45 protein-coding genes, 1 tRNA gene and 2 pseudogenes (1 of these 48 running past the window's edge) are annotated in these 57,671 nt (G+C 38.3%); 22 read left to right on the top strand and 26 right to left on the bottom strand.

Features of this window, described 5'->3' with window-relative positions; genetic code table 11:
- Both QSE00_RS19515 and QSE00_RS19510 read left to right on the top strand, forming a co-directional pair.
- Positions 1–1,027, top strand: partial view of a RagB/SusD family nutrient uptake outer membrane protein gene (locus tag QSE00_RS19515; protein WP_286107171.1) — the 3' portion only. Its footprint begins 413 nt before the window's first position; the window shows 1,027 of its 1,440 coding nt (coding positions 414–1,440); its start codon lies beyond the left edge, outside the window; it ends in the stop codon at positions 1,025–1,027.
- A 67-nt stretch (positions 1,028–1,094) separates the two neighbouring features.
- Positions 1,095–3,959: a M16 family metallopeptidase gene (locus QSE00_RS19510; protein ID WP_286107170.1), complete on the top strand. Its 2,865-nt coding sequence runs from the start codon at positions 1,095–1,097 to the stop codon at positions 3,957–3,959.
- A 115-nt stretch (positions 3,960–4,074) separates the two neighbouring features.
- Here the strand turns inward: QSE00_RS19510 and QSE00_RS19505 are convergent, their stop codons facing one another.
- From QSE00_RS19505 to QSE00_RS19490, 4 genes are all read right to left on the bottom strand, one after another.
- Positions 4,075–4,365 carry a DUF6520 family protein gene (locus tag QSE00_RS19505; protein ID WP_286107169.1) on the bottom strand — a complete coding sequence of 97 codons (291 nt, stop codon included), beginning with the start codon at positions 4,363–4,365 and terminating at the stop codon, positions 4,075–4,077.
- A 131-nt stretch (positions 4,366–4,496) separates the two neighbouring features.
- Positions 4,497–4,943 (bottom strand): MauE/DoxX family redox-associated membrane protein, encoded by a 447-nt coding sequence (locus QSE00_RS19500; RefSeq protein ID WP_286107168.1) that lies wholly within the window; start codon positions 4,941–4,943, stop codon positions 4,497–4,499.
- 90 nt (positions 4,944–5,033) lie between these two features.
- Positions 5,034–6,023, bottom strand: coding sequence for a helix-turn-helix domain-containing protein (locus QSE00_RS19495; RefSeq protein ID WP_286107167.1), 990 nt, complete (start codon positions 6,021–6,023; stop codon positions 5,034–5,036).
- Between the two features lie 45 nt (positions 6,024–6,068).
- Positions 6,069–6,479, bottom strand: coding sequence for a DUF7793 family protein (locus QSE00_RS19490; RefSeq protein WP_286107166.1), 411 nt, complete (start codon positions 6,477–6,479; stop codon positions 6,069–6,071).
- Between the two features lie 337 nt (positions 6,480–6,816).
- On the opposite strand from QSE00_RS19490, the gene QSE00_RS19485 reads away from it, so the two are divergent.
- On the top strand, positions 6,817–7,662 hold the full coding sequence (locus QSE00_RS19485) for an RteC domain-containing protein (protein WP_286107165.1): 846 nt from the start codon (positions 6,817–6,819) through the stop codon (positions 7,660–7,662).
- 619 nt (positions 7,663–8,281) lie between these two features.
- Here QSE00_RS19485 and QSE00_RS19480 read toward each other — a convergent pair.
- Positions 8,282–9,502 (bottom strand): site-specific integrase, encoded by a 1,221-nt coding sequence (locus tag QSE00_RS19480; protein ID WP_286107164.1) that lies wholly within the window; start codon positions 9,500–9,502, stop codon positions 8,282–8,284.
- Between the two features lie 238 nt (positions 9,503–9,740).
- Positions 9,741–9,825, bottom strand: a tRNA-Ser gene (locus tag QSE00_RS19475).
- Positions 9,826–9,934: 109 nt separating this feature from the next.
- Here QSE00_RS19475 and QSE00_RS19470 point away from each other — a divergent pair.
- From QSE00_RS19470 to QSE00_RS19450, 5 genes are all read left to right on the top strand, one after another.
- Positions 9,935–10,483 carry a sulfite exporter TauE/SafE family protein gene (locus QSE00_RS19470; protein ID WP_286107163.1) on the top strand — a complete coding sequence of 183 codons (549 nt, stop codon included), beginning with the start codon at positions 9,935–9,937 and terminating at the stop codon, positions 10,481–10,483.
- A 222-nt stretch (positions 10,484–10,705) separates the two neighbouring features.
- A complete protein-coding gene (locus QSE00_RS19465) occupies positions 10,706–11,338 on the top strand; it encodes an NAD(P)H-dependent oxidoreductase (protein ID WP_110355417.1) in 633 nt (210 codons plus the stop codon).
- A gap of 50 nt (positions 11,339–11,388) precedes the next feature.
- Complete coding sequence (locus QSE00_RS19460; protein WP_286107162.1) at positions 11,389–12,597, top strand: DegT/DnrJ/EryC1/StrS family aminotransferase; 1,209 nt, start codon at positions 11,389–11,391, stop codon at positions 12,595–12,597.
- Between the two features lie 44 nt (positions 12,598–12,641).
- Complete coding sequence (locus tag QSE00_RS19455) at positions 12,642–14,936, top strand: GH92 family glycosyl hydrolase (protein ID WP_286107161.1); 2,295 nt, start codon at positions 12,642–12,644, stop codon at positions 14,934–14,936.
- Between the two features lie 207 nt (positions 14,937–15,143).
- Positions 15,144–15,932, top strand: coding sequence for a 3-keto-disaccharide hydrolase (locus QSE00_RS19450; RefSeq protein ID WP_110355415.1), 789 nt, complete (start codon positions 15,144–15,146; stop codon positions 15,930–15,932).
- Between the two features lie 83 nt (positions 15,933–16,015).
- Here the strand turns inward: QSE00_RS19450 and ribB are convergent, their stop codons facing one another.
- The 11 genes from ribB to QSE00_RS19395 all read right to left on the bottom strand — a co-directional run bounded on the left by ribB (position 16,016) and on the right by QSE00_RS19395 (position 27,345).
- A complete protein-coding gene (gene ribB, locus QSE00_RS19445; protein ID WP_110355414.1) occupies positions 16,016–17,158 on the bottom strand; it encodes a 3,4-dihydroxy-2-butanone-4-phosphate synthase in 1,143 nt (380 codons plus the stop codon).
- On the bottom strand, positions 17,155–18,639 hold the full coding sequence (locus QSE00_RS19440; protein WP_286107158.1) for an LptF/LptG family permease: 1,485 nt from the start codon (positions 18,637–18,639) through the stop codon (positions 17,155–17,157). Before QSE00_RS19440 ends, ribB begins: the two co-directional genes overlap by 4 nt.
- Before the next feature lie 3 nt (positions 18,640–18,642).
- On the bottom strand, positions 18,643–19,287 hold the full coding sequence (locus tag QSE00_RS19435; protein ID WP_286107157.1) for a LolA family protein: 645 nt from the start codon (positions 19,285–19,287) through the stop codon (positions 18,643–18,645).
- Positions 19,288–19,318: 31 nt separating this feature from the next.
- Positions 19,319–21,700 (bottom strand): FtsK/SpoIIIE family DNA translocase, encoded by a 2,382-nt coding sequence (locus tag QSE00_RS19430; RefSeq protein ID WP_110355411.1) that lies wholly within the window; start codon positions 21,698–21,700, stop codon positions 19,319–19,321.
- 127 nt (positions 21,701–21,827) lie between these two features.
- Entirely contained in the window at positions 21,828–22,193 is a 366-nt protein-coding gene (locus tag QSE00_RS19425; protein WP_286107155.1) for a diacylglycerol kinase family protein, read from the bottom strand.
- Positions 22,186–22,692: a thiol peroxidase gene (tpx, locus tag QSE00_RS19420; protein WP_110355508.1), complete on the bottom strand. Its 507-nt coding sequence runs from the start codon at positions 22,690–22,692 to the stop codon at positions 22,186–22,188. Before tpx ends, QSE00_RS19425 begins: the two co-directional genes overlap by 8 nt.
- Before the next feature lie 186 nt (positions 22,693–22,878).
- Complete coding sequence (locus tag QSE00_RS19415; RefSeq protein ID WP_110355409.1) at positions 22,879–23,136, bottom strand: DUF6952 family protein; 258 nt, start codon at positions 23,134–23,136, stop codon at positions 22,879–22,881.
- Positions 23,117–23,431: a thioredoxin family protein gene (locus QSE00_RS19410; RefSeq protein ID WP_110355408.1), complete on the bottom strand. Its 315-nt coding sequence runs from the start codon at positions 23,429–23,431 to the stop codon at positions 23,117–23,119. The genes QSE00_RS19415 and QSE00_RS19410 overlap by 20 nt, the downstream gene beginning before the upstream one ends.
- Positions 23,432–23,508: 77 nt before the next feature.
- Positions 23,509–24,153, bottom strand: a complete 645-nt coding sequence (locus QSE00_RS19405; protein WP_286107154.1) for a peroxiredoxin — start codon at positions 24,151–24,153, stop codon at positions 23,509–23,511.
- Between the two features lie 440 nt (positions 24,154–24,593).
- Positions 24,594–26,063 (bottom strand): Na+/H+ antiporter NhaC family protein, encoded by a 1,470-nt coding sequence (locus tag QSE00_RS19400; RefSeq protein WP_110355407.1) that lies wholly within the window; start codon positions 26,061–26,063, stop codon positions 24,594–24,596.
- Positions 26,064–26,130: 67 nt separating this feature from the next.
- A complete protein-coding gene (locus QSE00_RS19395; protein ID WP_286107152.1) occupies positions 26,131–27,345 on the bottom strand; it encodes an aminotransferase class I/II-fold pyridoxal phosphate-dependent enzyme in 1,215 nt (404 codons plus the stop codon).
- A 156-nt stretch (positions 27,346–27,501) separates the two neighbouring features.
- On the opposite strand from QSE00_RS19395, the gene QSE00_RS19390 reads away from it, so the two are divergent.
- The gene (locus QSE00_RS19390; RefSeq protein WP_110355405.1) at positions 27,502–27,960 is read left to right on the top strand and encodes an Lrp/AsnC family transcriptional regulator; all 459 of its coding nucleotides are present in this window, start codon (positions 27,502–27,504) and stop codon (positions 27,958–27,960) included.
- Positions 27,961–28,076: 116 nt separating this feature from the next.
- Positions 28,077–29,483: a dihydrolipoyl dehydrogenase gene (gene lpdA / locus QSE00_RS19385; protein WP_286107150.1), complete on the top strand. Its 1,407-nt coding sequence runs from the start codon at positions 28,077–28,079 to the stop codon at positions 29,481–29,483.
- 106 nt (positions 29,484–29,589) lie between these two features.
- Here the strand turns inward: lpdA and QSE00_RS19380 are convergent, their stop codons facing one another.
- Both QSE00_RS19380 and QSE00_RS19375 read right to left on the bottom strand, forming a co-directional pair.
- Positions 29,590–29,826 (bottom strand): CDGSH iron-sulfur domain-containing protein, encoded by a 237-nt coding sequence (locus tag QSE00_RS19380; RefSeq protein WP_286107148.1) that lies wholly within the window; start codon positions 29,824–29,826, stop codon positions 29,590–29,592.
- 54 nt (positions 29,827–29,880) lie between these two features.
- Positions 29,881–31,080, bottom strand: a complete 1,200-nt coding sequence (locus tag QSE00_RS19375) for a heparan-alpha-glucosaminide N-acetyltransferase domain-containing protein (protein ID WP_286107146.1) — start codon at positions 31,078–31,080, stop codon at positions 29,881–29,883.
- A 134-nt stretch (positions 31,081–31,214) separates the two neighbouring features.
- Here QSE00_RS19375 and QSE00_RS19370 point away from each other — a divergent pair, with 134 nt between their 5' ends.
- The 10 genes and pseudogenes from QSE00_RS19370 (at position 31,215) to QSE00_RS19325 (ending at position 45,949) form a co-directional block, all read left to right on the top strand.
- A complete protein-coding gene (locus tag QSE00_RS19370) occupies positions 31,215–31,748 on the top strand; it encodes an NADPH-dependent FMN reductase (RefSeq protein ID WP_110355401.1) in 534 nt (177 codons plus the stop codon).
- A gap of 6 nt (positions 31,749–31,754) precedes the next feature.
- Positions 31,755–33,053 carry an anthranilate synthase component I family protein gene (locus QSE00_RS19365; RefSeq protein ID WP_286107144.1) on the top strand — a complete coding sequence of 433 codons (1,299 nt, stop codon included), beginning with the start codon at positions 31,755–31,757 and terminating at the stop codon, positions 33,051–33,053.
- Between the two features lie 84 nt (positions 33,054–33,137).
- On the top strand, positions 33,138–33,983 hold the full coding sequence (locus QSE00_RS19360; RefSeq protein WP_110355399.1) for an alpha/beta hydrolase: 846 nt from the start codon (positions 33,138–33,140) through the stop codon (positions 33,981–33,983).
- A 32-nt stretch (positions 33,984–34,015) separates the two neighbouring features.
- A complete protein-coding gene (tilS, locus tag QSE00_RS19355; protein ID WP_286107142.1) occupies positions 34,016–35,323 on the top strand; it encodes a tRNA lysidine(34) synthetase TilS in 1,308 nt (435 codons plus the stop codon).
- Positions 35,320–37,302 carry a protein-disulfide reductase DsbD family protein gene (locus tag QSE00_RS19350; protein WP_286107140.1) on the top strand — a complete coding sequence of 661 codons (1,983 nt, stop codon included), beginning with the start codon at positions 35,320–35,322 and terminating at the stop codon, positions 37,300–37,302. The genes tilS and QSE00_RS19350 overlap by 4 nt, the downstream gene beginning before the upstream one ends.
- Before the next feature lie 116 nt (positions 37,303–37,418).
- Entirely contained in the window at positions 37,419–39,290 is a 1,872-nt protein-coding gene (locus QSE00_RS19345; protein WP_286107139.1) for a CocE/NonD family hydrolase, read from the top strand.
- A 91-nt stretch (positions 39,291–39,381) separates the two neighbouring features.
- Positions 39,382–41,781 carry a penicillin acylase family protein gene (locus QSE00_RS19340; RefSeq protein WP_286107138.1) on the top strand — a complete coding sequence of 800 codons (2,400 nt, stop codon included), beginning with the start codon at positions 39,382–39,384 and terminating at the stop codon, positions 41,779–41,781.
- A 208-nt stretch (positions 41,782–41,989) separates the two neighbouring features.
- Positions 41,990–42,832, top strand: a pseudogene (locus QSE00_RS19335) (YifB family Mg chelatase-like AAA ATPase); the annotation flags it as partial.
- 67 nt (positions 42,833–42,899) lie between these two features.
- Positions 42,900–44,534 (top strand): recombinase family protein, encoded by a 1,635-nt coding sequence (locus QSE00_RS19330; protein WP_286107137.1) that lies wholly within the window; start codon positions 42,900–42,902, stop codon positions 44,532–44,534.
- Complete coding sequence (locus QSE00_RS19325) at positions 44,534–45,949, top strand: hypothetical protein (protein WP_286107136.1); 1,416 nt, start codon at positions 44,534–44,536, stop codon at positions 45,947–45,949. The genes QSE00_RS19330 and QSE00_RS19325 overlap by 1 nt, the downstream gene beginning before the upstream one ends.
- A gap of 1,618 nt (positions 45,950–47,567) precedes the next feature.
- Here QSE00_RS19325 and QSE00_RS19320 read toward each other — a convergent pair.
- From QSE00_RS19320 to QSE00_RS19295, 6 genes are all read right to left on the bottom strand, one after another.
- Positions 47,568–48,221 (bottom strand): hypothetical protein, encoded by a 654-nt coding sequence (locus tag QSE00_RS19320; protein WP_286107135.1) that lies wholly within the window; start codon positions 48,219–48,221, stop codon positions 47,568–47,570.
- Positions 48,222–48,735: 514 nt separating this feature from the next.
- Complete coding sequence (locus tag QSE00_RS19315) at positions 48,736–49,332, bottom strand: recombinase family protein (protein ID WP_286107134.1); 597 nt, start codon at positions 49,330–49,332, stop codon at positions 48,736–48,738.
- 177 nt (positions 49,333–49,509) lie between these two features.
- The gene (locus QSE00_RS19310; RefSeq protein ID WP_286107133.1) at positions 49,510–49,959 is read right to left on the bottom strand and encodes a PIN domain-containing protein; all 450 of its coding nucleotides are present in this window, start codon (positions 49,957–49,959) and stop codon (positions 49,510–49,512) included.
- Positions 49,956–50,246: a hypothetical protein gene (locus tag QSE00_RS19305; RefSeq protein WP_286107132.1), complete on the bottom strand. Its 291-nt coding sequence runs from the start codon at positions 50,244–50,246 to the stop codon at positions 49,956–49,958. Before QSE00_RS19305 ends, QSE00_RS19310 begins: the two co-directional genes overlap by 4 nt.
- A gap of 76 nt (positions 50,247–50,322) precedes the next feature.
- A complete protein-coding gene (locus QSE00_RS19300; protein WP_286107130.1) occupies positions 50,323–51,717 on the bottom strand; it encodes a hypothetical protein in 1,395 nt (464 codons plus the stop codon).
- 4 nt (positions 51,718–51,721) lie between these two features.
- The gene (locus QSE00_RS19295) at positions 51,722–53,014 is read right to left on the bottom strand and encodes a hypothetical protein (RefSeq protein ID WP_286107129.1); all 1,293 of its coding nucleotides are present in this window, start codon (positions 53,012–53,014) and stop codon (positions 51,722–51,724) included.
- A gap of 374 nt (positions 53,015–53,388) precedes the next feature.
- On the opposite strand from QSE00_RS19295, the pseudogene QSE00_RS19290 reads away from it, so the two are divergent.
- Positions 53,389–54,084: pseudogene (locus tag QSE00_RS19290) on the top strand (YifB family Mg chelatase-like AAA ATPase); the annotation flags it as partial.
- A gap of 196 nt (positions 54,085–54,280) precedes the next feature.
- Positions 54,281–56,014: a recombinase family protein gene (locus QSE00_RS19285; RefSeq protein ID WP_286107128.1), complete on the top strand. Its 1,734-nt coding sequence runs from the start codon at positions 54,281–54,283 to the stop codon at positions 56,012–56,014.
- A gap of 861 nt (positions 56,015–56,875) precedes the next feature.
- Here QSE00_RS19285 and QSE00_RS19280 read toward each other — a convergent pair.
- Entirely contained in the window at positions 56,876–57,049 is a 174-nt protein-coding gene (locus QSE00_RS19280; protein ID WP_286107127.1) for a hypothetical protein, read from the bottom strand.
- Positions 57,050–57,671 lie beyond the last annotated feature (622 nt).

Here is a 57,671-nt window from a genome sequence, read left to right as displayed (position 1 = left end):
CGGATCATCGGGAATTCCGGAGGATACGTTCAAGAGATTGAAGGGACAGGCCTTGTTCATACGTTCATTCACCTATTTCTATTTGACCAATCTATATGGCGATGTCCCCTTGTTATTGACGATCGATTATCGTAAGAATGCCTTGGCCCCAAGGAATCCTGCCGTTGAAGTGTGGAATCAAATAATCAATGATCTGGACGAGGCAGATTTACTTTTGGACGGGACAGTAGATTATCCTAAGGGGGAACGTACCCACATCAATCAATTTGTCGTCAAGGCATTTCGCGCCAGGGTGCATCTCTATCAACAGGATTGGGATAGGGCAGAGGAACTCAGTAGCCGGGTAATTTTGGAAAATACAACCTATGGAATTTTGGAAAATCTGGACCAGGTTTTTTTGGCGAATAGCAAGGAAGCAATTTGGCAAATTTCACCTTTGGGCAGGGGAAATGCCCTGACCAATACCAACGAGGGCGGTCTTTTTATCATGCACCCTTTGGTACCTACATTGACCCAAATAACATTGTCTGACCAGCTTATTTCCGCCATGCATTCCGAAGACAAGCGTTTGGCACATTGGACAGGATATAATGCTAGGACGGACAGCTATTTTATCCATAAGTACAAGGTAATGAACAGTACCAGCAATGAGATATTGGAATATTCAATGGTAATGCGGCTTGCGGAACAGTACCTGATCCGGGCCGAGTCAAGGGCCATGTTGGGGAAACTGCCAAAAGCCATTGCCGATTTGGATGTAATAAGGGTTAGGGCCGGTCTGGAACCAATTGCCGATACGGATCCTGGAATCGGAAAGGAGGCATTGCTTGCATTGATAATGGAAGAGCGAAAAAGGGAACTCTTTGCGGAATGGGGACACCGATGGTTGGATCTAAAGCGTACGGAAAAGGCCACGGAAATACTAAGTCCCTTAAAACAACATTGGCAAAATACGGATATCTTCTATCCTATTCCCGAACAGGAACGGATCAGAAATCCGAGACTGGACCAAAATGAAGGATATTAATGGGGCTAAACACCCCTACATACTGCCACCATTGATTCAGAGCCTTTATAACCAAAAATCCATTACTATGAAACATTGTACGAAACATATTATTCCGATAATTATTTTCAATCTGTTCTACCTATCCGTTATTGGGTCGATTATGGGAAGTCCTTTAAAGGATTCCGCACTTATGGACCCTGATATTCGGTATGGGCACTTGCCCAATGGTTTTACCTACTATTTAAAACATGTTCCCACCGCCCCTAAGATTTACATGGATCTTTATGTGAAGGTCGGTTCTTACCATGCAAGTCCGGACGAATTGCAATTTCCCCATTTACTGGAACACTTGGCATTTAAGACCGCCAAACATTTTCCTATCAATTTGTTGGATGACCCCGAATTAAAAAACCGGTTTGGGATCGAAAGGTATGATATAAGGGCCAGTGCCTCACTACTGTATACCAAGTATTATTTTAACGTGCCTCAAGATCGGATGGACGCACTGGATCAAGGGCTATTATGGTTTAGGGATATTGCCGATTTGGATTTGGATATCGGGGCGATAGATAGGGAAAGGGGGCCATTGAGGCAAGAGGCAGGCTTTAGGGCGGGTAATGATATTAATGGCTTTATGTTGCGAAAAAAAATGGAGTCGGGGATATTTCCCTGTCAGAAGGATTTCTCAGGTTTTTATGAACATCTGGAAAATTTTAAAACCACCTCCCTAATACAATTTTATAGGGACTGGTACATACCCGAAAGAATGGGCCTGGTGATAGTTGGGAATATTAATGACATTGATAGTGTAGCGCAAAAGATCATTGGGCGTTTCTCTGATATTCCCGCTAAGAAATCCCGACCTTCAATGGAAGTGGACTGTAAGTATGATTATTTGCGAGGTCCCAATAGGTTTGTTAGTTTGGAACGTAAAAAGGAAAAGGGCAGGATCCTTAAAAATAATGCTGCGTGGCATTTATATTTTAAGGATAAAGGGTTTTATGATGAAAATGGAGCTTTTGAAACAATCAAGCGAAACGTATTGTGGCAGATTTTGGGTACATTGATCAATAACAGAATTCAATTCGACAGTCTGGTATCGGGTATTGCGACCGTACCAAAACCAGAAAAACCATATTTTAATTTAAATTTTGTGGATTACGATGGTTCCATCAAGCAAAAATTACAAAAAATCGTACAGCTATTTCACCAGGCCAAGGTCTTCGGTTTTAAGGAAGAGGAATGGACAAGTGTACAAAGTGGGTTGTTATCACAATTGAAGGACACAACAAGCGCTTCCTATTGGAAGGACCAGTTATTTCTACATTTTATGGGTTGGGAGGCGCTGCCCGCCAAGAAAGGAATATCTGTTTACGATTGGGCAAAACGGCTTACCATTCAGGATATCAATACTTTTACCAAAGAAAAATTGTCCAATAAACCCGATGATATCGGAATTATTGCCCCAAGTGGGCATAAGGATCTGGACATTACAAAAGTCCAGGTGCGTGGATGGATCGATCAGGCCGGGGATGCCCTGATCAAGCCTTATATACCGCCTAGAACAAAAGATTTTGGACCATTGATGCCAAAGGAACAAATAGCAGGGCTAAGGAAGGTAAAGGTTGCGGACCAAAGAGTCAAGAACAAAGGAGTTGATGAACTGGTCTTGGAAAACGGTGTAAAAGTTGTAATACATAGTACCAAGCCCTTTGGTCGGCTGAAAGATAGGATTTCGATTCATGGCTTCAGTCCATATGGAGCCTCCTGTTTTTTAGAGGACGATTATTTTTCCGCTATCAACGCCCCATCCATTGTCCAAGAAGCAGGGGTGGGAAATTTTGATGGTGAAAAGCTCCGGCACGTTCTTGCCGAAACAAGTTTTAGTGGAACTATGAGACCTTATATCAACTTTGATGAAACTGGTTTTAGGGTAAATGGTACCTATGGGGACCTGGAAAAAATGTTACAGTTGGTATATCTGTATTTTAACCAACCTAGAAACAATTTGGGATCATTTGATAGTTGGAAAAAGAAAGAGCGGAACCGTTATTTATACCCTTCGTACGGACTGATGTACGAGGACTTTGACCGGGCCATCAATGAAGTTTTAAAGGATAGGTCCTCGGTGCCTTTGGGTACCACTAGATATAAGGGAATTGCGCTCACCGATAGGAAGAAATCTTTTACCATTTTTCAAGATCTATATAGTAATGCCTCAGCTTTTACATTTATCATCAGTGGTGATCTTTCCAAAGAATCGGTAGTGCCTTTGGCTCAAAAGTATCTGGGAAACCTTATTGGTTCAAATCCCAATTTCTGTGAGAAGGATGATCAAGTTAACGGACCCTATCCGAAAGGTCCCATATATCGAGAGTTTTCTGCCAAGGAAATCGGAGCTTCCTATGAAATGAAAAGTGTCCAGTATTCTCTTCAATTTGTCATTAGGGAAATGAAATCTTTAGATTGGAAAGAGCTTATCAAGGTAAAAGCGCTGGGGGTATTGATAAATTCAAAACTAAGGGAATTTAGATACCAAAAAGAAGCCGCTCTCTATGATTTTTCCGCTTTTGGAGGGTATAATGGGTACTTGGAATCGTATCGTATCGGAATATATTTGGATTGTATGGAAGAGGAACTGGAATGGCTAAGGGAAGAAAGTAAACTAATGGTGGCAGAAATTAAAAAGGACGGATTTAGCCCGGAGCGTTTCAAACAGATCTGTACGGACGTGTTATACCCTATGTTCGAAGCGACTTCAACAAGCAATTTAGCGGCAAAAAACATCTATGAACATTATAGGTATGGTTATCCATTAGTGGATAATGCCAGCAAAGAACGATTTATCAAATCCTTGACCATTGAGGACTTAAAAAAAACCGCCAGAAAATACTTGTCGGAGGGGGACATGATGGAATTTGTAATGAGGGAAAATAGGAATGATCCATAGCAGATGGAAAGAGAAACCAATGGTTGAATATATACATGGACTTATGATGTCTGTAACCTTGAAAGCACCGGTCAGTATTTTACCGGTGCTTTTTGGTTATACTAGATTATATTTTTTAATCTAGTATAATCGGTTCCGGACTATTGCTTTTTAATGGTTCGATAGGGTTTCCCTCATCGTCAACATCCTTTGGCTCTGGGTAAACATTTAGGGTTGTTGTTTCTCCCTCGAACCTTATCTGGCAGTCAAAATCTCCGGTCGTACAATCTGCATCAATGGGTGTCCATCCGAGTAAGGGATGGTTTACGTAACCAGGAATAACAGCATTGTCCGGTTTAAAGGCAAACGACAGTGCTATGGCAAATATAAATGCCAACATCGGTAAAATCATTTTCAACTTTTTCATGATAATATAATTTTAATTAATAATAAGCGCCTACTCTCTTGTACAGGTTTTCGGTCTTCCCCCTGCTCTTGTCGCGCAACAAAATATCTTCATCATTTTAATTTTTTTTCGGTTCCATGGCCCTTGATGGATCAACTCCCATGGGTTATTTTTATGCTTGGGGAGGACCATATGGCCAGTAGGGCCAATAGGAGCAATCCCATATTGAGCACCAAATGCTGGTCCCAGGTCAATAGCGAAATAACACCTCCACAGGAACAGGGCCTATAAGGGGCAAAAAATACAATGGCCACTGTATAGCCTGTAAATAACAGCATAAGGCCCAGTGCTCCATAGAATCCCCTCAATCGGGTCCTTGACGGGACCAACAACATGGCAACGGTAAGTTCCGATAGGGGTATGGTCCAAGCGGCCAAAGAGGCCATGGTCTTGCCCCCAAGTACCGGTGAATTCCTGATGTTGTCATAGAACAAATGCCCTTCCATTAACTTGGTAAGTCCGGCATAAGTGAATAGAATAATAAAAAGCAGGGCAATGGCTTCTATAATTACGGTGCTGTGTTTTTGGTGCCATTTCATATCATTTGTATCGTTTTGATATTGAATGGCTTAAAATTAATGGATCCCAAGTATCCAAAATGGACATATTGGCTCTGAGAGGGATTAATTTCAGGTAAGTGTGTTAAAATCCTCTTTCGGGCCAATGCTCATCATTCGGAGGTCAGTGGGACTGTAATGGAATCGCTTTTTGAATTCCCGTGACAAATGATTGCCCTTTTTAAAACCGACCAATTTGGCAATGGATCTAATCGATTTATTGGTGTACATAACCAAAAGTCGGGCCTTTCTCAGACGCTGGTCCTTTATATACTGAAAAACGGTCAAACCATATAGCTCCTTAAAGCCCCTTTTAAGTTTATATTCGTTGGTCCCAACGTTATGGGCGATTTCTATCAAGGGCATGGGACTTTGTAAATGGTCTGTGATATATTCCCGTGCCGCTCGTATACATCCTATGTCCGAGGAATACAGTATGTGTTTTTTGCGTTTGGTCTTTTGGGGTTTTAGGGGTGCAATTTGGGACAGAGGTTCGTATCTTTCCAATGGGGACAGTGCAAGGTTCTTTTTGGATGGTAGGATATAGCAGGATGTAACCAAAATATTATCACTTAATACTCCATCCTTACCAAAGTGTGCTACATTGCATTCTGCAGGCAATACCAGCCCCGTTTGGGACAAAAAAGATAGTCGTATACTTGATTCCCATTCCGAACTTCCACTTAGCCTCCCTACCGTATCCTTCCATTTTTTTTGGGAATCTTTAGATAATAGGGTGGGAAAGGGGTTGTTCAATATGCCCTGTTGGGTATAATTTAGAAATTTATGGACACTGTTATTCGTTTTTACGATACGGGATGATCCATCAAGAATAAAGTACATTTGGGCAGTTAGGCCAAATATATTGTCCGGATTTTTATAGCTGTGGTGTAAAATGGATTCGTGGATTTCCTCAGTTAAAAAATTGATCGCCGCTGCCAAGGCCTCTAAATCATCCTTCAAATTGGTCCGTTCTATACGTAACGAAAAATTGCCCTTGAACATTTCCAATATTTGGTGGGTTATTTTTTGCATTCGGTTCCTATTCGCTATTGTGTCCATGATACTGTGGGTTTGATGTTGTTGCCGATACTTTTTTTTGTTCATTTAAAAATGTGGACATTGGACAAAGGGCCTGAGAAATTCCAATGCCATAGTTTCTTCCCTGAAGGTTTTCAAGGTGATGGGGGGAGATTCGAGCGTGTATATTTCCGTATATAAATGCGAAAGCGGAGTCTTTGTAACCATTGCCAGGGCCGATATTAGTACGGAGCCTTCCGTTACCAGATACTCCTTGGCATCCACGGTAACATCATTTACGCCCCGTATATCGCATAATATGGGAAAAGGCATGCCATGTTGAAGTAATAGGCGTTGGGAGACCACGGCCATGGCCGCTGGTAGATAAAGGCACAATGTTTCTTTGTAGGTAATATGCAGTATGCCCTTTTCCATCCTAAAGGACGCAAAATCGTTTTCAACATACTTTTTCATGACTTCCTTAATAAAAATCGCCATTTAAAATAATAAATTTTGCGTTAGTTTATAAAGGAAATTTCCTACAAAATGTTAAAATGATATCTAATTTGTGGCATTTTGTATCTATGGAGGATTTTTTCTTGATTTTCAAAATTATTTTATGGGGAAGTTTTTGATTTTGTATAGCTTAAAGTCAAAATAGGGAAATCACTGTACAATGTTATGTACAATTTTAGAGGAGTGCACACTATTCCGATCGGTACAGTGATATAAATTGTGCCATTGTGTACGAGCTAGGCCACAAATATTTTGCCAGTGGCACCAACTCAACCGGACGTTCTAATCTATAGGTAAATAGGTAACCAAAAGCAACGGGATGAACCATAGAATCAAAAAAGTACTCGATAGTTTCCAGGATTCGCTATCGTTAATGGAACCCGAAAACAGCATCTGTCTTAAAAAATGTAATGAGGGAATCCATTTGTGCAACAACACTCTTTACCTTCTCAGAAGTATTGTGGAAAAAGTGGGCTTTAAAAGCATAGCGGATGAAGTGCACTTTTTTAAAATGGTCAAGTCGGAGCCTTTGGGGTACTTGGTCTATTTCAGTGAAATTAGGTCATGTGAGCTTTTAATGCCAAAGGTCGGACTGGGCAATCAATTGAATTTTTTGGAAAAGAAAATAAATCGGATCAATAAGTTCTTTCATAGAAATTGGGATTTTGTACACTATATGGAACAGGGCCTTAGTTATTTGGATGTTCAGTACTTCACAAGATCCAATCAGATATTTCCCCTATACGCCCTGCCGGAGGCCTGTTACCTGGACCCCAAATTTTTTACCTCGCACGATATGCTCTGGGCCAGAATCAAAGGGCTGAACATTTTTATTGGTTACCTGCAGGAACGTTTAAAACAATTAAAATTACAGAAACATAAAGCTTTACAGACAGAAAAGCCCAAAAGAGCCTTGGCTTGGACTGCCCCCAAAGCTGCCTTGACCGAATTGATATATGCACTTTATTCCAGCACCGCAGTAAACAATGGAAAAGAAGATATAAAAGGAATAGCGTCTGCTTTTGAGGAGGTGTTCAATATTCGTCTGGACAACATTTATAAAACCTATGCGGAGATAAAAAATAGAAAAGATAGTAAAACAAGATTTTTGGAGGAATTAATTATACGTTTCAATAATAAAATTCATGAGGATGACGGTTTATAAAGAAAATCAAAGCCCAATTCATTCATACTTCGTATAGCCTTAGTACCAAATAACGTTTATATCCAGGATAATAAGAAGTAATCATAATAAAAAAGAGGACGCACCCCTACGTCCTCTTTTAAATTTTAAAAATGGGTTTGTTGATTAACCCATTTTACAAGTCTTGACTTATGTGTATCAAATATAACGATTACCTATTTTTAAGCAGTTCTTATAAAAGAAAAAAATTAACTCAATCGTTAAAAAGCGGCTTTTTTTTGTCCATCGCAAATACGTTCAAAACTCAAAATAATTATTCAATTATCCATAATTGTCTGTAATTTTATGTAACGGGTATTTTAAATATTTGATTTTGAACAATTTATTCAAACTAAGGTACAATCTTGCTTTTTGGACAAAAGATCCTGACCACACAATTGATTGACCGAATATTGAAAGGTTAACCTCAAATGAAGATAAGTTCCATTTTAGTCTATATCTCCCAATTGAAAAACCTCGGGATTTTAGAAAACCCATCTCGAGTTATTTACACCCTAAAATATAATGAGTGATATACTGGAACAATCCTTTTCAAAATAGAAATTAAAAAAAGCCAATAAAGTCAAAAAGAATATTAGATCTAGTTATTAAAATTTAACCTCTTCCTCAACATTTTCATATCATCACTTACCTTTCTATCCAGTATTTTAGCATAATGTTGGGTGGTTTTCAGCGACTTATGACCTAACATCTTACTAACAGATTCAATAGAAACACCATTGGTCAAGGTTATGGTTGTGGCAAATGTATGCCGGGCCAAATGGTAGGTAAGATTTTTTTTTATGCCACAGAGATCAGCTATCTCCTTAAGATAGGCATTCATTTTTTGATTGCTCAAGACGGGTAATAGTCTGTCTCCATTTAGAACGGCCGGATGATCCGCATATTTATCGATAATTGCCTGTGCAGATGGTAAAATGGGTATATTGCTCCTAGTGTCCGTTTTGGATCTTTTTATTTTTATCCATTTTTCACCGTCTATACCCAAGACAACATTGTCATTGGATAACTTTTTCACGTCCGCATAGGCCAAACCCGTGAAACAGGAAAAAAGAAAGATATCCTTAACCTGATCCAATCGGGCATTACTGATTTCCTTCTCCAACATCTGTTGAATTTCCGATTCGGTTAAAAATTCACGGTCTACAACTTTTAATCTGCCTTTCCAATGAAGGAAAGGGTCTTTTTGGATCCAATCATTCGCAAAGGCTATACGGACAATCTTTTTAAAATTAGTGATATACTTAACGGCCGTATTGTGGGCGCAATCACGTTCTGTTTTTAGATAATACTCGAAGCCATCTATAAAGGTATGGTCTACCTTCTTGATTGGAATGTCCTTTACTTTATACTCTTTATTAATGTATTCTTCCACATGCTTTTTGGCTGTACAATATCGTTCTATAGTTCCAGGGGCATATTCCTTACCAACTAATTGAGCTATCTTATCATTATGATCCTGGAAAATTGTCAGTAACATTTTCTCGTTGTCTGTTTTTCCTAAAAAAATATTCTTTATTAAATCAGCGGAAATTGGATCATTGCTATTTAAAAGACTTTCATAAATTTGGTAAATTCGATAACGTATCTTATCCATATAGGCATTCAATTCGCGAACTTTCTGTGTGGTTCCCTTCATTTTTCCAGCGGAAGCATTCCATTTGGCCAATGGTACTTTACGCTTAATACTGAATTCACCGCGCTTACCATTAACTGTAATTCTAGCATAAACAGGAGCATCGCCCTCATTATCCACATCATTACCTCTTGGATAAAAGAGTAAGGAAAATGTTGTTTTCATAGGTGCGTATTTATAATGATAATTAAAATTAAGAATTTAATTTTAAAATTACATTTACAAACTATTGAAATTTAGATTATTACAGCTAAATCGGTGCGTAAAATCAAATTAAAAAATACGCACCGAATACCGCACCTTTTTTATGATATTTTATGGTTTTATTTGATATTTTGGAAAATTAAAAAAGCCCGAAAACATAATGTTTACGGGCTTTTGGTGGAATTTGCGCAATTCCCAGCGGAGAAAGAGGGATTCGAACCCCCGGAGGTGTGACCCTCAACAGTTTTCAAGACTGCCGCATTCGACCACTCTGCCATTTCTCCTTAGCGGGTGCAAATATAGAAACCTTTTTCCTCTTTTTAAAAGAAAATTCATTTTTTATTTCAATATTAAAATTAGGCTAATATCTTTCCAAGACCTTATTTTTGCCTAATGGAAGAATGGCACCTTTATACACTTTTGGCTTTGGTAGGACCGCTAGTTGGTGCGCTCAATACTTTGGCAATAGGTGGATCCCTCCTTACAGTGCCCATCCTGATTTTTAGAGGGCTGCCAGCCACTGTTGCCACCGGCCCCAACAGGATAGCCCTACTTAAACAGGGTATTGCCAATGTTTCAGGGTACAGGAGCAAAGGCAAGTCAATAGCCGGTCCATTTATTTTGTACCTTTCCATAATTGCTACCCTTGGTACCCTAATAGGTTCCAAACTGGCTATAGATATCAATGAAAATACCTTTAATAAGGTCTTGGCCATTGTTATGGTCCTAATTGTTGAAATTATGCTTTTACAACCTAGAATTCGAATTATGGATTTTGAGGAATTAATTAGTGGTAAACTACAATTATGGGCCACAGTGTCATTTTTCTTTATTGGTATTTACGGTGGTTTCATACAAGCCGAAACAGGGATTTATATTTTATTGGCTTTGTCAACGATCAATCACCTATCCTTAATAAATCCAATGTCATTAAAACGGTAATAATGGTAGTGTAAGCCAGTGCAGCCTTAATACTTTTCGGCTTAAATGGTAAATTGGATTGGGAAATAGGCCTAACTTTGGCCAGGGGGCAAACCCTTGGGTAGCGACTCACCAGCAGATGGTCTGTTGACAAGGGAAACGGAATTGTAAAAATTCTATTGATTATAGTGGTCATGTGTATGCCCATGAAACTATGGATTTTTAATTAAAAGAGAATTAGCTTTGGATATTATTAAGAAATTGGAATGGCGTTATGCAGTAAAGAAGTTTAATCCTGACAAGTTTTTGTCAGAGGAAAAGCTGGAAAGATTAAAGCAAGCCTTTAACTTAACAGCCACTTCCTATGGCTTACAACCCATTAAATTATTAGTAGTACAAAATAAGGAACTGCAAAAAGAATTGGTGAAGTTTTCCTTTGGCCAAAAACAGGTGGAACAGGCATCTCACGTTTTTGTCATTTGTATTGAAAAACAAATTGACAAGAAATTTATTCATGACTACTTTGCCAGAGTACAGCAAATTAGAAATACTTCCGATGAAATACTTGATCCCTTCAAAGGCGCCCTCATCGAAAGTTTTTCCAAGAAAGAAATTGAAGAGGTCAGGGGATGGGCCACAAATCAGGCTTATTTGGCATTGGGAACCCTGCTCACAGTTTGTGCTCTCGAAGAAATTGATGCCTGCCCCATGGAAGGTTTTTTACCTAAGTCCTACGACGAACTATTGGGCCTGGACAAATTAAAACTAACTTCGGTCCTGGTGCTTCCCGTTGGCTATAGAGCCGCCGATGATATGTTCGCTACCCTAAAAAAAGTGCGTAGAGACTTGGATGAAAGCATCATCCATATACCCTGATCCCATCACAAAAAAATAATTTTATAACCTAATAATTTAAGAATAAAGATATGCCAGGATTTGAACTTTTTGGAGACAAGGAACGAAAACAAGTCAATGATGTTTTGGATTCAGGAGTATTGATGCGATATGGATTTGATGGTATGAGGAAAGGCCATTGGAAAGCCAAGGCATTGGAAAAGGCCCTGGAAAATCGCATGCAGGTGAACCACGCACAATTGGTAAGTAGCGGTACCGCTGCCTTAACGGTGGCCTTGGCCTGTGCCAAAGTAGGTGCAGGGGATGAAGTTATATTACCTACATTTACCTTTGTGGCAAGTTTTGAAGCCATCCTTTCGGTGGGTGCCACCCCCATTTTAGTAGATGTGGACGACACCCTTACCTTAGATCCAATTGCTGTTGAGGAAGCTATAACCCATAAAACCAAAGTAGTGATGCCCGTACATATGTGCGGATCCATGGCGGATTTGGCTGCTTTAAAAAGTATATGCGACAAACATAACCTATTGCTATTGGAAGATGCCTGTCAGGCCATTGGCGGTAGTTATGAAGGGAAACCCTTGGGTAGTTATGGGGATTTGGGATGTTTTTCATTCGACTATGTTAAGACCATAACCTGTGGAGAAGGCGGGGCAGTCATCACCAATAACACAGAATATTATAAAAGTGCCGACCAATATTCCGATCACGGCCATGATCATATAGGGAAGGATAGGGGAGCGGAAGACCACCCCATTCTAGGCTATAATTATAGAATTTCAGAGCTTCATGCTGCCGTAGGATTGGCACAAATAGAACGTTTGGACGATTTTATAGCCATCCAGAAAAAAAATTATTCCATTCTGCGATCGGCCTTGGAAAAAATCCCTGGGATCAGTTTTAGACGGGTACCCAATGGCGGTATTGAGAATTATTCCTTTCTCAGCTTTTACATGCCATCCGAAGAAATGGCCAGGGAAACAATTAAGGCTTTTTCGGAGAATGGAGTGGATACCTGCTTTTATTGGTACGATAACAATTGGCATTACTACAGAAAATGGGAGCATTTAAAGAACCTGAATAGCCTCAATAGCCATTCCAAAGAAATTAAAGACGGGCTTCCCAATTATAATTCTATGGATTTTTCCAAGTCGGATGTATGGGTTAGTAGAAATATCTCCTGTTTAATCAAATTGGGATGGACAGAGGAGGAAGTTACTTCAAGAGCTGAAAAAATGGTAAATGTTCTACAAAATATTGTTGATATTTCCGATTATTGAATTATTATTGGATACAATCCAGAAATGAACCTAAAATCAACTTAATGAAAATAGATCGAACGCCCTTTATTCTTCTTCTTTTACTCACTGTTTTGTCGTTTATTTCATGTGAAGAAATACAAACTCAGAATCCCAAAAACACTGATTTTGTTGACCTCGTGTATCCTCATTTGGATTCCGAAAACTCCAGATGGTTCTTTTTTTCCTCGGCCTCAAGGCCATTTGGTATGGTGAATTTAAGTCCGGACACGGAGATCAATGGTGCCTGGGGTAGTGGATATAGGTACAAAACAGATACTATTAAGGGATTTAGCCATGTACACGGCTGGCAGATTTCAGGGCTTTCCATAATGCCCGTAAGTATAACCGCTGAAAACAGGGCTTCGATTTACAAAGATTTTTATTCCAAATTTAATCACGATGCGGAGAAGGTCTCGCCCGGTTATCATTATGTGGAATTGGAGCGCCAAGGAATAACGGCGGAGCTAACCAGCACCAAAAGGGTTGGGTTTCACAAATACTCTTTTCCAAAAAATGGAAGTCCAGCCATATTATTTAACCTTAACACCCTCTTGGGACCTAGTGGGAATGTAAATGGCAGCCTAAAAAAGATAGGGGACAATACCCTTCTGGGCGAGTTGGAGATGGCACCTACGCACAGACGACCAAAACCGTTTAAACTCTTTTTTAGAGTTGAATTCAACTCGGTAATCGAGTCTATTACCCAAGACCCGGAAACCGGTAATTATGTAGTATTCACGGATAAAGACACCCCTGATGTCTTAATGAAAGCTGCTATTTCATATACATCGGCCGAAAATGCCAGTATCAATATGGATTCTGAATTGAACCATTGGGATTTTCAAAAGGTTGTGGGCGAATCCAAAGAGGAATGGAACGACTTTCTTGGCAGAATTAAAATTGAGGGAGGTTCAGAAATACAACAACGAAGGTTTTACACAGACCTATGGCATGCCTTGCAAGGCAGAAGGGTAATAAGCGACATTAATGGTGCCTACCCTGATAATACCGGAGATAACTTCAGAATTGGACAAATACCCCTGGATGCGTCAGGAAAACCAAAATTCAACCATTACAATTCAGATTCCTTTTGGGGTGCCCAATGGACCATAAATACATTATGGGGATTGGTATATCCGGATATCATGGAAGATTTTGTCCATTCCCTTTTGCAATACCATCAGGATGGCGGCTTGGTGCCACGGGGTCCATCGGGAGGCAATTACACCTATGTGATGACAGGTGCCTCGTCCACACCTTTTATAGTCAGCGCTATTCAGAAGGGTATTATTAAGGAAGATCATGAAGCTATATATCAGGCTTTAAAGCAAAACCATATGCCAGGTGGCATCATGGAAAAAGCGGGTTATGAACATAAAACCGCCCTTGGGGGGGGATTCAAATATTACCTTAACAACGGCTATGTACCCTATCCAATTCCCGAAGGGAAATTTGGTGGTCATCAGGATGGGGCCAGCCTAACAATGGAATATGCTTACCAAGATTGGACCTTGGCACAATTGGCAAAAAAACTGGGGCATCAGGATGACTATGAAATGTTTATGCTTCGTTCCAAAAATTATAAAAATGTGTTCGACAAAAGCTCCGGTTGGATGAGACCAAAGGATGTGGAAGGAGTTTGGTTGGAGAATTATGATCCTTACGAACATCAACACGGATTCATTGAATCCAATGGGGCACAATCCACATGGTTTGTACCCCATGACATTAGTGGCCTGGCAGAACTGATGGGGAGCAAGGAAAAGGCAGTAGATAAGTTGAACGAACAATTTGAGGCCGCAGAAAAATTAGGATTTGCGGCAGGTAATTCCCACGCACAGGAACTCCACCCAGAATATAGGCGCGTTCCCATCAATTACGGGAACCAACCATCCATACAAACAGCGTTTGTATTCAGTAAGTTGGACAGGCCCGATCTTACACAATATTGGTCCAGAAAGGTAGTGGACAAGGTATTTGGTGGACTTTCCCCTGCAACGGGCTATAATGGCGATGAAGATCAAGGACTCATGGGAAGTTTGGCCGTATTAATGAAAATAGGGCTTTTTCAAATGAACGGCGGTACCGAAAATGATCCCATTTATGAATTGGGCAGTCCTATTTTTGACAAAATAGAAATAAGTCTTCATCCCCAATATTATAAAGGAAAAAAGTTCACTATAAGGACAAATAACAATGGCATGGACCAATGGTCTGTAAAAAGTGCCCACTTGAACAGTAAGCCTTTTAATGCTTACACTCTTGGACACTCACAATTGACAAAAGGTGGGGAACTGGAACTTGGGATGGGAGAGTAAAACTGTTAACCATAGATTTTTAAATAATGGTTCATGTACTGGCTTAATTTGAAAATTTTAGGTGAAACCAAGCAATTTATCAATTTCGGTTAGCGTTCAACCAAAGTATGGCGATCAACGGAATATAACTTTCGATTTGTGTAGGTCCAAGTAATATAACTATATTTAAAAATCAAAAATTAATTCAACTTTAAATCTTTTATCCATATGAATTCCAAAACTTTTTTTACCTGTGTTTTTTCCATTGCCTTTGCAATGCAAATTGAGGCACAGAATAAGCATATCAGTACACCACCCGAGGTATCGCCAATGCCCATGAAGCCGGAAATGACAGAGATATGGGAACCCGAGGTAGTTGTAGTGACCCCTGCTAAAACTTTGGGAGATGCCCCTTCCGATGCTATAATATTATTTGATGGTAGCAATTTGGACCAATGGGTCAGTCAAAAAGACAATACACGAGCTGCTCCATGGAAAATAGTGGACAATAACCATTTTGAAGTCGTACCAGGTACAGGTGGGATCAGTACAAAAATGAAGTTTGGCGACTGTCAGATTCATATAGAGTTTAGCGCTCCTGATATAGTGGAAGGCTCAAGTCAGGGTAGGGGCAATAGCGGCCTATTTTTGCAAAACAGGTATGAACTACAAATATTGGACTCGTACAATAACCGTACCTATAGAAACGGTCAGGCGGGCAGTATTTATAAAGACCATGCGCCCTTGGTAAACGCCATGCGCAGTCCATTGGAGTGGAACACCTATGACATTGTGTATACGGCCCCAAGGTTTAAAAAAGATGGTCGCTTGGATGCCAAGGCAAAGATCACCGTGCTACACAATGGGGTTCTGATACAAAATAATGTGGAGATTAATGGTAACACTTATTATGTTGGATTACACAACTACCCATCTGCCCATGGCGATGACGTACTATCACTGCAAGACCACGGAAACAAAACACAATTCAGAAACATCTGGGTAAGACCTTTGTAAGTCGACCAAACTTTAGATTAAAATAAAATGCCGAAGAATTCATGTTCTTCGGCATTTTTAATTTAAAGGATCCAGTATCCTTATTAATACGTTACGTAGTCCACAATTTCCAGTCCGTATCCAACGAGCCCCACCCTTTTGGTTTGGCTTGAGTTGCTAAGCAACCTAATTTTGGCTATATCCAAGTCGTGCAAAATTTGGGCTCCAACACCAAAATCCTTGGCATCCATATCCACCTTAGGCGCCTTATATATTCCTTGCTTTTGCAACTCTTTGAGTTCGCCCAATCGGCCCAATAGGTTCAAGGATTCGGTTTCCTGATTTATAAACACTATGGCTCCCTTGCCTTCTTCATTTATGGCGGTGAACATGTCCTCCAATTTCTTGTCGGGATTGTTCGTTAGCGTACCTAATATGTCATTATTTATTAGTGTGGAATTGATTCGGGTTAGGACCTTTTCGTCCTTATTCCACGTTCCCTTGGTCAGCGCCAAATGCACCTGATTATTGGTTGTCTGTTGATATGCCCTAAGCCTAAATTCACCAAATCTTGTAACAATATTAAAATCCTCTTTTTTACGGATCAAACTATCATGTTCCATGCGATAGGCAATCAGGGCTTCGATCGAGACAATTTTTAAATCAAATGTCTTGGCTACTTGTACCAATTGTGGCAATCTGGCCATAGACCCATCCTCGTTCATAATCTCAACGATAACCCCGGCAGGTTTTAGTCCTGCCAATCGGGCAAAATCAATAGCGGCTTCGGTATGTCCGGTGCGTCGCAATACTCCCCCTTCTTTGGCAACAAGGGGAAATATATGTCCAGGTCTTGCCAAATCATGTGCCTTGATACTTTCATCTGTTAGGGCTTTAACGGTACTTGCACGATCTGCAGCAGAAATACCGGTGGTTACACCATGGCCTCTCAGATCCACAGAAACTGTAAAGGCGGTTTCCATGGGATCGGTATTATTGTAGACCATCATGTGCAGGCCTAATTCCTTGCACCTACCTTCGGTGAGCGGTGCACAGATAAGTCCTCTACCATGGGTAGCCATAAAATTGATCAATTCTGGAGTGGCCAACTCAGCAGCGGCCAAGAAATCCCCTTCATTTTCCCTATTTTCATCATCCACTACTATTATTACCTTACCTTGCCTAATATCCTCAATAGCCTCCTCAATGGTATTTAGCGTAATAGTCTTTTCAACTTTTGTTGTCATGTTACAGCAATTTTATCTTTCTTCTTAAATACGCCCTTAAAATAATCCAAAATACTCCCAAAGGACATTAACCCTTTGTCGGCCGTTGCCCTTCTGGTTAGAAAAACACCTAAAGGTAACATTATAAATGTAGAAAGCCATGCCCCTATAATAGGGTTAATATTCCCCTCCTTGGCATAATTTCCGGCAAATACACCTATAAAATAATAGGTTAGGAATAGAATTATTGCGATGACCATTGGCAAACCTAAGCCTCCTTTTCTGATAATGGCACCCAATGGAGCTCCTACAAAGAATAATATAATACAGGATAATGCCAACGCAAATTTCTTGTGGAGCGATAAAATGTGAAGTCGGTATATCTTGTATTTAATTTGAAGCTCATTTTTCTTTCCCTGAATACTAGTTATTATATTGGAAGTAGCACTTTTTGCAGAACTTAAAATCTGCGTCTGATTCCATGAAGGGAAGAGGCCCAGTATACTATCGGTATCCATTCTGGTTCCTAAGGAATCCATTTCCTTCTTTCTTTTGTCCAATGTAATCTGGGCTAAGGAATCGGGTTTTTTCAAGGATACGAAAGCTCCCATTCTCCCTACGATATTCTTTGAAAACGCCGTAACCAATTTCACATTGTCTTCCTTAAGGGAGTCAATATCCTTGGTTAAGCGGGATATATTTTTCATCTTGTCCGTACTTACGTCCCTCTCCTCATCCAGGTCAACATCATTAAGATCCGAAAGATCCTTGTTTATGGTATAGGTCCTAAAATTGGCCTTGGTAAAAGGATTTTTCTTCTTCTCCTTGTTATTTTTGGCCGTGACATCCCAATAATAATTGCCTTCTTTTAATACCAACTGCAAAATGTCTGAATCCTCACTACTGATAAGTTCTCCCGATTTTGCTTTGATTACTGTAGTATTGACTTTCGTTTTGGATTTTTCGTGAATGATGACATTCTCCAAGAACCTGTCATTTGGCCCGTACTTACGGTCTACCTTCATATTCATATCCGTACCTTCCAAATCGCTAAAAACTCCCTCCGATATAATGGCCGCAGGTTTCACCTTGGCTATATTCCTTCTTAAATTGTATATCTTTTGTTCCGAAATTGGAATAATATTATTGGCAAAATAAAAAGTGACCCCTCCCAAAAATGTAACAAAAATAATAAGGGGCAACATGGCCCTCTGTAAGGAGATACCAGAGGCCTTCATAGCCGCAAATTCATAATTCTCTGCAAAGGAACCAAAGGTAAGTATGGAAGAAAGCAATACGGTCAAAGGAATCACCCGTTCCATTAAGTTGGGCATAAGGTAAAAAAGGAACTTCCCAATAATGAAGATGTCCAATCCCTTACCTGCAAAATCATCAATAAACAACCAGATCGTTTGAAATACGAAGATAAACATCAGTATTACGAACGAACTGAGAAAATTAAAGAGGAACCTCGATAAGATATATCGGTCTAGAATTCTCAATGTCTAATTTCTTATGATGTAGTAACCATCATTCTTATACTTTTTCTCGTCAAAAGTAAATAAGGTTTTGGACAAGGGCTGGTCTATTTTAAAAGAATTAACAGTAATGGTCGTTTTTGTACCATTCTTCCCCGTTTCAATAAGCTTGTAAATATGCTTGGTCTCCACATCTATACCCAAAAGGATCATTTTGATCTCTGAATTGGTATCGATTGGTGTCAACTTCACAAACTGTATTTTTCTTCCCTGGATATTTTGCAGGATATCCCAATCATAATTGTGCCCCTGCTTATAGAAGGTAAGCATTTTAGAGGGCGTAATGGTGTTTTCATCATCCAATTTCTCTTCAATGGTCACCTCTTCATTTTCAGGTACAACGGTATATACCTTATTACCATCATACACTTGCTTGGATCCCAAATAATTGAACAAATACTTATCGCCTTGCATGGTTACATCCCCACGGGTCTCCGTATTTATATTGGCCTCCTCATTATGAAGGCTATATTTAAAGTCAACAAAAATATTGTCATAGCTTTTTACTTTATTATACACTTCATCCAACAAACTTTTGGCCTTAGCAGAGTTTTGGGCCATAGATATGGAAGTAGATAATACCAATAATAAAATAGATAATTTAAGTTTCATTTGTCTTCAATTTAAATTTTTACAGTGCCTCCTATGCACCTTCATTGCTCAAAAGTTGATCGAGGGCGTAAATATCGGGCACAAGTACCTGCCGGGCCTTACTACCTTCAAAAGGACCAACAATACCCGCTGCTTCCAACTGGTCTATAATTCTCCCGGCCCTATTGTACCCTAATTTCAACTTTCGTTGTATCAAGGAGGCCGACCCCTGTTGTGCTATTACTATGACTTCCGCCGCTTCCCTAAACATGGCATCCCGATCAGATATATTATAATCAATACCTGTGCCAGAATCGTCATTTCCTGAGTATTCCGGTAATAAATGTGCATCTGGATAAGCTCTTTGCGCACCTATAAATTCTGTGATCTTAGCAACTTCAGGGGTATCCACAAAAGCGCATTGAATTCTGGTTACGTCATTACCCTGGGTAAATAGCATATCCCCACGCCCAATCAATTGATCGGCTCCTTGGGTATCCAAAATGGTCCTTGAATCTATTTTTGATGTCACCCTAAAAGCTATCCTGGCCGGGAAGTTGGCTTTTATAATCCCCGTAATTACGTTCACTGAAGGTCTTTGCGTTGCAATAATCAAATGTATCCCAATGGCTCGGGCCAATTGGGCAAGTCTGGCAATAGGCGTTTCCACTTCCTTGCCGGCGGTCATGATCAGATCGGCAAATTCATCTATCACCAATACAATATAAGGCAAGAACATATGTCCGTCGTTAGGGTTAAGTTTCCTGGCCTTAAACTTGGCGTTGTATTCCTTTATATTCCGAACCATGGCCACCTTTAACAACTCATACCGGTTGTCCATTTCTATACAAAGGGAATTTAAGGTGTTGATTACCTTATTATTATCCGTAATAATGGCTTCTTCGGAATCAGGTAACTTGGCCAGATAATGTCTTTCAATTTTGTTGAATAGTGTAAGTTCTACCTTTTTGGGATCTATAAGGACAAACTTTACCTCTGCTGGGTGCTTTTTATAGAGCAAAGAGGTCAATACTGCATTCAGTCCAACGGATTTCCCCTGACCGGTGGCTCCTGCCATTAATAAATGGGGCATTTTAGCCAAATCTACCACAAAGGTTTCATTGCTAATGGTTTTTCCAAAGGCAATGGGTAATTGCATTTCCGCTTTCTGAAATTTACTGGAGGCGATAACGGAACGCATGGATACGATAGTAGCATTTTTATTGGGCACCTCTATACCAATGGTTCCCTTTCCTGGAATAGGTGCAATAATTCTGATCCCAAGTGCTGCCAATGACAGGGCAATATCATCCTCTAAATTTTTTATTTTAGAAATTCGCACTCCGGCATCAGGTACAATCTCATACAGGGTCACTGTGGGACCTATGGTAGCCTTGATCTGTGCAATACCAATTTTATAGTTCTTTAAGGTCTCTACAATTTTATTCTTATTTTCCTCCAGTTCCTCCTGGTTGATGGTAATACCTCCGCTGGCGCCATGCTGATCCAAAAGATCCAATGGGGGAAACTTAAAATTGCCCAATTCCAAGGTAGGATCAAATTCACCGAAATCCTCCACCAGCTTGTCCGAAATATTGTCTGACTCCTCTTTCTCTTCCTTAATTTTTTCCACCTCCATGGCAATGGTTTCCTCTTCGACCCCCACCTTTACTTCAAATTCCTCCTCATTGTCCTCTTTTGTCAAAGCCGGAATATCCTTCTTATGGGTGTAGGTGTCTATAACCACTGGAGTTTCTTCCTTTTCCTTGGTGAATAAAACCGCGCTCCCATCGTCACTGTCATCAACCTTGACAGCTTTGCCATTTTTAAATTCGGTAGCCAAGGATTTTCCCTTGTCGTTCAAGTAGGCAACCGCTTTGTCCGGGGAAAATTGGAACAATCTTACCAAAATAACGATCAATCCAAAGAGCAATAAAAGAAAGACTCCAACTTTACCTCCATAGTCCTGTAGAAAATCGTTCATCTCGTACCCGACCATACCGCCCAACAACGGTTTTCCCGCAGCAAAAAATCCCAGGGCAAGTGAGAACCAGATAATAAACACAAAGCCCCATATCCACTTTCTTAGCAGCCCCTGTTTTTGCATGCTTAAAAATAGGTACAGCCCCGTTAAAAAAAGTAAAAAGGTCAATATGATGGAAGAGATACCAAAACCTTTATAGAGGACAAAATGGCTAACATTGGCTCCAAATTTATTCAACAAATTCCTAGCCTGTTCATTCCTGTTTGCAAATTCGGTAAGCAAGCTTTGATCGTCTTGCCAAGTAAAATAGAAGGAGACAAAAGAAAAGAACAGCGCAATACTTAAAAGCATTAACAACCCCCCAAAAATAATTTTGTTCTGCTGTGATAATTTTAAGGAAAAGCCTTTTTTACTGGGTGTTGACTTTGGTTTTTTTACCTTTTTTGCCATTAAATCTTAAATTCTGGTGGCTAAATTACAAATTTACTTATGAACTCTTCGGAACTTTTCCCTTTCAAATAGCTTTTTATGGAAACTCTGTATAAGCCGGATAGAGAATAAGGATAACTATTGGATCCTAAAAGAGTTTGGGTATATAGATGATAAGGCCTATAATGGATGCGGCAATGGATACCAGCATAACAGCACCTGCAGAGATGTCTTTGATAAATCCAATTTTTTCATCAAATTCGGGCTGGACAAAATCCGATATTTTTTCCACAGCCGTATTTAAACCCTCAATTCCCAGTACCAATCCGATTGCCAATATTTGAAGAATCCATTCCGTGCTGGAAATCTCAAAATAGAATCCTGCAGCAGTCATCACCAAAGTAATAAATACCTGAATCTTGATGCTGGATTCTGTTCTGATCAAGAGAAGTGCCCCCTTTAAAGCGAAACCTACACTCTTTAAGCGATTCACCAAAAAGCTCTCCTTAGGCATCCATCAACGCTTCTAGTGCCGCTTTGTAATTGGGCTCATCAACGGTTTCTGCAACTTGCTCCGTATAAATAACCTTACCTTCCTCATCCAACACCACCACAGCCCTAGAGTGCAAGGACTTTAACGGGCCATCCACAAACTCCAAGCCATAGGCCTTTCCGAAATTACCATCCCGGAAATCTGACAACATTTCTACATTTTCTATTCCTTCCGCCCCACAGAAACGTGCTTGGGCAAAAGGAAGGTCTTTGGAAATACATAGGACCTTGGTGTTTTTCAATTCGGCAGCTTCCTTATTAAATTGCCTTACAGATTGGGCACATGTGCCCGTATCCACACTGGGAAAAATATTTAATACCACTTTTGCGCCTTTGTATTCATCCAATTGTGTACTGGACAAATCCCCCTTGGTCAAAGAAAATCCAGGAGCTTTACTTCCTGATTCAGGTAATGTTCCTATTGTATTTATCGGGTTTCCCTTAAGTGTTACTGTAGCCATGATTATTTTTTTAAAATTTGTGTGAAAATAAAAAATATATGCTGGATAAATAAGGAATATCTCATAAAAAGTAGGACCATGCCTAGACTTGCCAAATCTTTTACATAAATACAAATACCTCTATCCCATGTATTAAACATAAGGACAAAGGTATTTGATAATACATGGGCCAGGATGCCTAAACAATTACTTGTCTATGGAACCAACCACCCTCTGCATAAATTCGTTCAAAGCCTCTTTTTGGGACTTACCTTCCTTTATGGATTTTTGTACTTCCAAAGCTCCGTACAAGTTGGAAATCAATTCCCCAATAACATCCAATTCCTCATCTTTCAACGAGGATACTTCTGTTATGGACTCCAATGTTTCTATGGTCTCCAATACATAATCCTCATCGTTTTCAGCTATAAAGCCCGTAAGGTGTTTAATTACTGGTAATTTCACCGATCAATTCTTTTAAAACTTCATATTTATTGGTCTGGACCTGATTCTTAAATTCACCATCACTAAAAATGGCAAAGGTGGGAAGATTGTCTACCTTGGCCAACTTTCTAGATTCAGGAAATTTCTCTGCATCAGCAAGAACAAAGGTGATATCCTCATTAATGGATGCCTCCTTTTTAAACTTGGGTTTCATTATTCTACAATTGCCACACCAAGTAGCCGAATACTGAACAACCACCTTCTTATTCTGATCGATAATCTCTTTCAGATTATCATTTTCCAATTCGATTATCATAAATTTCAAATTTAATTATATAAAAAAAAGGAGTCAATGCTACAGCACTATTGACCCCTTATATTCAATTCTTGAAATTAGTTTGCGCGCGTGGATAAATAACTGGCAACACCATTTCTATCAGCCGTCATGGCATCTTTACCTTCTTCCCAGTTAGCAGGACATACCTCTCCTTTTTCCTGAACATGGGTATAGGCATCGATTAAGCGTAAATACTCATTTACATTCCTACCCAAAGGCATATGGTTAATCCCTTCGTGGAATACGGTACCTTCCTCATCAATTAAATAAGTGGCCCTGTAAGTTACATTGTCACCGTCTACCATAACAACACCGGTTTCCTCATTATACTGCTCATTGGTTATATCCAATATACCTAAAGTAGAGGCAAGATTTCTGTTGCTATCTGCAAGAATAGGGTAAGTAACCCCTTCAATTCCACCATTATCCTTTGCTGTATTCAACCAGGCAAAATGAACTTCGGCAGTATCACAGGACGCCCCGATAACCAAAGTGTTTCTTTTTTCAAATTCGCCCAAAGCAGCTTGAAAGGCATGCAATTCTGTTGGACATACAAAAGTGAAGTCTTTTGGGTACCAAAATAGGATTACTTTCTTATTGTTTTTTTGAGCCTCTTCCAAAACATTCAATTTGAAAGTATCTCCTAAATCGTTCATTGCATTAACGCTGAGATTTGGAAATTTTTTACCTACTAAAGTCATATTTATAAAATTTATACGATTAATTTCTGATGTAAAATTACATCTAATTATAAGGGTTCGCACCAATATGGATTTAAAAAATTTATGGCAATATAACAATTGTATATACCTATCCCGATTATGGTTTTTCTTTGTTAATTTGAAAAAATACAAGACTTAATTTTTTATATTTGACAACAGGATAGGGTTAAAAATATCAAATTCATTTTTAAGGAATAAGTAGGTTTAAGATGTGATTTCATTTCTTAAAAATGCACTCCCTTGTTAACTGAAGAGACTGGGTGGTTTTCCGTGGAAAACAGCTTGATGGATAGGTACACTCCTGTGATAAATCAGGGAAACATAAAAGATATAAGGACCAACTATTTAGCAAAGGCAAACTCAATTGCCCGCATTTTACAATTCACTAGTAAGAAATTCCGGGTCGAAGATTATTGCCCCTATGCTTTGGATGTTTTAAGCTGTCTTATCTTTAAGTGCAGAGCCGCAAAGAACAGGGTGGTAAAAGGACTTAACCAATTGAATATGGCATATACAAAATATTCGGCAACGCCCACCCCCAACACGCCCGATTGATAAGCTCCACAGGTGTTCCAGGGAATCAATACAGACGTTACGGTACCGGAATCCTCCAATGTTCTACTCAAATTCTCTGGAGCCAAGCCCTTGTCGTGAAAGGCCTTCTTAAACATTTTACCGGGGATAACAATAGCAAGGTATTGATCACTGGCTATAGCATTTAAACCAATACAGCTAAGCACGGTACTGGCAAACAATCCAAAAACAGAACTTGCAATGGACAATAAAGCTTTAGTAATCCGGGCCAAGGCCCCAATGCCGTCCATGATACCGCCAAATACCATTGCACAGCAAATAAGTAAAATAGTCCATATCATTCCTTGCATGCCTCCAGCACTGAACAAATCGTTCAACTTTTCATTATCGGTTACTATGGCCGTATCGGTAAATATGGCATTGAAAATAGCGGTTACATTGGAATCCGACAAAGATTTTAATACCTCAGTTTGAAAAAAGAGGGCAAATACCCCGGCCAGACCCACACCAGCTCCCAAGGCAATCAGAGGTTTCGTTTTAAAAAGTATTAGTACTATTACCAAACCTGGCACAATGAATAAATACGGGTTAATATCAAAGGTAGCATCTATAGTGGCCAAAAGTGCACTTACATCTGCACTCCCAGAAGTTTCTATGTTTAAACTTATTATGGCAAAAACCACCAATGTTATCACAATAGTAGGGACCGTGGTGATGGTCATGTATTTAATATGTGTAAAAAGGTCGGTCCCGGCCATCGCAGGGGCCAGGTTGGTGGTGTCGCTCAAAGGGGACATCTTGTCCCCAAAATAGGCGCCGGAAATTACGGCACCGGCAATCATACCAGGGTATATGCCCAAAGCGGTCCCAATACCAACAAGTGCAATTCCAACAGTAGCGGAGGTAGTCCACGAACTCCCTGTAGCCACTGAGATGATAGCAGCGATAACAACTGAAGCCGGTAAAAAAATAGAGGGATTCAAAACTTGCAGACCGTAATAAACCATGGCCGGAATAACCCCGCTCACCAACCAAGTACCCGCCAACGCTCCCACCAAAAACAAGATCATTATTGGAACAAGAACGCTTTTTAGGTTTTCCAGGACTTCGAGTCCCATAGTTTTTAAGGAGGTCTTATTAAAAAACCCCACAATGGCACTTATGGCACCTCCCAATAGCAAAATAATCTGATTGGAGTATTCCCCAAACCATTCGCCGTCCTTAAAGAAAATATTATAGGCCAACATCATCATCAATAGAACTACAGGAATAAGTGCTTCCCATATATTCAATTCCTTGTTTTCTACAATATGCTCATTTTCGGGTCCAGCGGGATTGGTACTCAGGTTCTGCATTTAGAGGCTTTTTGTTTCTTCGTAATATTACGATTTTGATATCTCTTCTGCAAACCCATAATTAGACCTATGCTCTTAAAGGTTTTAAAATATCCAATTGAATTAAACAATCCTTCATGGCCCTATAGGTTCTATCAATATGGTCATCCAACCCTATGGAAAATCGGATCAAACCATTGGTCAGGCCCATCTCCAATTGCTCTTCCAACGGAATCTCCGAAGAGGTAGAGGTTCCCGGAGCACTAAATAAAGTTTTATAAAAACCCAAACTAACGGCCAAATATCCCAAATGTTTCTTCTGCATTAATTCCATCAAGGCATTGGCATTTTCCAAAGAACCCACATCCAGGGTCATTAATCCCCCAAAGCCATATTCCGGATTATATTGTTTTTTCATTAGCACGTGCCCCATATGCGATTTAAGGCCAGGATATACCACTCTTAGTCCGTCCTTTTCAAAATTTTGTGCCAAGTGCAGCGCATTTTCACTGTGTTTTTTCATCCTTATATGCAGCGTTCTCATATTCTTTAAAATAGAAGAAGCCCTTAAACTATCCAAAGTACTGCCCAATAACATCCCTGCGCCATTATTTACATCCTTTAGGCCCAAACAGAAATCTTTGGTGCCACAAACCACTCCGGCCACACAATCGCTAGTGCCATTTATAAATTTGGTTAAACTGTGGATAACAATATCGGCCCCCAATTTTGCTGGTGAAATGGATAAGGGAGAAAAGGTATTGTCCACCACCAAAGGAATATTATGTTTTTTGGCCAGTTCGGAAAGGGCCTCAATATCGGCAACTTCCAATAAGGGATTACTAACGGACTCACAATAGATCATCTGTGTTTTGGGAGTAATGGCCATGGCCACTGCCTCCAATTTTGTAGTATCCACAAAGGTAGTTGCTATATCGAATTTCTTTAAAAAATTCTTCATTAAGGCATAAGTACCTCCGTATATGGTCCTGCTACTAACAATATGGTCCCCGGCATTGCACAACTGCATTATCACAGCACTAATAGCCCCCATACCACTTGCAGTTACATTGGCGGTTTCCGTACCTTCCAAGGCAGCCAGGGCCTCCCCCAAATATAGATTGGAAGGAGAGGAGTGGCGACTGTAGAGATAGCAGCCTTCCGTATTGCCCTCGAAGGTATCGAACATAGTCTTTGCCGACAAAAACGTGTAGGTAGAAGAATCGGATATCGAGGGATTGACCCCACCGTATTCTCCAAAATACTGTAAATCCTGTAAATCATCAGATGCCCTAAATTTCATAACCAAATATTTATTTTACTATAAAATTAAATTAATAGCATATAAAAATCAATAGTTGTAAATTAAACTAGATTATAAATCTATGTAATGTAATTTATTTAGTTTATTTTTACGACTTATTGATGGCAGCAGCCAAACAGAAGAAAATTTATCACCATGAAGTTTGACGAAATAGACATAAAGTTATTGGGATTGCTTCAGAATGACAGTAAAAAAACGACCAAGGAGTATGCCCAACAATTAAATTTATCGGTTACGGCCATATATGAACGTATAAAAAGACTGGAAAAATCCGGGGTAGTTACCAAATACGTGGCTTTAGTGGACAAAAAGAAGGTTCACAAGGCTTTTACAGTTCTCTGCCACATTAAATTGGTTCAGCACAATAAGGAGTATGTACTACAGTTTGAACGGGAAGTACTTAAACTAAATGAGGTTGCGGAATGTTACCACACCAGCGGGGATTATGACTATATACTAAAGATATACGTTGCCGATATGGAAGAGTACCGAGAGTTTATGATCACCAAACTTACGGCCATAAATCACATAGGGAGCACCCAAAGTTCATTCGTAATCAATGAGGTAAAAAGTACTACCGAGGTATTCTTATAATAACAATTGTCCATAAGACGTTCATATCACAAGGAATATGAATGTTGTTCAAGAATAAAACATTCGTATTTTTGTAATCACAATAATGATACTAATCTTTTCAATACAATAATAATATGACCCAATATGATGTAGCCATTATAGGCTCAGGTCCTGGTGGATATGTTGCAGCAATCCGGTGTGCCCAGTTAGGAATGAAGACTGCGATAATAGAAAAATATTCAACTTTAGGAGGAACTTGTCTTAACGTAGGCTGCATTCCCTCGAAAGCGTTATTGGATTCTTCCCATCATTATGAGGATGCCGTAAAGCACTTTGAAGATCATGGAATTGAAATTCCAGGGGAAATCAAGGTAAACCTTGAAAAAATGATCGGGAGGAAACAAGCTGTAGTAGATCAGACTTGTGCAGGGGTAAAATTCCTTATGGACAAAAATAAAATAGACGTTTATGAAGGTCTAGGGAGTTTTAAGGATGCAACCCATGTCAATATAAAAAAGAACGATGGCAAAACAGAGACCATCGAGGCAAAAAACATAATTATTGCCACAGGATCCAAGCCATCCAACCTACCTTTTATCAAATTGGACAAAGAGCGCGTTATTACCTCTACAGAAGCCCTAAAACTAAAAGAAATCCCAAAACACCTTATCGTAATTGGTGGTGGTGTAATAGGATTGGAATTGGGACAGGTATACAAACGCCTGGGCGCAGAGGTAACGGTCATTGAATATATGGACCGTATTATCCCTGGTATGGACGGAGCACTTTCAAAAGAATTGCTGAAAGTAATGAAAAAGCAAAAGGTAAAATTTAATTTATCCCATAAGGTTAAGTCGGTTGAGACCAAGGGCAAAGAAGTAATTGTAAAAGCCGAGAATAAAAAGGGGGAAGAGATAACTTTTACTGGAGATTATTGCTTGGTTTCTGTGGGCAGAAGACCTTTTACCGATGGATTAAACATTGAAGCTTCCGGAGTTCAGCTCGAAAAGAACGGTACTATTGCCGTAAATGATAATTTACAGACCAATATACCTAATATATATGCTATAGGCGATGTTGTAAGAGGAGCTATGCTGGCGCATAAGGCAGAAGAGGAGGGAGCCTTTGTTGCCGAAGTATTGGCAGGGCAAAAGCCACATATAGATTACAACTTAATTCCCGGTGTGGTATATACCTGGCCAGAAGTTGCCGCCGTAGGTAAAACGGAAGAAGAACTAAAAGAAGCTGGTGTTGAATATAAAGTAGGTCAGTTTCCAATGCGCGCCTTGGGACGGGCAAGGGCCAGTATGGATTTGGATGGTTTTGTTAAAATATTGGCAGATAAGGAAACCGATGAAGTTTTGGGTGTCCATATGATTGGGGCACGAATGGCCGATTTAATCGCCGAGGCAGTTACAGCTATGGAATTTAGAGCCTCTGCCGAGGACATCTCCAGAATGAGTCACGCACACCCAACATTTGCAGAGGCGGTGAAAGAGGCTGCTCTGGCAGCAACCGATAATAGAGCCCTACATGTTTAAATAATTAAACAGGTTGATAATACAATAGCCCCGTTGGATATTTTCCAACGGGGCTATTGTATTATTGTAGTTCTTTAAATAGTACCTATTAAAATACAAATTGTTTTTACAACTTATGGGTACCGTCACAGTACGGTGGGTTTTTGGTTAATTTACAGGAGCACAAATGAGCTTTCTTACTTTCTTCGGCCATAAAGACCAAAGGGGGCGTAGCATTTTCCGCCTTATGGGAACCATCGCAAAAAGGTTGCACGTTACTATGGCTACAGGTACACCACTTATATTGTTTATCCTTCACCAATTCCACCGCAATGGGTGTATACTTTTTGTTCGTCTCGCTCATCTATATTTTTTGTACGAAAATAAGAGAAACAATAGTAGCAAAGGGATGCAACCACTAATTTTTCACCATTCTAAATAAGCGCATTAAGGTTAGCTTGGATTTGAGTAAGAATGCTTTTAGCAAAGGCTGACCTTCCTCGTTCAGCCAAGCTTCGCCTTTTTGTTGCACAGCCCTGACCACTGATGACAATTGCAATTTTATATAAACCTTATTCCTTTCGTATTGTAAGGCCAACAAGGTCGTTGCAATCATAAAGGCCAGTGCACCCGGAATAACAATAGTAGGGGACAAACTATGGTTCAAAAAATAATACAGCCCCAAACCGGTAAAGCTTCCGTACAATATTATATAATGGATAACATAGATAGATAAGGTACTTTGCCCTATCTTAAGTATACTACCATTGCCCATAAATTTTCTAAATAACATAAAAACGGCAAATACCAAGGAGACATCCCCTAGCCGTATGAACAGATAGTTATTAAAATACACTTTGGAAAACACCAACATTCCGGTCCAGTTATATAACTTTAAAAAGAAGCCTGATGAATAAAACATAAGACCAATGCCAACCATGGTAAAACTCACAATGGCAGCAGGGTACAAATATTTAAAATCTTTGAATCTATTGAACAATACGGACATAAAAGCCCCAATAGAAGCATACCCGAACCATGGTATTATGGTAAATACGGATCCATTGGCCTTGGTCAGGTAATTGGCCACCATCTGTGGCAGATAGTGATGGGCGTATTGTTTATAATTGGGTTCAAGTACAAATAAAACAAGGGTAGTGACCATTAAAACACCCGGAAACAGATACTTATTCCTAGAAATGGTAAGAAGATAAATGCCTATAATCCCCAAAATGGATAGGCCAATACAGTGAAGCACATCTACTAAATAAAAAGAACCATAAATCTGGCCCTTTAGCAGTCCAAAAAAGTTCAATCTAAGCAAGTAGCCTATGGCCAATAATTGCAGTCCCCTCTTAATGCCTTTTTTTACCCGTGGATTGTTAATCCCAATCTCCTTTCCTTTAATTAGGAGATAGGTAAATATAAAGCCGGAAACTGTAAAAAAGACTGGTGCCGTTACCCCCCTAAAATATTTCCAAACAGCATAGACCATATTGGAATTATCCCTAAATGCATTGTCCAAAAGTCCATCCACAAAATGCCCCTGTAGCATCATAAGGATTGCCCATGCCCTTATAGCATCGATAAAATACAATCTTAGGTTGTTAGCACCCATATTAACTTTTATGTACACCCTATATACTTGTAAAACAGTAGCTTTGGATGTTTTCGAGTGCAAAATTATGCAATTTCCTCGCAATTCAATCTATTTTACGGTATTTTCGTTGTGCAAACAATTAAATAATCAAGATGTCCCATATACTGGCATTTGCCGGAAGCAATTCCAGCACCTCCATCAATTATAAATTAGTAAAATATACCGCCTCCCTGATTACGGATCATGAGGTTGAACTTATAAATATGGTCGACTATAATTTTCCTGTTTTTAGTGAGGATTTGGAAAGGGAGGAAGGTTATTCCGATTTATTGCGAGGGTTAAAAGACAAGATAGTCCATGCCCACGCCCTCATTATTTCTGTAAACGAACACAACAGCAATCCTTCCGCTTATTTCAAGAATGTATTGGATTGGTTGTCCCGAGTGGACAGGAATTTCTTGGTGGACACAAAGGTTTTCCTAATGTCCTGTTCCGGAGGTAGAAGGGGAGGTACCGGCTCCTTAGAGGTGGTCCAGGGAATTTTACCTCGATTTGGGGGCGAAATTTCGGCTACCTTTTCCTTGCCATCCTTTAATCATACCTTTGACAAGGCAAAGGGCATAACAGACCCTGAGCTTGCACAAGCCCACAAAAAAGCATTGGAAATATTTTTATCACAAATTTAAAAGTCTTTGCGAAAAAAGGTTTCATTTACAGTTTCGGATATTATAAGTTTTAAACAATCCCTCTTACATTGGTCCCAGCAATATTATGAGGTTGTATGGTTGGACAGCAACGCCCATAGAAGAAGTTATAGCTCGTTTGATGGTATGCTTGCCGTGGATGCACTCACATCGATAGTAACGGATACCCAAAACGCATTTGAGGACTTAAGCAACTACCAAACCAATGTCAAAGACTGGATTTTTGGTTATCTTTCCTATGACGTAAAAAATGATACGGAACTGCTTTCCTCTTCCAATGCCGATGGATTGGACTTTCCTGCTCTATATTTTTTTCAACCCAAAAAAATAATAGAAATACAGAATACCGTAGTCACTTTCCATTACCTAAATATGGTTGCCAATGAAATTGAAGGTGATTATAAGAATATCCTAGAAGCAACTACAGCGTTTGAACCAGAATTGGAAAATCAATCCAATATCAAAATTAAGCTTAGAATATTTAAGGACGAATATTATAGACGTGTGAATAAAATGCTGAACCATATCCATAGAGGGGATATCTACGAAGCCAACTTCTGCCAAGAGTTTTATGCGGAGAACACTAAAATAGATGCTTTAAAGACTTATTTGAAACTGAATTCCATCACCAGGGCCCCTTTTTCGACCTTTTTAAAAATAAACGATAAGTACTTATTGTCATCTTCCCCGGAACGCTACATTAAAAAATTGGGCAACCAGATTATATCCCAGCCTATTAAGGGTACGGCAAAACGTTCGTTGGATGAAAATGAAGACAGGCTATTGGCAGAAGCTTTGGAAAAGGACCAAAAAGAGAGGGCCGAAAACATTATGATTGTGGATTTGGTAAGGAACGATCTTTCCAAAAGTGCTTTGAAAGGTACGGTCGAGGTCAAGGAACTATGCAAGGTGTATTCCTTTGACCAAGTTCACCAGATGATTTCCACTATAACAGCAGAGGTCTCCAGTACCAAAAATCCGGTGGATATTATCAGGGAAACCTTCCCCATGGGTAGTATGACAGGAGCTCCAAAAGTGTCGGCCATGCGAATAATAGAGGAACTGGAAGCTTCAAAAAGAGGACTTTATTCGGGCACCGTGGGCTACTTTACTCCTGAAAACGATTTTGATTTTAATGTGGTCATTCGAAGTATTCTCTACAATAAAACATCCCAATTTGTATCTATTTCCGTGGGAAGTGCCATAACGGCCCAGGCAATTCCAGAAAAGGAATATGAGGAATGCCTGCTTAAGGCCAAAGCTATGAGACAGGTACTTGAAAATTAATGGGTCGTTTGGTTATAATCAATTTTCAATCTAACTTAAGCCATTATAAATTTAGGCCTACCTAATATTCATTATACAAATTCTATGGATGTAAGAATGCTTGATCTTCAGTTTAAGAACCTCCCAATCAATGCATGGTATGCCAGACCCAAAATAGTTAGAGGGGCCATCGTATTGGTCCATGGCTTTGGGGAACATTCGGGACGCTATAAGGATGCTGTGATTCCAAGACTTTTGGAAGAAAATTTGGCCGTTTTCTGTTATGACAATATAGGCCATGGCAAATCTGGCGGAAAACGGGGACATTGCCACAGCTATACGGCATTGTTGGAACTTTTGGACAATATGATTGCAAAGGCAAGATTGCTAAATCCCAATAAACCCATATTTCTTTACGGCCATAGTATGGGGGGAAATTTGGTTTTAAACTACGACATGAGAATAAAATCGGAATTGGCAGGTATTGTGGCGACGAGTCCATACCTAAAATTGGCCTTTCAACCTCCAAAATGGAAAATGGTCCTGGGCAAATTAATGCTGGGAATGATTCCTTCAGTAACCATGTCGTCCGGCCTGGATCCACAACATATCTCTAGAATAAATCAGGAAGTGGAAAAATACATTGCAGACCCCTTGGTTCATGACAGGGTAAGCCCCATGTACTCTTTTCCCATAATGGAAGCGGGTGAGTGGGCTATAAACAATGCCAGTAAAATAAAGACCAGCACACTTTTGTTGCACGGCACTGGGGATAAAATTATAGATTATAGGGCTACTGAAAAATTACATAAAAACTCAAATTGTACCCAACTCCATTTAATTGAAGGCGGCTATCACGAATTGCACAATGATGTTGGCAGTAAAAACACTTTGGATATAATTGGCATTTGGTTAAGGAACAGGCTGGACCACTTCTATGGCCAAAAGTAGTTGCTATCATTTTTCTTATGTAAATTAGCCCTGTGTTAGAAAATTTCAGGAATCACATAGATCTGCACTTTCCCCATCTTAAAGAAGGTAAATTTATATTGGCCTGCAGTGGGGGTATAGACAGTGTTGTGCTGGCACATTTATGTTCTTCTTACCATTTGGATTTTGCCATAGCCCATTGCAACTTCAAACTGCGCGGTTTGGAAAGTGATAAGGACGAAGATCTGGTCCGAAAATTAGCCAAGGATTTGGGCAAAGAAATTTTTGTGACCAGTTTTGACACCCATGGGTACATGGCCCAACATAAAACCAATTTGCAAATTGCAGCACGTGAACTCCGCTATCATTGGTTTTCGCAAATCATGGCCAATCACCATATTAAAACCCTAGTAACGGCCCATCATGCAGACGACAATTTGGAAACCTTTCTTATCAATCTGTCCAGGGGAACAGGCATTGAAGGCCTCACCGGAATACCATCGCATACAGATACTATCTCTAGACCCTTATTGCAATTTTCCAGAACCGAAATCAAAAAATATGCGGAATCAAACGCTATTCACTGGAGAGAGGATGCCAGTAATGAGAATACCAAGTATTTAAGAAACAACATTAGACATAATATTATTCCTAAACTAAAGGAACTGAATCCCAGTTTTCTGGAAAATTTTTTAAAGACCCAAGCGTATCTCACACAGACCCAAGAAATATCAAAGGAGCATATAACCTGCTTAAGGAAACAACTTTTTTCAAAAGAGGACAAGGTGGAAAAGGTAAAAATAGCCTCACTGCTGGCACTTCATCCTACCAAAGCCTATCTTTTTCATTTCTTTCGGGAGTTCGGGTTTACACAATGGGATGACATTTACTCCCTACTAAGCGCCAATAGTGGTAAAGAAGTACATTCCAACACCCATAGATTGCTAAAGGACAGGGACTTTTTGTTATTGAAACCCAAAGTTCCACAAAATGCCGAGGTTTTTCATATTGAAGTGGAACAAGAAGCAGTCTCAGTACCCATAAGCCTAAAATTCGAAACTGTCAAAGCCATTGGAGAAATCTCTACAAACATAATTTATGTAGATAAAGAAACGTTAAAGTACCCATTAACAGTCCGTAAATGCCAAAAAGGGGATTATTTTTATCCCCTTGGAATGTTGGGCAAGAAAAAAATATCGAAATACTTCAAAGATCGGAAGATGGATGTTTTTGCCAAGGAAAATCAATGGTTGTTGTGTTCTGGCGATAATATTGTCTGGATAATAGGAAAACGTGCCGACGACCGATTTAAAATTACCGACAGGACCAAAGAAATTTTAAAAATTGTTTTGGAATTATGAAACAGATATTGGGATCGATTTTAACAGTACTCAGTTTTTTCTTGGGTTTTTCCCAATCGGATGAAAATCCGGCCATTTGGACCTATGAGGCCGAAAAAATATCGGATACGGAATACAACCTGATATTTAGGGCGGATATATTTGAAGGCTGGCATATCTATTCGCAATTTACGGATGAAAATGGTTCCTTGCCCAGTGAATTTACATTTGAAAAAGCGGGAAGCGACTATGAACTGGTAGGAATCACTGCAGAAAGTGAAACCCTCACGGAATACTCCGATATTTTTGAGGTGGATGAAACCTTCTTTAAGGAAAAGGCAGTCTTTACCCAAAGAATAAAATTATTGAATCCGGAGGTCACCCAGATCGATGTGGGGTTGTTCTATCAAATCTGCAAGGAGGTTTGTATCCCAAAGGATGAAGTCTTCCATATTTCCCTGACAGGAGAGGAAATAGTTGTTGCGGAGCAACAGCTGGATCAGCGCAGCCTGGACATGAGCGCTGCTTTAATGCTGGACCTAAAGAACAAGGAATTGTTGGTGAATGGGGATGACAATGCTGTGGATGAAAAATCGGGTCTGTGGACCATTTTCGTTTTAGGTTTTTTAGGTGGATTAATTGCACTGCTCACCCCCTGCGTTTTTCCCATGATACCATTAACGGTGTCCTTTTTCACCAAGCAAGGGGCCCATAGATCCAAAGGGATAGCAAATGCATTGCTTTATGGATTTTTTATTGTATTGATTTATTTTCTTTTGAGCTTACCTTTTCATTTGTTCGATTCTGTGGATTCACAAATTTTGAATACCATTGCTACCAATGTTTGGCTGAACCTATTTTTCTTTCTCATTTTCATATTTTTTGCCTTCTCCTTTTTCGGATATTATGAATTGACGCTCCCTAGTTCCTGGGCCAATAAAATGGATTCTGCCTCCTCCAAGGTGGGAGGCGCAATCGGAATCTTTTTTATGGCCGTTACCTTGGCCATAGTTTCTTTTTCCTGTACCGGTCCTATTTTAGGAGGATTGTTGGGAAGTACTGCCTTGGCGGAAGGGGACGTGGCTACCAACCTTTCTACGGGGATGGTCGGCTTTGGAGTGGCCCTGGCCTTACCCTTTGGTCTTTTTGCATTGTTCCCTACTTGGCTTAATTCCCTGCCTAAATCAGGAGGATGGATGACAACGGTAAAGGTTACCCTCGGATTCTTGGAACTGGTGTTGGCTTTTAAATTTTTGTCCAATGCGGACCTAGTAGGCAACTGGGGAATCTTTAAACGGGAGATCTTTTTAGGGATTTGGATAATATTGTTCGTATTGCTTTCCCTTTATTTATTTGGAATCTTTAGATTTCCGCACGACGGGCCAAAACAACGATTGTCCGCCGGAAGAAAGCTCACGGCTGTCCTAAGCAGTTTATTTGCCATCTACCTAGTGTTGGGGTTGTCAAAAATTACCGATTTAAAACTGTTGAGCGGTTTTCCACCCCCACAGTTTTATAGCATTTTTGAAACAGGGAGCGATTGCCCCTTGGGCATAGAGTGTTTTAAGGATTTTGACAAGGGACTTGCCCATGCCCAAAAGGTAAATAAGCCAATTTTGTTGGATTTTACGGGCTGGGCCTGTGTAAATTGTAGAAAAATGGAGGAAACGGTATGGAGCGAAACGGATATCTACCCCATACTTAAGGACGAATATGTTTTAATATCGCTCTACATAGATGATAGAAAGGAACTACCCGAATCGGAACAATTCCTATTTAAGTACGAGTCGGGACGTGTCAAAAAAATCAATACCGTTGGTGAAAAATGGGGTACTTTCCAAACCTTGAATTTCAACGCAGCTTCACAGCCTTATTATGTGCTTCTTTCCCCCGATTTGGAAATTTTGAACACTGCCGTCCAATACACGGATAGGGACACCTATAAGGAGTGGCTGCAAAAAGGGGTGGGTAATTTTAAGGAATTGGGGCAGCTTAAATAATATCCTCATAAGAAAATGCTTGGTGGTTCAACCATTGAACCGCATCCCTTTAAAGAAAAGTTATCCTGAAATTGGCATAAAATTGTACGAAATCAATTAATACAAATTCAACTCTCATGAGAAAGTTTATATTTATTTTATCAGCTATTTTCCTGGTATCCTGTGGAAGAACAGGAATTGAATCTACAACCAATACTCGGACTGTCGACTCATATAATCCAAGGGATTTTTACAACAAAACAGAAGTCGCCATTCCTATGCGTGACGGAATAAAATTGCATACCACCATTTATTCCCCCAAGGATACTTCCAAGAAATATCCCATCATTATGTCCAGAACGCCATACAGTTGTAGGCCCTACGGTTCCAATGAATATAAAGCCCTGATATCGCCGAATAGAAAAATGATGAAAGAGGGAAATATTGTAGTATACCAAGATGTTAGGGGCAGGTGGAACAGCGAAGGGGTCTATGACAATATGAGAGCTTTTATTCCCAATAAAAAAAATGGGGAAGTGGATGAGGCATCGGATACCTACGACACTATAGAATGGTTAATAAACAATGTTAAAAACCACAATGGCAATGTAGGTATATGGGGGATTTCCTATCCGGGATTTTATGCTACCTATTCATTATTGGATGCCCATCCCGCGCTAAAGGCAGTTTCCCCCCAGGCCCCTATCGGAGATTTCTTTTTTGACGATTTTCATCATAATGGAGCATACTTATTAAGCTATTGGAGGGCTACGGCCGTATTTGGATATATGAAAGACCAACCCACTACCGAAGAATGGTATACTTTCCCGGAATTGGGCACGGAAGACCAATACCAGTTTTTTTTGGATGCCGGCCCATTGTCCAATTTGGACAAGTATTATAAGGAGGACAATGTTTTTTGGCAGCAACTAAAAGAACATCCGAACTATGATGATTTTTGGCAAAAGCGTGGAATCATACAACATTTGGAAAATATCAAACCGGCAGTGATGACCGTAGGAGGTTGGTTTGATGCGGAAGATCTGTACGGTCCATTAAACACCTATGGACATATAGAAAAGAACAGCTCCAATTATAACACTATCGTAATGGGGCCATGGAGCCATGGAGATTGGTCCAAGGAAACAAAACGCCAAGCCATTGGCAATGTATATTTTGGCGATGACATCTCTAAATTCTATCAGGAAAATATTGAAACCAGATTTTTCAATCATTTTTTAAAAGGGGAGGGGGCGACCACCAATTTGCCCGAGGCCTACGTTTTTGATACGGGTAGCAAGGAATGGAAAACTTTCAACGCCTGGCCTCCCAAAAACACCTCTAAGGAAACCTACTCCTTACAGCGCAATCAACGTTTGGGGCAAATAGCGGCAAGGGAATACTCCTTTCAGGAATTTATAAGTGACCCCAAGAAACCAGTACCTTATTCCGAGGATATAAAGATGGTATTCACCCCTCGTAAGTTCATGACCGATGATCAGCGTTTTGCAGCCCGTAGACCCGATGTTCTATTGTTTGAAACCGAGCCCTTGGAGGAGCCACTAACCCTTGCCGGTGATATAATGGCGAAACTTAGCGTTTCCACCAGGGGGACGGATGCTGACTGGATCGTTAAGATCATCGACGTATATCCTGCAGACCACAAAGATTACGAGGAGACACAGGACTACCTGAAAATGGGCAACTATCATCAAATGGTCCGTAGCGAGGTAATGCGTGGCCGATTCAGAAACGATTTTTCAAAACCAGAGCCTTTTGTTCCCGAGGAGGCTACTCAGGTAAACATTCAATTACAGGATGTTTTCCATACATTCAAAAAAGGCCACAAAATACAGGTACAGGTCCAAAGTACTATGTTTCCATATATAGATATTAATCCTCAAACCTATGTGGAAAATATTTTTCAGGCCAAGCCCGAAGATTTTCAAAAACAAACACATCGTGTCTACAACACTTCTTTAATAGAGTTTACTGTTCTAAAACCTTGATAATATTTTCACATTACAAAAATAAATGTACTCTTACAAGTACTTTTATTATATCCTAAATTGACATACCTTTAAGCTAAAACCCATAAGTGTGAAAGTATTAAAAAAGCTGCTCTGGATAGTTTTGGGCCTTATCGTAATATTGGCCCTGAGTAGTGCCATTTATGTTTATACCCATACCCCGGAGTATGCCGGCAACATTGAAACGGATAAATTAAATAATAAGGTGGAGGTTTATTTTGACACCTATGGCATACCCCATATTTATTCAAATTCCGAAGAAGATGCCCTACGAGTACTGGGTTATGTCCATGCCCAGGAAAGACTGTGGCAAATGGAGTTGTTGCGAAGGATTGGAAAAGGTGGACTTTCGGAAGTTTTTGGTGGGGACATGCTTAAAACGGATAAATTTTTTCTATCCTTGGGCATAGACGATGCCTCTCAACAAACCGTGGAAAAGCTTTCAAAAAATGACCCCATGGTAAAACTTTCCCAAGCATATTTGGATGGGATCAATAAGTTTATAGCAGAAGGGCCAACTCCTATTGAATTCCATCTTACGGGCCTGGAAAAAACGCCATTTACCCTTAAGGATGTCTATAATACCGTGGGATATATGGCCTTCAGTTTTGCCATGGCCCATAAGACCGATCCTTTGCTAACCAATATCAAGAATAAATTGGGGCCTGACTATTTAACTGATCTGGGGTTGGACTCGGATCCCAATTCAACATTGATCAAAAATTACAGACCGAGTATTCGCGATTCTATTAAAAATGAGATAACCGGTCTGGTTACAGAGGCGTTGAAGGATCTACCCGTACCGCTATTCGAAGGGAGCAATAGTTGGGTTATAGCTCCCAATAAGACCAAAAACGCTAAGGTTATTTTCGCTAACGACCCCCACATTGGTTTTGCCCAGCCCTCGGTTTGGTATGAAGCCCACGTAAATAGCCCCAACTATGAAAAATACGGATATCACCTGGCCGGGATACCATTTCCCATATTGGGCCACGACAGGAATTTAGCTTATGGGATTACCATGTTCGAGAACGATGATATTGATTTTTACTATGAAGAGGAAAATGCAAGTGACCCCAGCTTATACAAAACCTCCTCTGGCTGGAAAAAATATAAACAAGTATCCAAAACTATAAAAGTAAAAGGGGGAGAAGATGTTCATTTTTCCTTTAAGAAAACCCATCATGGTCCAATTCTCAATGGTATTGCCGATCAAGTGACGGACCAACGCCCAGTAGCCATGTCGTGGATCTATACCAAATTGGAAAATAAGGTAATGAATGCTCTTTATGGCATGTCCCATGCCCAAAATTTATTGGAATTTCAAGACGCACTGCCAGATATTCATGCCCCAGGTTTAAATATTATGTACGGGGATGCTGTTGGTAATGTGGCATGGTTTGCATCAGCTAAACTTTATCAAATGCCGGATAGTACCAATACCAAATTTATAATGGAAGGCAGTACGGGAGAGCAAGAACCCATTCGTTATTTAAACTTTACCGAAAATCCCATGGCCATTAACCCACCTTGGAACTACGTGTACTCTGCCAACAATCAGCCCGATTCCATCAACGGCCGATTGTATCCAGGATATTACTTGCCAGAGGATAGGGCAAAGAGAATAGTGGCCCTTTTAGAACCAAAAAATAATTGGGACAGGGAGGCCGTACAGGAGATGATGTTGGATGATACCTCCATTGTAAATACCGAAGTGGTCACCAACCTGTCCAAAAGCATGGAAGTGGAGCAATTGAACGAAAAGCAAATCGCAATCTTGGACAAATTAAACTTATGGGACGGCAGTAATCAGTTGCAACAGATAGAACCTAGCATTTACAATCGCTGGATATATTTCATTTTGAGGAATACTTTCGAGGATGAATTGGAAACAGAGATGTTTGGACAAATGTTGGATACCCATTTTCACAAACGCCTAATAGCAGATTTGGCGGAAAAGGAAACCTCTGTATGGTGGGACGATATAAATACCAAGGATAGTGTGGAAACAAAAAAAGAAAGGATAAACCTTTCCTTTAGACAGGCATACCAATCTTTGGAAGAGGAATTTGGCAATGACTCCAATAAATGGACATGGAATAAGTTGCACACTCTGGAACACGGCCACCCCATAGGGCAGATCAAAGCCCTTAGATCTCTCTTTAATGTTGGTCCTTTCCCCGTTTCCGGATCAAGGGAAGTAATCAACAATATGGACTTTAAATATGACGATACCGGTTATTACCGAGTTAGCTCAGGTCCGTCCACAAGGAGGGTAATCGACTTTTCGGATATTGAAAATAGTACCAGTATACTTCCTACAGGCCAGTCCGGGAATCCTTTTAGTGAACATTACGACGATCAGGCCGAAATGTACAATCAAGGTAAATTTCGAAAAATGATGATGAACAAAGAGGAAATTATTGAAACCAAAAAATCACTCTTGACTTTTGAACCGACTAAAGAATAAATATCCAAGAATTTTCATGGAGCGGCAACTAATAGTTGGAAAAGAAAATCTACCTCGACCCGTAATCTGAACATTGAACAAGTAAAAGTTCGCCACAACAAGTGATGTAAGTTACCATTGCCTTGAGTCCTTAATTTCCTAAAATTTAGCACATTGGCTACGCCCAGAATTTATTTTATTTACTTAAATTTATCTAAATTATAAGTAAATGCTTACAAAAATTTATGGTAGTGCGGTTTTTGGGGTAGAGGCTACCACCATTACCGTTGAAGTAAATATCGACAAAGGCATCGGCTATCATTTGGTAGGATTGCCAGACAATGCCATCAAAGAAAGTAATTACCGAATAGCGGCAGCTTTACAGAACAATGGTTACAAAATTCCAGGAAAAAAAATAACTATTAATATGGCACCCGCCGATCTTCGCAAAGAAGGTTCGGCCTACGACCTTACCCTGGCTTTGGGGATTCTCACTGCCTCCCATCAGATCAAATCGGCATCCATAGAAAAATATATTATCATGGGGGAGCTTTCCCTGGATGGGAGTTTACAAGCCATAAAGGGAGCCTTGCCCATAGCCATCAAGGCCAAGGAGGAAGGCTTTAAAGGATTTATTTTACCCAGTGAAAATGCTAGGGAGGCCGCTATAGTGGACGATCTGGAAGTATATGGTATAGACAATATTAAAGAGGTGATAGACTTCTTTGATAAAAATGCCCCTTTACAGCAGACCATTATAGATACCAAAGAAGAATTTTATAAAAAATTGGATTTTCCTGAGTTCGATTTTTCGGATGTAAAAGGGCAGGAGAGCATAAAACGCTGTATGGAAATTGCTGCTGCGGGCGGACATAACATTATCCTGATAGGTCCACCAGGTGCTGGAAAAACCATGTTGGCCAAACGCCTACCGTCCATTTTACCCCCCATGACCTTGCACGAAGCCCTGGAGACCACCAAAATTCATTCTGTTGTGGGGAAGATCAAGAATATGGGCCTTATGAACCAAAGGCCTTTTCGCAGTCCCCATCATACCATTAGTGATGTTGCATAATATAATGTGTACATAACCAATTTAATCTCCTATATTTACCAACTTACTTATTAATTATTTTAATATGCTAGGTATATATTGCAGAATCTCAAGAGATAAAGAGGAAGGTAAAGACCGCTCTATTAATGACCAAAAGCAACTAGGAATCGAAACCGCCAATTCTATAGGCTTACCATTCAAGGTATATGTTGATGAAGGGTTTTCAGGAACTCTCGAGAACATAAACGATAGACCTGCTTTTTCGGGTTTAATAGAAGATATTCAACAAGGTTTAATAAACTCAGTATACGTTTATGACCAATCCAGATTGGAAAGGAATCCTCAGGTCAGATTTGTCATAAAAAAAATATTTAAGGATAATGATATCAGGCTCTTCACAAATTCAGGTGAACAGGATTTAAATGATGACGAGAATGACATGATGGGGGATATAATTTCCATAATGAACCAATATTATGTCAAGGTTACGAAGCAAAAGATTAAGTCTGTTCTTCAAAGGAATGCTAAAGATGGTAAAGCACACTCTAGCATTTATCCCTATGGATATACCAAAGATGACAAAGGGTATTTAGTAATTGATGAAGAGGAAGCCGAAATAGTTAAGAGGATTTATAATGATAGCTTAAGCGGTATAGGTACTAATAAAATAGCCGAGACATTATCTGCGGAAAATGTTCCGACACGCTATAACAAAATTGGCACAGGAACACTCAAAACTAAGAATAGATACACTGGCGAAATTACTACAACCAATAAATCTGATATAAAATGGTCGGGAAATAGTGTTCGGGGAATAATTAAAAATACAATTTATAAAGGGGTTCGAAAATTTGGAGGTAATGATTATGAAAGTCCAATTATAATTGAGCCATCATATTGGAAAAAGGTTAACGACAACTTCAAAAAGAATAGAAATAATTCTGGCAAAAAAGTATCACACAAATACTTGTTAAAGGAATTTTTAGAGTGTGGAGTTTGCGGAAGAAATATGTATGGCAGGACAAGGGTTAACAAAAAAGACCATTATTACATGTGTAGTTCCAAGCGATATAAGGAACTTAACTGTGGTAACAGGTCTATTAATATTGATTTAGCAGAGGGCTTTGTTTGGGGAATTTTATTGTCCGATTTTGACACTAAAAACGAAATACTAAATGAATCAAAAGGTGAATCAAATCAAAAATTGATTCAACTAGAAGAAGAACGAAGTCAATTTGAAAAGGAGTCTAGCAATATTGACATTAAAATTAAGAGAGCAACAAGATTAATTCTTGAAGGCAAAATAGATGAAAAGCACCTGATACAAGAAATCAATAATTTGGAATCCGTGAAAAGAGATATTGAAATTAAGTTGACAAATACTGTTGAGGAAATAAAATTTGAAGTCGAAGGAGCCAAGTTAAAAGAAAGTTTCAGCGCTGACCTTAACAAAATAAGAGATAACACTCCTTTTAACAAACGTCAAGAAATGATTAGGAAATATATTTCCAGAATCAAAGTTTATTATAACGCTGAGGTGCAGTACTATTATCTTATAATTAAGTTTAAGATGAGTGGAATGAAAGAAATGTATCCCTTGCAAGCAGATGCCGCCACCTTGAAAAAGAAGGCAAAGGGTGACGCATCAATAACCTTGTCGTTAAAGAGACTTAAGAGAATGACGGAAATCGGTGATGAATTAATGCAGCAATTAAAATAATGAAAGACTATATTGTATTAACTCCTCAGGAGTTGGACATAGATAAAATATTAAGCGACAATTCCACCTCGTTGGACAACGAATACACTTTGGACAACGAATATTTAAAGTATTTAATTAGTTATATACTAAGCAAGCTTGCTTTCTACATTGAAAACTTTGAGAGAAATAAAGGAGATAAATACGTCCCATTAGCACAACATCATATTCCCATTCACTCTAAAAAAGATGTTTTAGTCCGACCGGACAAACATAAGAAACATGTTGAATTTTTAACTTCTGATTTTGAAGAAATAACCTATCGACTAAGCAGGACTAAAACCAAACAGAAGCTCATAAGCATGCTTTACAGAAAGGATTATGAAGTAGGTAAGGTTGCGTATTCATATAGAATCAATCCTCGCTATAAAGGGCAGAAATTGAGTCTTAATTATATCCATAACCACAAGCTGATACAGAAAATCCGAGAACATAACTCCGTAATTCCTTCAATAATTACGAGCGGGAAGTACAGGTTTTTAGGAAAGTATTTTGACAGCAGTTCTCTAAAAATAAATGTTGATGAAGCAGTCCTACTTAGTAATGCACGATTTAGCAGTCACAAGGATTATGGAAAGTATCTAAATGAAATGTTTCAAATTATAGATTTAAGCAATGGTGTTTATAGGTTCTATAATAAAGATGAAACAGATGCAAGACTACATACTAACATTTCAAGGTTACCTAAAGTTTATAGACAGTACTTAACATATAACAATAACCATTTAGTAGAAGTTGACTTATCTAATTCAATTATATACTTCTTAAGTATGTTAACTAGTAATAGAGTTAATAATTCTGTTCTTAATAAGTTTCCCTTCCTACTAATGTTTTACAAAACTCTTGAAACCCTTGATACAAGGGAAACAGACCTGCTTAAGGAGTTGTCTACTAATGGTAAATTTTACGACTACTTTATACCTAGTTTTGAGGACAGATACACGTCTGATGATTTAACAACTATGTTTGAACAAGAAAATGATGGCGATTACAACGGTCATTTTGACCAGAAGAGAAAGGTTGCAAAAAGGCAGATTCTGGCAATGATATTTGCTGCGTCAGATGCCTATAAGGTTGAGCAAGATATATTCTTCTTTGTATTCCCTGATTTACTGAACACAATTAATGCATTCAAAGATAAACACGACTATGAAAAACTATCACATACCTTATTGCAACTAGAATCGCACTATATGCTTGATGTAGTAGCCAGAGAGTTCAACCGTGTCAATGCCAAGAAAGCACCTATTTTTACCTTACACGACTGCTTAATAACTACTCAAGACTATAGCACCGAGTTGACCAACACAATGAGAAGAGTGTTCGAACAAGAGTTTCTAATTGCTCCGAAAATGGAGTCCAAGAACTGGAAATAAAGTAAGAGTTATATGAGTAATCTTTGTGGTTTAAATTGCTGCCTTCAATGTTATTAGTGGTTATGATTTAGAGCCGTAAAAAAAAAATCATAAAATTTTTTGGAGTAGGCGAGGGTTCAGGGTCTATATAGCTATACCCAATACAACTTTCAAAGGAAAAGTCGATTGTTTTAAAAGGGTGGGGTTGTAGATTTCTGAATTGTTGCTTCAGGTTTTGAACTTTTTTTTATTTAGTTAATGAAGGAGAGCGCTGTTAGGTTACCTCAATTGGTAATTTTTCGTTGCATACTTAAACATATGTTTAGGGACAGACTAGAAAATAGTATCGAGTAGTTTGAAGCCTTTAAAATTGGGTTTATTGAGTAATGGTACTAGATTGCCAACCCACTTGACAACGGGTTTTTTATATAACTCAATTAGATTTATCTATATGTATCTCCATTTAATATCAAGCAATATTTAACACAACGATACGCTACAGATTTTCCTCTCATTTGCGGCCTATTTTAAGACCACCTGAACCTGTGAAAAAGTCTTATCATTTAAGACCGAATTAAAACTGAGAGAAGTGTTCCCATTCTGTCAATAGGAAATTATTTCTATAACAAAAAGGAAAGCAATCTAAATTTGATTGTTGATAAAGTGGGCTTATATAAAAAGATTATATATAAAAACAGTATTGACCGATGTGAACAACTTTTATGCTTATAAGCAAAAAAATTATTATATAGTATATATATTTGTTGCATATATATAAAATTTATTATACACACGATATAGATACGTTATATAAATATTTTATTTATTTATCAGCAGTAAAAAATAAAAGAGGACTAAAGCACCCTATTTACATTATCATTTTTAAGTAATTCATCATCTCCTTAAAAATGTCAGCAGCTTGTCGAGAAGCTGCATAGTAAAAGGTGTAGTCCCCTTCCATAAGAATGCACCTATATGGTGCATTTTCTGTTTGTAAATATACAGCAAAATACATGGGTCATCGAGCCTAATAAAGCGTTTTAAGTACAAAGTTTTTAACAGGAAATGTTGAAATGTGGGTTCGCAAGTGATGTTCATTACCTTTATAGAACATTTTGACTTTCAAAATGTTAGCTATGCAGCCTGTTTCAAAAATATAAACCAAAAAGTATATAATAACATACTATTTGGTTTAATGCTATTTCAAATGTTTATAAAGAATTGTTAAAGACTTGAACAACAGCTATTAAAGATGTATTTGAGGTGTTGAAAGGTATGCTTGTATATATGTCTGAGTATCCCATTTAACACATTAAACCAATATTAAGCCATACTAGTCGCATATGTAACAAAGTATGCAATAAACGCAACATACGCTCTAAATTTGGTTCAAGGATGTTTTATATTGTCGATATCCCCTGCTTTTTTATTCTTGACCTCGTAGCTTTAATCCATGAAAGTACCAGAGGAGTATATAGAGCTATTACCGTAGAATTACGATACGGACAGAATAGAATTTGTGAGGTTAGGCAGCTTTGCCCAATTGCTTTCAGAAGGTGTATTGATAGGGTATATAATGTTAGGAGATAACCCAGTATTTAAACCCAAGGGAAAGTACAAGGGGTAAAAGTTCTAAGGATTATATTTTTGACTTTGTTGGGGGTGTTGCATCTTCTAGAACCCTTATCAACATATCGGCTTTTAACAGCTCTTCCCTTAAGCTATCTCGTTCCTTTTTATAGCCATTTTCAAGCTGTTCCAGCTTGTTTTGAATGGAATCAATCTTAGGGTTCAACTGCTCTTCTGTAACGTTGTTAGAATTGCTAGAAATTGACCAGACGAGAGCAACTAGCGCTACAATTACACCAAAACCAGAAATTCCTATAGGTATCCAATGGGTTTTTATTTTTTGCTTAGAAAGTTCATTATTCAATTGAAGGTTTTCGAATTGTAATTTCTGCAACTCCTTTTCCTCTGAATCTATTTTTTTTCTTTCTGATGCATCTTTGATATTATGAAAGGCTTCACCTAAGGAATAATTTAGAAATGAATTATTTACAACAAAATTTTCTGTAACATCGTTTGGCTTAACCAAAATAATGTCTTTCTTTTCTTCAATATCAATTAGGTACTTATCATGATTCACAATTTCATATATTAGTTTCTTAACTCCAACTGCCCCTATTTTGCCAAAGAATAATTTTTTCGAAATAGTCGTGTTGTCCGCTCCTTTTGGTTGAGTAATAAGAAACTTTAATATCTTATCTTTTGCCTTCGCTTTATTTATACCCATATTCAATAATATTTAGATTTCATCTGCCATATAAGTTTATAAAAGGAAATAAATATAGGGAATTTAACAGTCTGACTAGCTGTAGTTTTAAGGGTGTTCTTAACCCACGGCTTTAAAGGTTTAATAAAAATGTGGTTTATTATAATAAAGTAGGTATGGCTTAGTTTTATAAGTATGATATTACGGATAAACAAGATTTATGATAAATACATGTTCCATATATGGTACGGTATTGGACTGGTTTTATCATTTATGATATTTGTTTTTCCTTATTTTTTTGACCAAACATTAATTGAGGACAAGGGAATTATCGTTCTAATATTGTCCATTATATTATTTCCAATAGTCGCAATCCCAATAGGCTTTTCATGCTGGGCTACGATTTCAATTTATGGAATGATTTTTTATTTTTTCTTCTCTTTTGTTTTAGAAAGGAATTTTATTGGAATAATTTTTTGGGGGTTATTTTATGTTTTACCAATAATTTTGAGTTTTATTGCTGCCATTCTGTTAATTAGTAATTCAACAAGGATTTCTTGACCTTTTGTACAGTACCCAAACTGACATCACAAAGCTTTGCAGTGTTGCGCAAGGAGTGTCCACTGTTGAGGGTTTTAAGCACCTTAGGGTACTTGGCTATTATTTCTTCTTTGGACTCCTTAGAGCCTCTTACACGCCCTTTATACCTGCCTTCTGCCTTAGCAATCTCTATTCCCTCTCTTTGCCTCTCTAGCATGGTTTCTCTTTCCATCTCCGCTATGTTCGCTAACACTGATATGATTAGTTTAAAGGCTTGGTTAGGTTTGCCATCAATCAAAGATTCTATTCCGAGATTATCTACCTTGACAGTAGTTTGGGTTTGTTCTAGCAGGTTCAAAGTAGTCAGGATATCCAGTAGATTTCTGCCTAGTCTATCAATGGCATGAACAGTAATATAATCGATTTTAAGAGCTTCTACGGCATCTAATAATTCTTTGCCCCTTGGTCGTTCTAGGAACGGTATAGAACCACTACAAACGTCTATAAAGACTGCCTCATCTTTATGCTGCTTAATCAATTGTCTCTCTAGTTTCTGGTCGGGTGTGCTAACTCTAATATATCTTGCTTTCATAATACTTGGCTTTAGGTCGGCAAAGTACAAACAATAAATAGATGTACCAAATTTAGGATAGGTATATTTAGCACACTCTTAAGTAATGGAATTGGTGACTCTAGATAATAGCTGATGTATCATGGTTAGACCATAGTCTACATTTGGTACATTATCATATTCAATAAAAATAAAGAGTCAATTAAAAATGGCAGGAATAACATTTTTCTTGTGGTTATATCTTATGATTCTGAAATCAGAAGTAATTAATGGGCATTGCATTGTCATTGCCGCAGCCAAGATTTGTTTGTCGTGGTTATCGAAATTATGGTTCGGCTCTATATCCTTTATACTCATGAAATTCTCGAAAACCTCTCTATCAAAAGGCTGAATTTCCATATTTTCCCTTTCACGTATTCTGAAATAAATCTCAGACTTTATTCTTGCAACATCCTCCTCAGTTCTGAACCATTTCTTAAATATTTCGATAAAAACTGTAGAAGGAAATATCAAATTAATCTCATAAGAATAGAATGCCTTGTCTATAATCGAAAGTGATGCATCAGAAATCGAGACTGTCGAACCATCAAGGTGTCGATGAAAATAGGAAATCAATGCACAAGTATCAACGACATACAATTCTTTCATTTCTCAATTCTGTTTTGTGCAATTAATAATTCTTCTTCTAAGGTTAGACTACTATTGCATTCTGTCTCAAACAATGAATCAATAAATCTTATACTACCCTCTTGAATTTCAAAATGACAATAATTTTCAAGTGTATAGACGTAATTAAGTATAGAGGAGCAATCTATTCCCCTTTTTTCAAACTGTTCTATGATTATAGATAAAAAATGATTCAAGGACAATAATTTTCTGTCCCAAGAAACCGCATCCTGATAAAACTCTTCTAAATACTTTAAATCATCATCCAATGATTTATTATTAAGGCATCTCACAGATATCAGCTCCTTTAATTCAGTAATATTCAAGGTATGATGCAAAATTCAATTATTTATTATTCTTGGATTTCTTAAAAAGGTCTTCAGAGGATTCACTCGAAATATCCTCCTTACTATCTTTAGCCTCATCAATAACTTGTCCAAGTTGGGCATTTACAAATTCTTCATCTATAAGGGAAATTTTTTCCTCAACTGCCCTTTCAATTAACGTGTAGGCTTTTTCAATTATAGAGGAAGCATTCAACTCAGCTCTTTCACTAATAAGTCTAACAGCTTCCTTTGTAAAGGGGTGTAAATTATTGTCAATTTCTTCGGTTCTGTATTCTTCCAAATACTTTTCCAACATAAGAATTGCATGTTCCACTGTAAGATTATCAAACCTTATTGTTTGTCTAGATTCATCGGTCATAGGGCTTCTTCTATTCATCCCTGAAACAGCCCAAGATTCCTCTATTAATCTAGGTACTCCCGCATGTAAAACTAAAATCAAGTTATAAAAACCGATTTTAGCATTTTCTAATATACCATCGAAAAAATTCGTGCGAATCTCAAGTGCAAATTCTTGTTTAAGCTTTTTACTTTGAAAATCAGGTATCCTTTCAAAATCGTCCACAATCAAATATGCCCCGTTAAACCCCGCCGATATGAAAAACAAAACAAGGTCATTAAACAAGAAATCGATTCTATCTTTTCCCTTTTTAAGTACTTCATTATAATACTTTTTAAAATCTGTTTGAGTAGTTATAAATGTTCCATAAAAGGCATTTCTGTCCTTATTTAACGGGAAATCATTTCTTATTCTACTTAAATCCTTGTCTTCATAGTAATGCTTGGTAATTGCTGCAATTTCAATTCCATTATCTTTATACCATTTAATGTCATTGAGTGATGCTATTAAATGAGATTCATCTTCGAAATTATCAGTTCTCACTAATGGATAGAGATGATTAATAGCTTCCAATCTTAAAGATGCCAAGCAATAATCAATTAGCCCTTTATCAATTATCGTTTCAAAAATTAAATCTGTAAAACTATAAAACGTCTTAGTTCTTCCACTTACTTCGGGTGTAATATGTAGCCCAAAACATTTATTTTGCTCATCTGAAATATCAAGACAATATTCCTTATTAATTTCTTCGATCAATTTAAGCGCAAAGGCCGATTTTCCGTTACCACGGCCAACGTAGGAATAATCTAAAATGTAGCCCAATCTTATATGATTTGGGTCACTTTGGGGGACTTTTATAAAATTATTTATTATTTTCTCACGTTCCTTTTCACGGATTCTACTTTCGTAAATACTGCCATTATATCTTATATCGCTATTGTTCTTATTAACGAATGGAGTATTTGGAAAAGGGTTTTCTTTTAGTTTAAGAAATTCATATTTACCCTGTAGATTTTTTTCGACATTGGATTTCGGCTTTCTTAGTAAATTTGACATATACTTACTTTTTGTAGTCTATTGCAATAATATTTTTCTGCTGCTTATTAATAATCACCGGTTCCCTCTTCAGGTACATAGCATTTGTTTCTTGAGGAAGTCTATCGGCTTCCAGTGATATTTGAATTTTGGTCTCTCCTTTTAAACTTTCATTGTAAGTTTCTTGAAGGAATTCATTAAATTTAAATGAGGGTAGTTTGAGTTTATAACATACCTTTTCCCTCAAGTCTGAAATTCTTATAAAATTAGACCTTTTACTATTTTTTAAATCATAATACGCATTATGCAAGGCCTCAATGAATTTATTCTTGTTGTTGCTCCATTTCGGCTCGTGGATAAATAAATATTCCCCATTACTATAGTCATAAGCTTTAACCAAATCGGAGTTTTTATTAACTTCTACTATTATCGATGTAGGATAAACCAGTCTACCATCAAAATTTGGATAAAATTCGGTAGTGTGTACTACGCCCAATTGCTTGCCACGCTCAACCCAAATATTAAAAGTAGTGAAACTAAAAGGATACTTATAAATACTTTTCAAAAAATAGTTTAACCAAAATTTTCTAAATCTGCTAATAATCGAATTGTATTGTTTCGAGTCGAATATATCATCACTGTTCTCCGAAGATAATATCTTATCATCTATCAACTTTGCTATCAATTCAGTTTCTGGTGCCTTTAAGCTTATTTTTAAATCTAAAAATTTATGAATGTCATTTTCGAGAGTTCTCCTAAGCTGATTAGAATATTCTATCAAATGACCATTTGTTTTCATTTCCTTTTTATCAAACCCTAACTTACGTGGTGAATATATGGGAAATATTAAGAGCCCATTCTTGTTTTGATTCTGTCTGTAACATAGTTTTACAAGATGATAAAAAGCTGAATATTGTTTCTCTAAAATCTTTAATAGATTATTGTAAAACATTCTTTTACCATTTTCTGCAAAAACTAAGAACCTTCTACCTTTTTTTGTTAACGTTATGAGGCCATTTTTATCTAGTATTAAACCGCACGCAACAGACTCGTTAATCACTTGCTGTAAAGTATATTTATATCTAGCAACCTGCTTGGCCGATAAATCCTCTCCTTCATCTATTACCAGCTTTTTGTATTTAGATTCTCCTAACCGTTCTTTTTCCTTTAAAGTTTTAAACCTTTGGAAAATTTTTTCAGGGTTATCTGAAACCAAACAACTTTGAAGAAGTATCAAAAAATAATCTAATAAATAGAATTTTTTTACTCCTTGTGGAGCTGATTCTGGTTCATTAAACATACCTGTTGTGGTAGACATCAATTAATAACTTTTTGGCAAAACAATATACAGCTTTTATTTATTTTAATTCCACGTACATTTCACTATTACCAACTTAGTTAATAACTGTAGCCAAGGTAGAACTATTACCTTTTCTAATAGTACTTTTCTCAACTACATTATAAACTTTAGCAACAATCTGCCAACAAAATTCAGCACATTATATATTCGACATACCGAATTACTCACCTGACATATTAGCAATATATATGAAGCCCACAATTGGTTCGGATTTTTATCTAAAAATATTTTTTGAACCGAATCAAAATTAGTTTTAATTATTTTTTCAATAAAATGACGAATAAAATACTGATAATCATTAATATAAATTCAAAATTAAATACTCCACATTATACAGAGTAACAGATGTTGCCCTAGTCGGTGGCGGAGCCTATCCCCAACCAGGGGAAATATCATTGAGCCATAACGGAGTCCTATTCTTGGATGAATTACCCGAATTTAAAAGAGGCGTACTGGAAGTGATGAGACAGCCTTTGGAAGATAGGGAAGTGACCATTTCCAGGGCACGCTTTACCGTAACCTATCCCAGTAGTTTTATGTTGGTGGCCAGTATGAATCCCAGTCCCGGAGGTTATTTTAATGATCCCGACGCTCCTGTGACCTCCTCACCAGCAGAGATGCAGCGCTATTTGAGCAAGATTTCCGGACCCCTGCTGGATCGAATCGATATCCACATTGAAGTAACACCGGTACCATTTGAAAAGTTGTCAGAGGAACGCAAAGGGGAAAGCAGTGTCGAAATCAGGAAGCGGGTTACGGCCGCCAGGGAAATACAGACCCAACGTTTTGCGGAACTGGAAAACGTTCATTACAATGCCCAGATGAACACCAAACAAATTCGGAAATATTGCAAAATGGACGATGCCTCCAAGGAACTGCTAAAAAATGCCATGGAGCGATTAAACCTTTCTGCACGGGCCTACGACAGGATTTTGAAGGTAGCAAGAACAATTTCCGATTTGGAAAATGCCACAGACATCAACGGAAACCACATTGCCGATGCTATACACCCTTATGAGTCATTATGATTAAAGTACTTGCCCGCAGCCAGTTAAGCTTCCTTAAATAAAATATTACGATCCTATGGATCTTCTTTCCTTGTATTGCTACTACTTTAAGATTGACGTATAATTAAAAATTAATATTATTTAGACAAATTACTTAGTAATTATTTGCATTGGGTTTTCGTATATTGCATATTGAATAACTAATTGATTTAAAAGAATGCTCGCAATATATGCTAGGAAGAGCGTGGAGAGGGAAGGCTCCAAGTCTACTAAAGAACAATCTCTCAGAGGTCAAGAACTCGCTAAAGCTCTTAAAATGCCTTTTGAGATTTATACTGATGAAGGTATATCAGGTACAGGGGATATAAACAAGAGGCCAGAATTTTCAAGAATGCTGGATGATATTGAAGATGGAAAAATTACTGTTGTTTATGCATACCATCAGGATCGAATCGAAAGGAATCCACAAACTAGATACTTCTTCAATGATTTGCTCAGGAAGAATGATGTCAAACTTTATACAGATCATGGTGAAATTGATCTTAATAATGACGAACAGGAGATGCTGGGAGACATGATTTCAGTTATGAGCAAATACTATGTCAGGACAACTAAAAGAAGAATCAAGAACTCGGTTAAAAGGAATATTGCAGAAGGTAAAATCCATGGAATACTTGCATATGGATATATGGCGGCCCAAAACAAGATGATGATGATTAATCCTGAAGAGGCTAAGGTTGTTGAACTAATTTTCAAACTGTCCATGGAAGGCAAGGGTTATATTGCCATAGCCAAAGAATTAGATTCAAGAGGTATTCCTACTAGATATGGCACACTTAAAAATGGTGGTATAAAGTCAAAAAGTACATACAAAGTGAAAAATATTCATACTGGTAACGTTGAAGTCAAAGAGAAGGGTTCGGCACCATGGGTACAAGCTACGATCAGAGGTATTCTTTATAATAGATTATACAAAGGAGAGAGATCCCATTTAGACACTATTCATCAAGTGCCTAACCTTGTTATAATTCAACCAGGGGTATGGGATAAAGTAAATAGACAACTCAAAGCTAATGAGAAGCCTCGGGGTAAGGATTCAGACCATAAGTACCTTCTCAATGGAGTGCTAATTTGTGGTAAATGTGGTAAAAGATTAACTGGAAGATATATGAACCGGGGGTATCATAATTACAGATGTGTGGATAAGAGGCAGAAGCAAGGGAATAGATGTTTCAATAGGGATGTTTTAGGTAAGCCATTAGAGAAGATCATATGGAATAGATTATTTATTGAGGGTAGATTACTTGATTCAGTTAAAGAATATTTGAATGAGAACAAGAGCAGTGAAAAGAAGGATATTCTGAATGAAAAATTAAAACACTTTACGGAAGAATTAAGGAAATTAGAAGGCAATAAGAATAATGTACTAGATCTTATATTTAAAGGTGTTTTAAAAGAGTCTCAGATTAAAAGCAGAATAAACCAAGCTGATGTTGATATTGAAGATTGCAAGGTTCAGATTTCACGCATCAAAGATTCTCTAAGGTATGAAAATGAAAAGATTATTAGAGAGGGTGAAGCTGAGAAGGATCTAATTGCTTTAAAAGAAAATATTCCATTTGATACAAAACAAGAAATTATAAGGAAGTATGTCAAGGACATTAATGTGAGGTACATGAATAAGTCTTATAGAGTTTTAGTCATTTATCATTTGAACCTGCTTCCGGAATTATATACTATCGATACGAAGTATAATTTAGCAATTGAAGGTTTTAGTGAAATAGTGATGCCTTTGTCCGAAAAGTATAAGAAGTTGCATGAATTGGACCCTGAATTAACTGGTGATTCCATTAAAAAGAGATTACTTATTGAACAGCTAAAGAATAGGATTGAATTGAATAGTGGAGTTGCTGATCAAACTTGGGGAGATTTAAGAGAATCTTTTCTTTAAATGAGTGAGTGATTGAAATAAATTTGGCAGGAAAAATAGAGTAGGGGGTTAGGTCTTTTGGGAAAGAAGAAGAAAGGATTTAGCTTTTAGGCTTACCTAAGATTCAAACCTACTCCTTTTTTATTCCATTCCAAAATACTTTACTAGTGATATATTTAGCCTAGCAATACCTTTGATAGTTTATTTCCCTAACGGAGCGTAGCGACGTTAGCCACAGTCATTGAAGCATCATAAAAAAATCTTTTACATGGATCAATCAAAACACTATATCAAGTATTTGATGTTGTAATAATATAGAATTTTCAAAATTAAAAATGAAAATCCCTGCAGCTTTCAGCGTGAAGGCTACCAAGGAGCAGTTTTTAGCACAATTTCATTCAAGCAGTGTGTCCTCATGGATGGCAAAGGATAGTAATTTACTGTGAACTCAGCAGCCTTAGTACTTGTGGCACGTCTATCCTAACTTGAACTTATATGTAAAGGGTTTCCTGAATTCAGAACTATCTCTTTAACCCCCTAGTATTCCATGCCCTTTACTTGCTTTCTACAATTAGCTGTGGAAGTTGAACTATTCTAACACTGAGATAGTATTATACCTGTAAATATAAGCATCATTTTCCCCAGAATCAAATGAAGGTATCATACAAAGTGTATGATTTATTAACGGACCACAAGTAAATACAGTAGATATGGAGTACTTTAATAACCCTATTCGTATTTTGGATCGGAAGAAGAAAGATTAAGGATTCTTAGCAGACTACTAAGTTACTTCTTGACAACTCCAAAGCCTTTTCTTTCCTATTCCATACAATTTGACAGGCTGAAATATATCATTGCTTACAGGGGCTTATTCGCTACAGCTTAACCCTTGTACTTTCCTTTGGGTTTGAATACTGGAGTGCCATCTAGCATTATATAACCAATCAAAACACCTTCAACAAGTAATTGTGCAAAGCTGCCCAACCTAACATACTCAATCTTGTCAAGGTCAAAATCTTCTGGCAATAATGCTATGTACTCCTGGGGTATTTTCATGCGGCAAAGGTAATCTATACAAGATTCTTTTGTATATTGTTATATGGATTTTAGTGATTGGGAATGGTGGGAAATTGTCTTAGGCATTATAGCCTTTATAGCACTTTGGGCCGTAGGTATTATGTTGAATAAATGGGCATACCGAAACAGGTGGAGGTAGTCTAACCCTTGTACATCCTTTTAGGCTAATACCCTAGCTTATCACCAATCATGATTTACACTACCAAAAGCATCAACAAGTAACTAGGCAAAGCTACTCAACTCTACAAAATCTATTCTATCTACATTCAACTACTCTAGCATAGAGCTAAATACTCTTCTGATACATTCACATGGCAAAGCCACTGGGGTCAGGATAGAAGAAGCAATGGGTAGCTATAAATAAAACCCCTGCAAAATTATTTGCAAGGGGTTTGGAAATATTTCATAGTGGTCAGTCAGTAGTTACCTCTTCCCCAAACATGGGCTAAAGCTTACTCTTGATGTAATCCTTCAAGAGTTGGCTATTTCGGAGTTATGACGCCACCATTTTCGGTCAAATTGCGCCACTTTGAAAGATCTTACAATTATAAAAAAAATTTAGGTTTATATACTCTTTAAAGTTCCTTTTCTTAATGATTCA

The sequence above is a fragment of the Arenibacter flavimaris genome, assembly GCF_030291335.1.
GTDB lineage: Bacteria > Bacteroidota > Bacteroidia > Flavobacteriales > Flavobacteriaceae > Arenibacter.
The sequence above is the reverse complement of the archived record's forward strand: the minus strand, read 5'-3'. Positions and strand labels throughout refer to the sequence as shown.

Coding starts and splice junctions, on each gene's coding strand:
- QSE00_RS19510 (WP_286107170.1), top strand. CDS start 1,095: ATGAAACATTGTACGAAACATATTATTCCGATAATTATTTTCAATCTG.
- QSE00_RS19505 (WP_286107169.1), bottom strand. CDS start 4,365: ATGAAAAAGTTGAAAATGATTTTACCGATGTTGGCATTTATATTTGCC.
- QSE00_RS19500 (WP_286107168.1), bottom strand. CDS start 4,943: ATGAAATGGCACCAAAAACACAGCACCGTAATTATAGAAGCCATTGCC.
- QSE00_RS19495 (WP_286107167.1), bottom strand. CDS start 6,023: ATGGACACAATAGCGAATAGGAACCGAATGCAAAAAATAACCCACCAA.
- QSE00_RS19490 (WP_286107166.1), bottom strand. CDS start 6,479: ATGGCGATTTTTATTAAGGAAGTCATGAAAAAGTATGTTGAAAACGAT.
- QSE00_RS19485 (WP_286107165.1), top strand. CDS start 6,817: ATGAACCATAGAATCAAAAAAGTACTCGATAGTTTCCAGGATTCGCTA.
- QSE00_RS19480 (WP_286107164.1), bottom strand. CDS start 9,502: ATGAAAACAACATTTTCCTTACTCTTTTATCCAAGAGGTAATGATGTG.
- QSE00_RS19470 (WP_286107163.1), top strand. CDS start 9,935: ATGGAAGAATGGCACCTTTATACACTTTTGGCTTTGGTAGGACCGCTA.
- QSE00_RS19460 (WP_286107162.1), top strand. CDS start 11,389: ATGCCAGGATTTGAACTTTTTGGAGACAAGGAACGAAAACAAGTCAAT.
- QSE00_RS19455 (WP_286107161.1), top strand. CDS start 12,642: ATGAAAATAGATCGAACGCCCTTTATTCTTCTTCTTTTACTCACTGTT.
- QSE00_RS19450 (WP_110355415.1), top strand. CDS start 15,144: ATGAATTCCAAAACTTTTTTTACCTGTGTTTTTTCCATTGCCTTTGCA.
- ribB (WP_110355414.1), bottom strand. CDS start 17,158: ATGACAACAAAAGTTGAAAAGACTATTACGCTAAATACCATTGAGGAG.
- QSE00_RS19435 (WP_286107157.1), bottom strand. CDS start 19,287: ATGAAACTTAAATTATCTATTTTATTATTGGTATTATCTACTTCCATA.
- QSE00_RS19430 (WP_110355411.1), bottom strand. CDS start 21,700: ATGGCAAAAAAGGTAAAAAAACCAAAGTCAACACCCAGTAAAAAAGGC.
- QSE00_RS19425 (WP_286107155.1), bottom strand. CDS start 22,193: ATGCCTAAGGAGAGCTTTTTGGTGAATCGCTTAAAGAGTGTAGGTTTC.
- tpx (WP_110355508.1), bottom strand. CDS start 22,692: ATGGCTACAGTAACACTTAAGGGAAACCCGATAAATACAATAGGAACA.
- QSE00_RS19410 (WP_110355408.1), bottom strand. CDS start 23,431: ATGATAATCGAATTGGAAAATGATAATCTGAAAGAGATTATCGATCAG.
- QSE00_RS19405 (WP_286107154.1), bottom strand. CDS start 24,153: ATGACTTTAGTAGGTAAAAAATTTCCAAATCTCAGCGTTAATGCAATG.
- QSE00_RS19400 (WP_110355407.1), bottom strand. CDS start 26,063: ATGCAGAACCTGAGTACCAATCCCGCTGGACCCGAAAATGAGCATATT.
- QSE00_RS19395 (WP_286107152.1), bottom strand. CDS start 27,345: ATGAAATTTAGGGCATCTGATGATTTACAGGATTTACAGTATTTTGGA.
- QSE00_RS19390 (WP_110355405.1), top strand. CDS start 27,502: ATGAAGTTTGACGAAATAGACATAAAGTTATTGGGATTGCTTCAGAAT.
- lpdA (WP_286107150.1), top strand. CDS start 28,077: ATGACCCAATATGATGTAGCCATTATAGGCTCAGGTCCTGGTGGATAT.
- QSE00_RS19380 (WP_286107148.1), bottom strand. CDS start 29,826: ATGAGCGAGACGAACAAAAAGTATACACCCATTGCGGTGGAATTGGTG.
- QSE00_RS19375 (WP_286107146.1), bottom strand. CDS start 31,080: ATGGGTGCTAACAACCTAAGATTGTATTTTATCGATGCTATAAGGGCA.
- QSE00_RS19370 (WP_110355401.1), top strand. CDS start 31,215: ATGTCCCATATACTGGCATTTGCCGGAAGCAATTCCAGCACCTCCATC.
- QSE00_RS19360 (WP_110355399.1), top strand. CDS start 33,138: ATGGATGTAAGAATGCTTGATCTTCAGTTTAAGAACCTCCCAATCAAT.
- QSE00_RS19350 (WP_286107140.1), top strand. CDS start 35,320: ATGAAACAGATATTGGGATCGATTTTAACAGTACTCAGTTTTTTCTTG.
- QSE00_RS19345 (WP_286107139.1), top strand. CDS start 37,419: ATGAGAAAGTTTATATTTATTTTATCAGCTATTTTCCTGGTATCCTGT.
- QSE00_RS19330 (WP_286107137.1), top strand. CDS start 42,900: ATGCTAGGTATATATTGCAGAATCTCAAGAGATAAAGAGGAAGGTAAA.
- QSE00_RS19325 (WP_286107136.1), top strand. CDS start 44,534: ATGAAAGACTATATTGTATTAACTCCTCAGGAGTTGGACATAGATAAA.
- QSE00_RS19320 (WP_286107135.1), bottom strand. CDS start 48,221: ATGGGTATAAATAAAGCGAAGGCAAAAGATAAGATATTAAAGTTTCTT.
- QSE00_RS19315 (WP_286107134.1), bottom strand. CDS start 49,332: ATGAAAGCAAGATATATTAGAGTTAGCACACCCGACCAGAAACTAGAG.
- QSE00_RS19310 (WP_286107133.1), bottom strand. CDS start 49,959: ATGAAAGAATTGTATGTCGTTGATACTTGTGCATTGATTTCCTATTTT.
- QSE00_RS19300 (WP_286107130.1), bottom strand. CDS start 51,717: ATGTCAAATTTACTAAGAAAGCCGAAATCCAATGTCGAAAAAAATCTA.
- QSE00_RS19295 (WP_286107129.1), bottom strand. CDS start 53,014: ATGTCTACCACAACAGGTATGTTTAATGAACCAGAATCAGCTCCACAA.
- QSE00_RS19285 (WP_286107128.1), top strand. CDS start 54,281: ATGCTCGCAATATATGCTAGGAAGAGCGTGGAGAGGGAAGGCTCCAAG.
- QSE00_RS19280 (WP_286107127.1), bottom strand. CDS start 57,049: ATGAAAATACCCCAGGAGTACATAGCATTATTGCCAGAAGATTTTGAC.